At 61.6% G+C, this 55,986-nt stretch carries 52 protein-coding genes, 1 tRNA gene and 1 pseudogene (1 of these 54 only partly in view); 28 read left to right on the forward strand and 26 right to left on the reverse strand.

The window, feature by feature from the left end:
• From ACE3PH_RS06955 to ACE3PH_RS06975, 5 genes are all read right to left on the reverse strand, one after another.
• Positions 1 to 197, reverse strand: a 197-nt coding sequence (locus tag ACE3PH_RS06955; RefSeq protein ID WP_374317284.1) for a hypothetical protein, incomplete at its 3' end; no start/stop codon positions are given.
• 73 nt (positions 198 to 270) lie between these two features.
• Positions 271 to 1,440: a hypothetical protein gene (locus ACE3PH_RS06960; protein ID WP_374317285.1), complete on the reverse strand. Its 1,170-nt coding sequence runs from the start codon at positions 1,438 to 1,440 to the stop codon at positions 271 to 273.
• Between the two features lie 321 nt (positions 1,441 to 1,761).
• Positions 1,762 to 1,838 (reverse strand) — tRNA-Val (locus ACE3PH_RS06965).
• A 38-nt stretch (positions 1,839 to 1,876) separates the two neighbouring features.
• Complete coding sequence (locus ACE3PH_RS06970; protein ID WP_374317286.1) at positions 1,877 to 4,168, reverse strand: bifunctional (p)ppGpp synthetase/guanosine-3',5'-bis(diphosphate) 3'-pyrophosphohydrolase; 2,292 nt, start codon at positions 4,166 to 4,168, stop codon at positions 1,877 to 1,879.
• On the reverse strand, positions 4,165 to 5,103 hold the full coding sequence (locus ACE3PH_RS06975) for an alpha/beta fold hydrolase (RefSeq protein ID WP_374317287.1): 939 nt from the start codon (positions 5,101 to 5,103) through the stop codon (positions 4,165 to 4,167). The genes ACE3PH_RS06970 and ACE3PH_RS06975 overlap by 4 nt, the downstream gene beginning before the upstream one ends.
• Before the next feature lie 65 nt (positions 5,104 to 5,168).
• On the opposite strand from ACE3PH_RS06975, the gene ACE3PH_RS06980 reads away from it, so the two are divergent.
• From ACE3PH_RS06980 to ACE3PH_RS07015, 8 genes and pseudogenes are all read left to right on the forward strand, one after another.
• Entirely contained in the window at positions 5,169 to 5,951 is a 783-nt protein-coding gene (locus ACE3PH_RS06980; RefSeq protein WP_374317288.1) for a 3-hydroxybutyrate dehydrogenase, read from the forward strand.
• Positions 5,952 to 5,991: 40 nt separating this feature from the next.
• A complete protein-coding gene (gene mnmC / locus ACE3PH_RS06985) occupies positions 5,992 to 8,058 on the forward strand; it encodes an FAD-dependent 5-carboxymethylaminomethyl-2-thiouridine(34) oxidoreductase MnmC (RefSeq protein WP_374317289.1) in 2,067 nt (688 codons plus the stop codon).
• A gap of 44 nt (positions 8,059 to 8,102) precedes the next feature.
• Entirely contained in the window at positions 8,103 to 8,504 is a 402-nt protein-coding gene (locus ACE3PH_RS06990) for an RNA-binding S4 domain-containing protein (RefSeq protein WP_374317290.1), read from the forward strand.
• An 81-nt stretch (positions 8,505 to 8,585) separates the two neighbouring features.
• Positions 8,586 to 9,128 carry a nucleotide exchange factor GrpE gene (gene grpE, locus ACE3PH_RS06995; RefSeq protein ID WP_374317291.1) on the forward strand — a complete coding sequence of 181 codons (543 nt, stop codon included), beginning with the start codon at positions 8,586 to 8,588 and terminating at the stop codon, positions 9,126 to 9,128.
• 99 nt (positions 9,129 to 9,227) lie between these two features.
• Positions 9,228 to 11,177 (forward strand): annotated as a pseudogene (gene dnaK / locus ACE3PH_RS07000) (molecular chaperone DnaK); the annotation flags it as partial.
• An 87-nt stretch (positions 11,178 to 11,264) separates the two neighbouring features.
• Positions 11,265 to 12,407, forward strand: coding sequence for a molecular chaperone DnaJ (gene dnaJ / locus ACE3PH_RS07005; RefSeq protein WP_374317292.1), 1,143 nt, complete (start codon positions 11,265 to 11,267; stop codon positions 12,405 to 12,407).
• A gap of 128 nt (positions 12,408 to 12,535) precedes the next feature.
• A complete protein-coding gene (locus ACE3PH_RS07010; protein ID WP_374317293.1) occupies positions 12,536 to 14,194 on the forward strand; it encodes a response regulator in 1,659 nt (552 codons plus the stop codon).
• 73 nt (positions 14,195 to 14,267) lie between these two features.
• Positions 14,268 to 15,176, forward strand: a complete 909-nt coding sequence (locus ACE3PH_RS07015) for a cation diffusion facilitator family transporter (RefSeq protein ID WP_374317294.1) — start codon at positions 14,268 to 14,270, stop codon at positions 15,174 to 15,176.
• Positions 15,177 to 15,255: 79 nt separating this feature from the next.
• Here ACE3PH_RS07015 and ACE3PH_RS07020 read toward each other — a convergent pair whose 3' ends face one another.
• Complete coding sequence (locus ACE3PH_RS07020) at positions 15,256 to 17,523, reverse strand: Orn/Lys/Arg decarboxylase N-terminal domain-containing protein (protein ID WP_374317295.1); 2,268 nt, start codon at positions 17,521 to 17,523, stop codon at positions 15,256 to 15,258.
• A 173-nt stretch (positions 17,524 to 17,696) separates the two neighbouring features.
• Between ACE3PH_RS07020 and ACE3PH_RS07025 the strand changes: the two genes are divergently transcribed.
• The 3 genes from ACE3PH_RS07025 to ACE3PH_RS07035 are packed head-to-tail and all read left to right on the forward strand — an operon-like array spanning position 17,697 to position 19,460.
• Positions 17,697 to 18,122, forward strand: a complete 426-nt coding sequence (locus ACE3PH_RS07025; protein ID WP_374317296.1) for an NfeD family protein — start codon at positions 17,697 to 17,699, stop codon at positions 18,120 to 18,122.
• Between the two features lie 6 nt (positions 18,123 to 18,128).
• Positions 18,129 to 19,043 (forward strand): SPFH domain-containing protein, encoded by a 915-nt coding sequence (locus ACE3PH_RS07030; protein WP_374317297.1) that lies wholly within the window; start codon positions 18,129 to 18,131, stop codon positions 19,041 to 19,043.
• A 21-nt stretch (positions 19,044 to 19,064) separates the two neighbouring features.
• A complete protein-coding gene (locus tag ACE3PH_RS07035) occupies positions 19,065 to 19,460 on the forward strand; it encodes a DUF2237 family protein (RefSeq protein WP_374317298.1) in 396 nt (131 codons plus the stop codon).
• Between the two features lie 18 nt (positions 19,461 to 19,478).
• Here the strand turns inward: ACE3PH_RS07035 and ligA are convergent, their stop codons facing one another.
• From ligA to smc, 3 genes are read right to left on the reverse strand one after another with little or no spacing between them, the layout of a single operon-like run.
• Positions 19,479 to 21,551, reverse strand: coding sequence for an NAD-dependent DNA ligase LigA (gene ligA, locus ACE3PH_RS07040; protein ID WP_374317299.1), 2,073 nt, complete (start codon positions 21,549 to 21,551; stop codon positions 19,479 to 19,481).
• Positions 21,552 to 21,565: 14 nt separating this feature from the next.
• On the reverse strand, positions 21,566 to 22,633 hold the full coding sequence (locus tag ACE3PH_RS07045) for a cell division protein ZipA C-terminal FtsZ-binding domain-containing protein (protein ID WP_374317300.1): 1,068 nt from the start codon (positions 22,631 to 22,633) through the stop codon (positions 21,566 to 21,568).
• A 19-nt stretch (positions 22,634 to 22,652) separates the two neighbouring features.
• Positions 22,653 to 26,174, reverse strand: coding sequence for a chromosome segregation protein SMC (gene smc, locus ACE3PH_RS07050; protein WP_374317301.1), 3,522 nt, complete (start codon positions 26,172 to 26,174; stop codon positions 22,653 to 22,655).
• A gap of 134 nt (positions 26,175 to 26,308) precedes the next feature.
• On the opposite strand from smc, the gene queF reads away from it, so the two are divergent.
• The 8 genes from queF to ACE3PH_RS07090 are packed head-to-tail and all read left to right on the forward strand — an operon-like array spanning position 26,309 to position 34,907.
• Positions 26,309 to 26,815 carry a preQ(1) synthase gene (gene queF / locus ACE3PH_RS07055; RefSeq protein ID WP_374317303.1) on the forward strand — a complete coding sequence of 169 codons (507 nt, stop codon included), beginning with the start codon at positions 26,309 to 26,311 and terminating at the stop codon, positions 26,813 to 26,815.
• Positions 26,816 to 26,846: 31 nt separating this feature from the next.
• Positions 26,847 to 27,578, forward strand: coding sequence for an energy-coupling factor ABC transporter permease (locus ACE3PH_RS07060; protein WP_374317305.1), 732 nt, complete (start codon positions 26,847 to 26,849; stop codon positions 27,576 to 27,578).
• A 10-nt stretch (positions 27,579 to 27,588) separates the two neighbouring features.
• Positions 27,589 to 28,812, forward strand: a complete 1,224-nt coding sequence (dapC, locus tag ACE3PH_RS07065; protein ID WP_374317307.1) for a succinyldiaminopimelate transaminase — start codon at positions 27,589 to 27,591, stop codon at positions 28,810 to 28,812.
• Between the two features lie 26 nt (positions 28,813 to 28,838).
• A complete protein-coding gene (gene dapD, locus ACE3PH_RS07070) occupies positions 28,839 to 29,663 on the forward strand; it encodes a 2,3,4,5-tetrahydropyridine-2,6-dicarboxylate N-succinyltransferase (protein ID WP_374317309.1) in 825 nt (274 codons plus the stop codon).
• A gap of 41 nt (positions 29,664 to 29,704) precedes the next feature.
• A complete protein-coding gene (locus ACE3PH_RS07075; RefSeq protein WP_374317311.1) occupies positions 29,705 to 30,889 on the forward strand; it encodes a PilT/PilU family type 4a pilus ATPase in 1,185 nt (394 codons plus the stop codon).
• Positions 30,890 to 30,895: 6 nt separating this feature from the next.
• A complete protein-coding gene (gene dapE, locus ACE3PH_RS07080) occupies positions 30,896 to 32,050 on the forward strand; it encodes a succinyl-diaminopimelate desuccinylase (RefSeq protein WP_374317313.1) in 1,155 nt (384 codons plus the stop codon).
• Positions 32,047 to 32,928 (forward strand): 50S ribosomal protein L3 N(5)-glutamine methyltransferase, encoded by an 882-nt coding sequence (gene prmB, locus ACE3PH_RS07085; RefSeq protein ID WP_374317315.1) that lies wholly within the window; start codon positions 32,047 to 32,049, stop codon positions 32,926 to 32,928. Before dapE ends, prmB begins: the two co-directional genes overlap by 4 nt.
• Positions 32,925 to 34,907 (forward strand): ABC-F family ATP-binding cassette domain-containing protein, encoded by a 1,983-nt coding sequence (locus tag ACE3PH_RS07090; protein WP_374317317.1) that lies wholly within the window; start codon positions 32,925 to 32,927, stop codon positions 34,905 to 34,907. Before prmB ends, ACE3PH_RS07090 begins: the two co-directional genes overlap by 4 nt.
• A gap of 30 nt (positions 34,908 to 34,937) precedes the next feature.
• Here ACE3PH_RS07090 and ACE3PH_RS07095 read toward each other — a convergent pair whose 3' ends face one another.
• Complete coding sequence (locus ACE3PH_RS07095; RefSeq protein ID WP_374317319.1) at positions 34,938 to 35,327, reverse strand: TraR/DksA family transcriptional regulator; 390 nt, start codon at positions 35,325 to 35,327, stop codon at positions 34,938 to 34,940.
• A 382-nt stretch (positions 35,328 to 35,709) separates the two neighbouring features.
• Between ACE3PH_RS07095 and ACE3PH_RS07100 the strand changes: the two genes are divergently transcribed.
• Genes ACE3PH_RS07100 through ACE3PH_RS07115 form a run of 4 tightly spaced genes read left to right on the forward strand, consistent with a single transcriptional unit; the run spans position 35,710 to position 38,771 of the window.
• On the forward strand, positions 35,710 to 36,438 hold the full coding sequence (locus ACE3PH_RS07100) for a C40 family peptidase (RefSeq protein ID WP_374317322.1): 729 nt from the start codon (positions 35,710 to 35,712) through the stop codon (positions 36,436 to 36,438).
• Positions 36,439 to 36,489: 51 nt separating this feature from the next.
• Positions 36,490 to 37,617: a GTP 3',8-cyclase MoaA gene (moaA, locus tag ACE3PH_RS07105; RefSeq protein WP_374317324.1), complete on the forward strand. Its 1,128-nt coding sequence runs from the start codon at positions 36,490 to 36,492 to the stop codon at positions 37,615 to 37,617.
• 4 nt (positions 37,618 to 37,621) lie between these two features.
• Positions 37,622 to 38,233 carry a molybdenum cofactor guanylyltransferase MobA gene (gene mobA / locus ACE3PH_RS07110; RefSeq protein WP_374317326.1) on the forward strand — a complete coding sequence of 204 codons (612 nt, stop codon included), beginning with the start codon at positions 37,622 to 37,624 and terminating at the stop codon, positions 38,231 to 38,233.
• Entirely contained in the window at positions 38,220 to 38,771 is a 552-nt protein-coding gene (locus ACE3PH_RS07115; protein WP_374317328.1) for a GNAT family N-acetyltransferase, read from the forward strand. The genes mobA and ACE3PH_RS07115 overlap by 14 nt, the downstream gene beginning before the upstream one ends.
• A 17-nt stretch (positions 38,772 to 38,788) precedes the next feature.
• On the opposite strand, the gene rnhA is transcribed toward ACE3PH_RS07115, so the two are convergent.
• Positions 38,789 to 39,241, reverse strand: a complete 453-nt coding sequence (gene rnhA / locus ACE3PH_RS07120; RefSeq protein WP_374317330.1) for a ribonuclease HI — start codon at positions 39,239 to 39,241, stop codon at positions 38,789 to 38,791.
• 12 nt (positions 39,242 to 39,253) lie between these two features.
• Positions 39,254 to 40,069: a class I SAM-dependent methyltransferase gene (locus tag ACE3PH_RS07125; protein WP_374317332.1), complete on the reverse strand. Its 816-nt coding sequence runs from the start codon at positions 40,067 to 40,069 to the stop codon at positions 39,254 to 39,256.
• Between ACE3PH_RS07125 and gloB the strand changes: the two genes are divergently transcribed.
• Both gloB and ACE3PH_RS07135 read left to right on the forward strand, forming a co-directional pair.
• Positions 40,068 to 40,856, forward strand: coding sequence for a hydroxyacylglutathione hydrolase (gene gloB, locus ACE3PH_RS07130; RefSeq protein WP_374317333.1), 789 nt, complete (start codon positions 40,068 to 40,070; stop codon positions 40,854 to 40,856). The genes ACE3PH_RS07125 and gloB overlap by 2 nt on opposite strands.
• Entirely contained in the window at positions 40,853 to 42,691 is a 1,839-nt protein-coding gene (locus ACE3PH_RS07135) for a transglycosylase SLT domain-containing protein (RefSeq protein ID WP_374317335.1), read from the forward strand. Before gloB ends, ACE3PH_RS07135 begins: the two co-directional genes overlap by 4 nt.
• Positions 42,692 to 42,751: 60 nt before the next feature.
• Here ACE3PH_RS07135 and ACE3PH_RS07140 read toward each other — a convergent pair whose 3' ends face one another.
• Genes ACE3PH_RS07140 through dnaX form a run of 4 tightly spaced genes read right to left on the reverse strand, consistent with a single transcriptional unit; the run spans position 42,752 to position 46,065 of the window.
• A complete protein-coding gene (locus ACE3PH_RS07140) occupies positions 42,752 to 43,147 on the reverse strand; it encodes an MAPEG family protein (protein ID WP_374317337.1) in 396 nt (131 codons plus the stop codon).
• 52 nt (positions 43,148 to 43,199) lie between these two features.
• Positions 43,200 to 43,787, reverse strand: coding sequence for a recombination mediator RecR (recR, locus tag ACE3PH_RS07145; protein WP_374317339.1), 588 nt, complete (start codon positions 43,785 to 43,787; stop codon positions 43,200 to 43,202).
• Positions 43,788 to 43,800: 13 nt separating this feature from the next.
• Entirely contained in the window at positions 43,801 to 44,127 is a 327-nt protein-coding gene (locus tag ACE3PH_RS07150; RefSeq protein ID WP_374317341.1) for a YbaB/EbfC family nucleoid-associated protein, read from the reverse strand.
• 57 nt (positions 44,128 to 44,184) lie between these two features.
• Positions 44,185 to 46,065, reverse strand: coding sequence for a DNA polymerase III subunit gamma/tau (gene dnaX, locus ACE3PH_RS07155; protein WP_374317343.1), 1,881 nt, complete (start codon positions 46,063 to 46,065; stop codon positions 44,185 to 44,187).
• Positions 46,066 to 46,336: 271 nt separating this feature from the next.
• On the opposite strand from dnaX, the gene ACE3PH_RS07160 reads away from it, so the two are divergent.
• Positions 46,337 to 47,710, forward strand: a complete 1,374-nt coding sequence (locus tag ACE3PH_RS07160) for a DEAD/DEAH box helicase (RefSeq protein WP_374317345.1) — start codon at positions 46,337 to 46,339, stop codon at positions 47,708 to 47,710.
• 99 nt (positions 47,711 to 47,809) lie between these two features.
• Here ACE3PH_RS07160 and ACE3PH_RS07165 read toward each other — a convergent pair whose 3' ends face one another.
• The 3 genes from ACE3PH_RS07165 to ACE3PH_RS07175 all read right to left on the reverse strand — a co-directional run bounded on the left by ACE3PH_RS07165 (position 47,810) and on the right by ACE3PH_RS07175 (position 49,494).
• Positions 47,810 to 47,995, reverse strand: a complete 186-nt coding sequence (locus ACE3PH_RS07165; RefSeq protein ID WP_374317347.1) for a hypothetical protein — start codon at positions 47,993 to 47,995, stop codon at positions 47,810 to 47,812.
• A 146-nt stretch (positions 47,996 to 48,141) separates the two neighbouring features.
• A complete protein-coding gene (gene yaaA, locus ACE3PH_RS07170; RefSeq protein ID WP_374317349.1) occupies positions 48,142 to 48,915 on the reverse strand; it encodes a peroxide stress protein YaaA in 774 nt (257 codons plus the stop codon).
• A 30-nt stretch (positions 48,916 to 48,945) separates the two neighbouring features.
• Entirely contained in the window at positions 48,946 to 49,494 is a 549-nt protein-coding gene (locus tag ACE3PH_RS07175; RefSeq protein WP_374317351.1) for a peroxiredoxin, read from the reverse strand.
• A gap of 135 nt (positions 49,495 to 49,629) precedes the next feature.
• Between ACE3PH_RS07175 and ACE3PH_RS07180 the strand changes: the two genes are divergently transcribed.
• Both ACE3PH_RS07180 and ACE3PH_RS07185 read left to right on the forward strand, forming a co-directional pair.
• Complete coding sequence (locus tag ACE3PH_RS07180) at positions 49,630 to 50,169, forward strand: gamma carbonic anhydrase family protein (protein ID WP_374317353.1); 540 nt, start codon at positions 49,630 to 49,632, stop codon at positions 50,167 to 50,169.
• A 1-nt stretch (position 50,170) separates the two neighbouring features.
• Entirely contained in the window at positions 50,171 to 51,154 is a 984-nt protein-coding gene (locus ACE3PH_RS07185; RefSeq protein WP_374317355.1) for an Hsp33 family molecular chaperone HslO, read from the forward strand.
• On the opposite strand, the gene ACE3PH_RS07190 is transcribed toward ACE3PH_RS07185, so the two are convergent.
• From ACE3PH_RS07190 to kdsA, 7 genes are all read right to left on the reverse strand, one after another.
• Positions 51,140 to 51,931, reverse strand: a complete 792-nt coding sequence (locus ACE3PH_RS07190) for a pseudouridine synthase (protein WP_374317357.1) — start codon at positions 51,929 to 51,931, stop codon at positions 51,140 to 51,142. The two genes, ACE3PH_RS07185 and ACE3PH_RS07190, sit on opposite strands and share 15 nt — an antisense overlap.
• On the reverse strand, positions 51,928 to 52,281 hold the full coding sequence (locus ACE3PH_RS07195; protein ID WP_374317359.1) for a hypothetical protein: 354 nt from the start codon (positions 52,279 to 52,281) through the stop codon (positions 51,928 to 51,930). The genes ACE3PH_RS07190 and ACE3PH_RS07195 overlap by 4 nt, the downstream gene beginning before the upstream one ends.
• 65 nt (positions 52,282 to 52,346) lie before the next feature.
• Positions 52,347 to 52,667, reverse strand: coding sequence for a cell division protein FtsB (gene ftsB / locus ACE3PH_RS07200; RefSeq protein WP_374317361.1), 321 nt, complete (start codon positions 52,665 to 52,667; stop codon positions 52,347 to 52,349).
• Positions 52,668 to 52,726: 59 nt separating this feature from the next.
• Positions 52,727 to 53,143 carry a hypothetical protein gene (locus ACE3PH_RS07205; RefSeq protein ID WP_374317363.1) on the reverse strand — a complete coding sequence of 139 codons (417 nt, stop codon included), beginning with the start codon at positions 53,141 to 53,143 and terminating at the stop codon, positions 52,727 to 52,729.
• Between the two features lie 9 nt (positions 53,144 to 53,152).
• Entirely contained in the window at positions 53,153 to 54,214 is a 1,062-nt protein-coding gene (locus ACE3PH_RS07210; protein ID WP_374317365.1) for an amidohydrolase, read from the reverse strand.
• Positions 54,215 to 54,337: 123 nt separating this feature from the next.
• Entirely contained in the window at positions 54,338 to 55,621 is a 1,284-nt protein-coding gene (eno, locus tag ACE3PH_RS07215) for a phosphopyruvate hydratase (protein WP_374317367.1), read from the reverse strand.
• A 48-nt stretch (positions 55,622 to 55,669) separates the two neighbouring features.
• Positions 55,670 to 55,986 carry the 3' end of a 3-deoxy-8-phosphooctulonate synthase gene (gene kdsA / locus ACE3PH_RS07220; RefSeq protein WP_374317369.1) on the reverse strand. It continues 538 nt past the right edge of the window, so only the last 317 of its 855 coding nucleotides appear in the window; its start codon lies beyond the right edge, outside the window; the stop codon is at positions 55,670 to 55,672.

The following is a 55,986-nucleotide window of genomic DNA, read 5'->3' on the forward strand; positions in this document are numbered from 1 at the left end:
CCTTGGTTGATATCTGCGCGTCTGATCCCTGTATTGGCTTTTTGTGGTTTTGAATATTCCAGGTGAATCGCCTTCGGCGAATCACCCGGGGATGGTTTTGCTTGACAGATGGGGAAGCCCTTGTAGCCAAAGTTAACCGGCGCCGGAGCGCGAAGCGCGGAGGGTACCGCTACAGGCCATGAAAATGCCGAAGGCATGGCCTGTAGTGGCGTCCGCGTTGAACGTACAGTTAGGCAGCGACATGAAAATGCCTAGTCAACCGCAGATCCATCACCACTGACGCTCCATTGAAAGCAAATAGGAGTACGGACTTTCAAGTCTAGTTCTCCGTCGTTGATTTGCCAGCATCACAGCAGACGCTGTAAGTGAAACGCCTGCGCCTGCGAGCAACGCAACGGAGCTAGGGATGCCTGCAAGGATTGCAGCCGAAGTTGGTGCAGCCGAGAAGAATGACACCTTGAGCAAGCCATTTAGCCCAGCCTCCCAGCCCTGGGCTCTCAATGACTCGCGAAGGCTGCGCATGGCTGGTAAGACACTTGCTTGATACTGATCAGATACGGCTTGCCTCAGTGCCTCCACAGGTACATCTTTGGGTAGGTCTGTTGTAAGGCGTGCAACCTCTTTCCTGAATAGAGACAGTTCTTCTTGGTGATCTCTCTTGAACTTGAGTATTTCCTTTGCGGAGAGATGTTCTGGCAAGGATATGCCTTGAACCATAAGGTCAATAAGTAAGCTGGGTGCGACCTCTGTTGGCAATGACCGCCTTGGGCCAAATGCATCAAAATGACGACCAACGCGCCTGCTATTGGAGGCACCGAGTGGTTTTCCCTTGCCCACGGCAATTGCCAATTGGTCTGCTGCTGATGACTCAGTGACCAGTCCCAAGCCCAACCGCTGTGCAAGCTGGGACGCGAGTAGTGTCATGTAGAAATTTGCGAACCCAGGGGCTACGTGAAACCAGCCATCATCGTGAAGTCCACGTTCCAGTTCTGAGCGGATCATGTATGGCAATTTATCCGGATGTATATGAGCAAACTCTCGCAATTCGTGCGACATTTTCTCCGGATGAATCCGGCGTGTTGGATTCTTATCAGTGTTGAACATGACGCCTACGGAGGCTGGGTCAGTCAGATAGTCGAGAACTCTTTCGGTTAGCTCCTCAACCTCTTCCATGTCCGACGAAACGCGAACGGGCTCAAGCACCCCTTCGTCGCAGAGAATTCGAGCGAAGTCGTTAGAGTAAGGATCCCTGTGGGATACCGGAACAATCGTTCGGATGGAGTCCCAGAACAGTGCTGCGCTTCGCAGCCAGCGTTCGTCTTTTATGTCTATATATGGATAGTAAAGTGCTGACGAAAAAGCTGCGGGCATTGGGTTTTCTCCGATCAGAATTTCATTGCAGAGCGAATAGCTCGGCGGTTGCTTGTTGCTGCCTAACATAATTTAGACGTCAAAACTGACGCATAACAAAGTGGTTTCAGGCGCAAAGTGAGGCCTAACCCATTAACCACGTCAGGGCCTAAGTGCTTGTCGCGCATTGGTTTTTGGCTCTTCAACGGCCATTCCTCCCAGGTTATGCGTCACTTGTTGGTTCAGTAACAAGCTGTTCGAGCAAGATAGTCGGCCGCATCGCCCAAGTCAAGCCGTTCGGGTACGGCAAAAAAATAACCCCGCCTCGCCAGATCTCGGCGGACGGGGTTGGTGCTTGGCACAAAAAGAAAAACCGGTAAGTCGTTTCCGACTTACCGGTTCCCATGCAGTTGGTAGGCGCGAGAGGACTCGAACCTCCGACCCCCACCATGTCAAGGTGGTGCTCTAACCAGCTGAGCTACGCGCCTGCAAGACCAATAATGTAGCACTATTTTTTGGGTTTTGTCTACTTCCTTCGAATTTTTGCAATTCCGTGCACCTGAGCAACACGCGACAGCAACGAGGCCAGTTTGCTGGTGTCAGCGGTCTGCACCGTCAGGGTGATGGTGATCTCGTCGTGGTGGCTCTGGCTGTGCATGGCCTTCACATGGGTCTTGCCCTGCGCAAACACATCACACACGTCACGCAGCAGGCCTGGTCGGTCATGGCCTTCAATCAGCACGTCGACCGCATAGCTGGCGTCATCGCCCATGGCTTGCTTGCCCCATTCCACCGCAATCACGCGCTCGGGGTGCTGGTGGGCCATCTGGCGGAAGTTGCTGCACTCTCGCCTATGCACGGCGACGCCCTTGCCACGGGTGACATAGCCACCAATCGCATCGGGCGGCGCAGGCCGGCAGCAGCGCGCCAGTTGCGTGAGCAGCGAGTCCACCCCCACCACGAGCACGCCGCGCCCTTCCTTGCCTCGGCTGGCAGCCGCCTCTTGCTCTGTGCGAGCCAGGCGTTGGGCAATCAGCTCATCTGCGGTTTGCTCAGGCGCACTCGGGCGCAACACCTGCTCGATGTTGCGCAGCGAAAACTCATCCTTGCCAACCACTTCAAACAAGGCATCGGCATTGCGGAAGCCCAGCATGTCGGCCAGCGACTCCAGCTTGACCGATGTCTTGCCCTCACGCTGCAGCAGGCGCTCGACGGCATCCCGCCCACGCGCAATGGTGGCCTGCTGGGCCAGGGCATTGAACCAGGCCCGAACCTTGGCACGCGCACGGGGGCTGCGCAGATAGCCTTGTTCGGCGTTGAGCCAGTCCAGCGAAGGCCCGCCCTCTTTGGCAGCCACCACTTCAACCGTCTGGCCGCTGAGCAAGGAGGTGTTGAGCGTGACCATGGCGCCATCGACCCGCGCCCCGCGGCAGCGGTGGCCCAGGTCGGTGTGCAAGGCATAGGCGAAATCAATCGGCGTGGCGCCGGCCGGCAAGTCAATGATCTTGCCGTCTGGCGTGAAGACATAGATGCGGTCGTCAAACAGACCATGCCCCGCCCCGCCCTGCCCCTGGTATTGGTCGTCTGCGGCGGCGAGGTCTCGTTCCCAGGCCAGCAGTTGCCTCAACACCGTCTTGCGGGCTTCTGCCACCCGAGACTCGAACTCGCCCGCAGCCTGCACGCCGGCATAGCCCTTGGTTCCAGCTTCCTTGTAGGCCCAATGTGCAGCCACCCCGCTTTCGGCGTGATCGTGCATGGCCTGCGTGCGAATCTGGATCTCGATGGGCCGCCCCTGCTCGTCTTGCACCACAGTGTGCAAGGACTGATAGCCATTGGGCTTGGGGCGCGCAATGTAGTCCGAGAACTCTTCAGGCATCGGCTGCCATAGCTCATGCACCCGGCTCAAGGCTGCATAGCAGGCGGGCACATCGCTCACGATGACGCGCAGCGCCCGCAAATCGAACACCCGCTCGATGGTCAGGCTCTTGCCCTGCATCTTCTTCCAGATGCTGTAGAGGTGCTTGGGGCGCCCCTGAACGGTTGCTTCGATACCAGAGCTGGCCAGCGCCTGAGCCAGGGTTTGCCGCGCATGCTCGACATTGCGCTCGCGTTCGATGCGCTTTTCATCCAGCGAGCGGGCAATCGACCGGTAGGTGTCCGGCATGAGGAAGCGAAAAGAGAGGTCCTCCAGCTCCCACTTGATCTGCCAGATCCCCAGGCGGTTGGCGAGCGGCGCAAACACCTGCATGGCCTCGCGCGCCAGGGCCTTGGGGCACGGCTGCTTGGTTTCTGCAAAGTGGCGCAAGGTCTGCAGCCGCGATGCCAGGCGCAGCAGCACCACACGCAAATCACGCGAGAAAGCCAGCAACATCTTGCGAATGCGTTCGACCTGCTCGGCATTCAAGGGCCCCAGGCCCTCGTCGCCCAGCATGTCTCGGGCATTGCGCTGAATCTGGACCAGCTTGCGGGCATGGGCAGCCAGGTGCGCGGCGTCCGCCCCGAAGGCACGGGCGATCACCTCATCAGGCTGCTTCAGGAAGGCGCTGGCATAGACCAGGTAGGCCACCGCACGCAAGGACGGGGGCGCACCGATGCCGTGCAGGATCAATGACACGCCATCGGCATGGGCCAGAGCAGGCTCACCGGAATCGATGTGCTGGCCGTCCAGCAAGGGCGCTGCGAAATCACGTGCGCGTGCCAACCCTTCCTCTCGGGCTTGCCGAAGGTTGGCGAGGTCACCGGCTTCACCTTCGGGCAGGTCCAGATCGACCAACTCGACAATGGTGGCGTGCGGTGACTCCAGGGCGGAAGTCTTCATGGCAAAAGAAAATCTCGTATCGCCGTGATCTGATCATCGGCGATGAGGGTGGGTGCATGCCCCACCCCATCAAACTCTATCAACCGGGCCTTGGGCCCTCGGGCTGTCATGGCCTGCGCTGTGTCGGCGTCCAGCAGATCAGACTGCTTGCCTCGCAGCAACAGCACCTCACAGGTCAGCGCATCGTATACCTGCCAGAGCGCAGCCTCGCCACCAGCGGCGGCTTCTGCTGTCATGCCTCGGAACGGCGCGGCGATGTCGGGGTCGTAATGCAACACCCACTTTGCCCCGTCGGCAGACCGCCGCAGCAAGGGGCGCGACAGGTTGAGCCATTGTTCGGCGGTGTGGGGGCCAAAGCCGGTCGAGATGCTCCAAAGGTAGTCGGCTGCTTCCTGCTCGGACGAGAAGCTCACCGGCTTGCCGAGGTAGTCACCAATGCGCAGCAAGGCCTCCAGGCGCAAGCGGGGCCCGACATCGTTGAGCACAAACTTGCGCAGGCGGGCACCGGACACCTGGGGTGGCAAGGTGGAAAAGCCCAGGCCGATCAAGCCCCCCATCGACGTGCCGACCCAATCGATTTCAAGGGGGTCATCGCGCTTCAATTCGGCACGCAACTGCTGCACCAGGGCCACCATGTCACCCACGTAGGTGAACACCTGGTAGGCCGCCGGGTCGGCCAGCCAGTCTGAGTGGCCGCGCCCCACCACGTCAGGGCAGACGACTCTATAAGTGTCAGACAGTGACTGGGCCAATGCGTCGAAATCACGCCCTTGTCGGCTGAGGCCATGCACGCACATGAGGATGCGCGGGTTGGCCGGGTCACCCCAAGACCAGTACGCCATCTCGTGCGTGGGCTGCCCGGAACGGCTGGCGCCCTGGCAGGTCACCCTATGCAACGTTGGTGCGATGGATTTGTGCGGTGCAATGCTGCTCATGCGAAACCTCGGCAGATAATGGTCCTCAACGACATTGTGTTTCTTCTTGCGACAGGAGGCCTTGGATGTTGAACGGAAAAACTGCCCTCGTGACGGGATCAACCAGCGGTATCGGTCTGGGCATTGCATGCCAGTTGGCGGCTCAAGGGGCCAACATCATTCTCAATGGCTTTGGTGACGTCGACGCGCCCAAGGCAGAAGTGCTGGCGGCAGCGAAAGCCCATGCCATCAAGGTGGGCTACCACGGCGCCGACATGAGCAAACCCGCCGAGATCGAAGCCATGATGGCATATGCCGCAGCTGACTTCGGTGGTGTGGACATCCTGGTGAACAACGCCGGCATCCAGTTTGTGGCCAACGTGGAAGACTTCCCGCCCGAGAAGTGGGACGCGATCATCGCCATCAACCTGAGCTCGGCCTTTCATACCACCCGCCTGGCCATTCCGTCCATGCGCGCCAAGAACTGGGGCCGGGTGATCAACCTGGCATCGGCCCATGGCCTGGTGGCGTCTGCCGGCAAGTCAGCCTATGTGGCAGCCAAGCACGGTCTGGTGGGCTTTACCAAGTCTGTGGCACTGGAAACGGCCACCACCGGGGTGACGGCCAATGCCATCTGCCCGGGCTGGGTGTTGACCCCCCTGGTGCAAAAGCAGATCGATGCCCGCGCCGAGCGTGAAGGCATCACCGTGGAAGAGGCTCAAAAGGGCTTGTTGGGCGAAAAGCAGCCGTCGCTGCAATTCGTCACGCCGCAGCAACTGGGCGACCTCGCGGTCTTCCTGTGTTCACCGGCCGCAGACAACATCCGCGGCGTGGCCTGGAACGTGGATGGTGGCTGGGTTGCCCAGTAAGCCCTGCCCTGGTTCTTGAGTCGTACCTGATTTCGCAAACATGAGCTTGACACCGGCAAGCCTGGGGGAATGCCCCTCAGGTCAGGCTGGCGGCGTTCCCTATTCGCCGCTTTATGGAGATGTGTACCACCCGACATGGGGTGCATGGAAGCAGGCCCGGTATGTCTTCATGGCTGGCAACGGGTTGCCTGAGCGGTGGGCTCGGCGAGACAGTTTCGTCATACTGGAAACCGGGTTTGGCCTGGGCAACAACTTCATGGCCACATGGGCGAGCTGGCGGGCAGACCCCCAACGCCCGAAGCGGCTGACATTCATCTCGGTCGAAAAACACCCCCTGACCCGGGCTGATCTGGCGCGGGTGCATGGGCTGGATCAGCCGCCCCCTGAAGCCGAAGCCGAGCCAGGGCACCGCCAACTGGCTCAGGCCTTGCACGATGCCTGGCCTGTGCTGACGCCGGGCATGCACACCCTGCACTTAGAACACTCGGCGCTGGGGGATGTGACCTTGCTGTTGGCACTGGGTGACATTGCCGAGGTGCTGCCTCAACTCGTGGTGAAGGCGGATGCTTTCTATCTGGACGGGTTCGCCCCCGCCAAGAACCCCGAGATGTGGGACGAGCACCTGATCAGCCGGCTGGGCCGACTGGCTGCACCCCATGCCACCGCCGCGACGTGGAGCGTGGCGCGAGGCGTGCGTGACGGCCTGAGCAAGGCCGGTTTCGTGGCCGAGAAAGTGGCCGGCATTGGCGGCAAGCGGGACATCACCCGCGCCACATACAGCCCTCGCCACATCGCCCCACCGCCACCCGGCGGCCTGCGTGCCGATGAGGTGCCGCAACCCCAGCGCCACGCCGTCATTCTCGGCGCCGGTCTGGCTGGTTGTGCCGCGGCCTGGTCGCTCACACGACAGGGCTGGCGCTGCACGCTGGTCGAGGCGGAAACGGATGTGGCCCAGGCCGCTTCCGGCAACCCTGGCGGCCTTTTTCATGCCATCTTGCATGGCGAAGATGGCATCCATGCACGGGCCTACCGGGCCGCAGCCTTGCGCACGGCAGCGATAGCGGCACCCTTGGTCAGCCGTGGCGAGTTGACTGGTTTGGTCGAAGGCCTGCTGCGGCTGGACGGCAAGACCTCAGCCGACGATGCGCACGCCTTGCTTGACCGCCTTGGCTTGCCGGCAGACTACGTGCGCTGGCTCAGTGCAGAGGCAGCGCAGTCTGCTACCGGCCTGGCCGTGCCCAGCGGGGGGTGGCTGTTTGCACAAGGTGGCTGGCTGCACCCTGCCGGGCTGGCCAACTGGTTTTTGCGTGAGGCACGAGGGCAAGGTGACGTCACCACGCTGTTCAACACCGAGATCGACGCCCTGAATGCCAACCCGGATCAGCCTGATCTGTGGGATGTGATCGACACCTCGGGGCAGACGGTTGCCGCGGCACCCACGCTGGTCCTGGCCTGCGGAACCCGCACGGCCAGCATGGCTGCCGGCCTGCCGGGTGCAGCCACCTTGCCCATGTCCAGCATCAGAGGGCAGATCACCGCCTTGGACGCCCCCACGCCCCGCCTGCCGATTGCCGGTGCGGGTTATGTGCTGGGCCTGCGCGAAGGCAGGCTGCTGTGTGGTGCGACCACGCAGTCCCACGATGCCGAACCCGCCATCCGCACGGCAGACCACCTGCACAACCTCCGCCAGGCAGAGCGCATCGGCTGCACCGGCTTGCCCGAGCTGCCCGATGCGGCCTCGTCAACCCTGGGTGCAGAGCTGTTTGGACGGGTTGGCTGGCGGGCAGCCACGCCAGACCGCCTGCCCTATGTGGGCGCCCTGCCATTGGCCCCCTGCCCGACCGATGCATCCGGTCGCGCCAAGCGCCTGGACCAGCCTCGGTTCGTGCCACGCCTGACCACCTCCAGCGGCGGCGTGTACCTCATGGGCGGGCTCGGCTCGCGTGGCATCACCTGGGCCGCACTGGCCGCCGAGCTGCTGGCGTCCTGGGTCACGGGCTGCCCGAGCCCGATCGAAGCAGACTTGCGCGAAGCACTTGACCCGGCCCGCATGGTGTCGCGTGCGGTGACGCGCAACCGCCAGGACGCAGCGCAGGCCGAAGGCTGAGTACACTGGCGGACATTCCGGCTTCCGACTTACTCCGCGCCTCGATGAGCGACCGTTTACGACTGGACAAATGGCTTTGGGCTGCCCGCTTTTACAAAACACGCAGCCTCGCAGCCGACGAAATCGACAAAGGCCGTGTCCAGGTCAATGAAACCCCGGCCAAACCTTCTCGCGAACTGAAGGTCGGCGATCGTGTGGACATCCGCCAGGGTGCCCTCACCCGCACGATCATGGTCCGGGCCATCAGCCACATCCGTGGTCCGGCCCCGGTCGCCCAGACTTTGTACGAGGAAACGGCCGACAGCCTGCTGCGCCGGGAACAGCACGCAGAAGCACGTCGCCTGGCGGCCGAACCCGCCTTGGCGATCGAGCAAGGCCGACCAACCAAGCGCGACCGGCGCCAGTTGGCCGACTGGAACCGCTGGAGCGCCGGGCTCGACGAATAATTTTTCGTCCACCCCCTTGAAACCCAGACCTGAGCCCTGATATCTGCAGGGTTTTGATGGACTCTTACCATTTTTCACATCATGAGCGACATGCCCAACAACGCCGAGACCCCCGACACCGCTGCCGCCGCTTCGGCACCGGACACCGCCGCAACCAGCGTTGAACAGCAACTCGCCGAGCTGCAGGCCAAGCACGCCGAGGTGTCTGACGCCTACCTGCGTGCCAAGGCCGAAGCCGAAAACATCCGCCGCCGTGCCGAAGAAGAAATCAGCAAGGCCCGCAAATTCGCGGTCGAATCGTTTGCAGACAGCCTGCTGCCCGTCAAGGACAGCCTGGAAGCGGCACTGGCCAGCCAGCAAGCCAAGCCTGACACCCCGGTCGAGACCGTGCTGGAAGGCGTGCAGGCCACCCTGCGTCAGCTGACGGCCGCCCTGGAGCGCAACAAGGTCATCGTGATTGACCCCGCCGCTGGCGCCAAGTTCGACCCCCACCAGCACCAGGCCATCAGCATGGTTCCGGCCGACCAGGAAGCCAACACCGTGGTGGGCGTGCTGCAAAAGGGCTACCTGATCTCGGACCGCGTGCTGCGTCCGGCGCTGGTCACCGTGGCTGCACCGAAATAAGCCGACATTAAAAAATCGCAGAAATCAGGCCAAAAAGGCCTTGAAACCTGCAAAAAACAACCCAGATAACCAAGCAATCGGTTTCAAGTTTCCAAGGAGCTACACAAAATGGGCAAGATCATCGGTATTGACCTGGGCACCACGAACTCGTGCGTGGCCATCATGGAAGGCAACACCACCAAGGTCATCGAGAACAGCGAAGGCGCTCGTACTACTCCTTCCATCATCGCTTATCAAGAAGACGGCGAGATTCTGGTGGGCGCCTCGGCCAAGCGCCAGGCGGTGACGAACCCCAAGAACACCCTGTACGCGGTGAAGCGCCTGATCGGCCGCAAGTTCACTGAGAAGGAAGTTCAAAAGGACATCGATCTGATGCCCTACACCATCGCAGCGGCCGACAACGGCGATGCCTGGGTGGAAGTGCGTGGCAAGAAACTGGCTCCTCCCCAGGTGTCGGCAGAAGTGCTGCGCAAGATGAAGAAGACCGCTGAAGACTACCTGGGTGAAGAAGTCACCGAGGCCGTCATCACCGTGCCCGCTTACTTCAACGATGCACAACGGCAAGCCACCAAAGATGCGGGTCGTATCGCGGGCCTGGAAGTCAAGCGCATCATCAACGAACCGACTGCCGCTGCGCTGGCTTTCGGGCTGGACAAGGCTGGCAAGGGCGACCGCAAAATCGCGGTGTATGACCTTGGCGGTGGTACGTTCGATATCTCGATCATCGAAATCGCCGATGTGGACGGCGAAAAGCAGTTCGAAGTGCTGTCGACCAACGGCGACACCTTCCTGGGTGGCGAAGACTTTGACCAACGCATCATCGACTTCATCATCACCGAGTTCAAGAAGGAATCCGGTGTCGACCTGACCAAGGACGTGCTGGCACTGCAACGCCTGAAGGAAGCTGCTGAAAAGGCCAAGATCGAGCTGTCGAACTCGTCGCAGACCGACGTCAACCTGCCTTACATCACCGCTGACGCCACTGGTCCGAAGCACCTGAACATCAAGCTGACCCGCGCCAAGCTGGAAAGCCTGGTCGAAGACCTGATCGAGCGCACGATTGCCCCTTGCCGCACCGCCATCAAGGATGCCGGCGTGAGCGTGGGCGACATCGATGACGTGATCCTGGTCGGTGGCATGACCCGCATGCCCAAGGTGCAGGAAAAGGTCAAGGAGTTCTTCGGCAAGGATCCGCGCAAGGACGTGAACCCTGACGAAGCCGTGGCCGTGGGCGCTGCCGTGCAAGGTCAGGTGCTGGCCGGTGACCGTACCGACGTGCTGCTGCTGGACGTGACTCCGCTGTCCCTGGGTATCGAAACCATGGGCGGCGTCATGACCAAGATGATCGGCAAGAACACGACCATCCCGACCAAGCACTCGCAGGTGTTCTCGACCGCTGACGACAGCCAGCCGGCCGTGACCATCAAGGTGTTCCAGGGTGAGCGTGAAATGGCTTCGGGCAACAAGATGCTGGGCGAATTCAACCTGGAAGGCATCCCGCCCGCACCGCGTGGTGTCCCGCAAATTGAAGTGACCTTCGACATCGACGCCAACGGCATCCTGCACGTGAGCGCCAAGGACAAGGGCACCGGCAAGGAAAACAAGATCACCATCAAGGCCAACTCGGGTCTGACCGAGGACGAAATCCAGAAGATGGTGAAGGACGCCGAGCTGAACGCAGCGGAAGACCACAAGAAGGTCGAGCTGGTGCAGGCCAAGAACCAGGGCGATGCCATGGTTCACAGCGTGCGCAAGTCGCTGACCGAATACGGTGACAAGCTGGAAGCCGGCGAGAAGGACAAGATCGAAGCTGCGATCAAGGAAGTGGAAGAAGCCATCAAGGGCGACTCCAAGGACGAGATCGAGGCCAAGACCAATGCCCTGATGACCGCCAGCCAGAAGCTGGGTGAGAAGATGTACGCCGACATGCAAGCCGCTCAGGCTGCTGGCGGTGCCGCTGAAGGCGCTGCGCCGGGCGGTGCATCGGATGCCAAGCCGGCCGACGACAACGTGGTCGACGCCGAGTTCAAGGAAGTCAAGAAGGACTGATCGCGGCCTGCCGCATCACCTCGGGCACAGGTCGTGTGAGAGCTTCTCTCGCACACCTGTGCCTTTGCAGTTCAGCCTGGAAACAACATGGCGAAACGCGATTTTTATGAAGTGCTCGGGGTGGCCAAGACGGCCACCGACGACGAGATCAAGAAGGCCTACCGCAAACTGGCCATGAAGTACCACCCTGACCGCAATCAGGGGGACAAGGCCAAGGAAGCCGAAGAGAAGTTCAAGGAGGTCAAAGAGGCCTACGAGATGCTCTCGGACGCGCAAAAGCGCCAGGCCTACGACCAGTTCGGCCATGCCGGCGTTGACCCCAATATGGGTGCAGGCCGCGGTGGCGCAGAAGGCTTTGGTGGCTTTGCAGACGCCTTTGGCGACATCTTCGGCGACATCTTCGGCGCTGCCGGTGGCGGTGGTCGCCGCGGCGGTGGTCCGCAGGTCTACCGTGGCAGCGACCTGTCGTACGCCATGGAGATCACGCTGGAAGAAGCCGCACATGGCAAGGACACGCAGATCCGCATTCCCTCCTGGGATGAATGCGAGCACTGCCATGGCTCAGGCGCCAAGCCAGGCACCAGCGCCAAGACCTGTACGACCTGTAACGGCTCGGGCACGGTGCACATGCGCCAGGGCTTTTTCAGCGTGCAGCAAACCTGCCCCCACTGTCACGGCACCGGCAAGGTCATCCCGGATCCCTGCACGCACTGCCACGGCCAAGGCCGCGTCAAGAAGCAGAAAACCCTGGAAGTCAAGATCCCGGCCGGTATCAACGAAGGCATGCGCATCCGCTCGGCCGGTAACGGCGAGCCGGGCACCAATGGCGGCCCCGCAGGTGACCTGTACATCGAGATCCGCATCCGTCCGCACGATATCTTCGAGCGCGATGGTGACGACCTGCACTGCACGGTGCCGGTGCCCTTGACCACAGCCGCCCTGGGTGGCTCGGTTGAGGTGCCTACACTGGGTGGCAAGGCGGAGATCGATATCCCCGAAGGCACGCAGCACGGCAAGACCTTCCGTCTGCGCGGCAAGGGCATCAAGGGCATCCGCTCCAGCCACCACGGCGACCTCTACTGCCACATTGCTGTAGAGACCCCCGTGAAGCTGACCGAGCACCAGCGCAAGCTGCTCAAGGAGCTCGATGAGTCCTTCAAGAAAGGGGGGGAGAAACACTCCCCGAACTCAAAGAGCTGGACCGACCGCGTGAAGAACATCTTCAAGTGATGCTTCCGCAATACAAAAAAGCGACCCACCCGGGTCGCTTTTTTCTTGAGTAACACCCCATCAACTGGTGTCTATTCAAGATTGGCTGCCAATCTGCCGACATTCATAAAAAAGGACACCGCTGATCCATGCCCTACTTGTACGAAGGCGTTGAAAACTGCAAGGCTCTGATCGTTGACGACGGCAATGTGTCGCGCAGCATCCTGGCCTCGCAGTTGCGCGACCTGGGTGTGGGCAATGTGGTGCAGGCCAGACGCCCCCAAGATGCCCGCGTGGCACTGGAGCGGCAGACCTACGACTTCGTGCTATGTGAATACCACTTCGAGGACGAGGCCTACAGCGGCCAGGACCTGCTGGATGACCTGCGGCGCGCCAACCTCCTGCCCTACGCCACCACCTTTCTGATGGTGACCAGTGAAGCCAGCTACAACAAGGTGGCAGAAGCCGCCGAAGCGGCGCTGGATGGCTACCTGATCAAACCCTACACGGCCAACTCCCTGGGCGACCGCCTGCTGCACGCCAGGCAACGCAAGATGGCCCTCAAGGACATCTTCTCTGCCATCGAGGCAGGTGACTTTGGCCACGCAGCCAGGCTGTGCGTACAACGCTTCGTGGGCGGGAAAAGCTATGCCCTGTATGCCGCCCGCATAGGGGGCGACCTGCTGGCGCGCCAAGGGCACGTCAAGGAAGCCCAGGCGCTCTACCAGAAGGTGCTGGACCAGCACCCTCGCCTGGCCTGGGCTCAACTGGGCATGGCCCGCACCTATGTCGACAGCCAGCAAACTCCGATGGCGCGCCGCCTGCTGCACAACCTCGTGAAAGAGCACCCCGATTTCGCCGAGGGGCACGACATGCTGGGCAACCTGGAGATCGAACAAGGCGAACTCGCGCAAGCCCGTGATTCGCTCAAGCGCGCCTGGGACATCACCCCGGCATCGATCAGCCGCTGCGTGCGGCATGGTGCGGCATCGTTCTATGCCGGCGACAAGGCAGAAGCCGTGCGCCCACTGGAGCGGGCGGCCACGCTCGGCAACGGCTCGAAGATGTTTGACCAGCAAAGCCTCATGTTGCTGGCCTTCATGCGCATGGATGCCAAAGACACCAAGGGGCTGCGTCGCACATTGAGCGCACTCGATGCCGCTTTGCAGAACCAGCCTGACAGTGCCCGGATTCAACGCATGGTGGAAGTCGGCCGCACGCTGTGCCTGGTGGCCGAGCAAAAATCCGAACTGCTGCCATCGACACTGCAGAAGCTGGCAGAACAACTGGATGCCGATGACCTGGATGTGGAGGCCGCGTGCAACCTGCTGAGCCTGCTGGCGCGCATCAGTCCCGAATTGGCCGCCGCCCCGCCATGCAGCGACTGGGTCGAGAAGCTCAGCTGGCGATTCAGTGGCAACAAGGCCGCGGCCACCTTGATGCTGGCCGCATCAGCCGAGCGCCCGGAGCAACAGGCCCGCATACAGAACATCCTGAGCGAAGCCCAAACGGCCGTTCAGGCCGCACTCTCGCAGGCACTGGCTGGCCAGCACCGCTTTGCCGTGACCGAGCTGATTTCGCTCGCCCAGAAATGGCGCAATGCGAAGTGGGCAGAAATGGCCGGTATCGCGCTGGATCGCCACCGCGAACACATTGCCGATGCCGACCGGCTGGAGCCATTGATCCAGAACCTGCGCAACAGCTTCAAGGGTCAGCCGAACCGGCTTCCTTTGGGGAACGACAGCGGACGTCAAGCCGGCGGGCTCAGTCTACGGGTTAAAGTCGCGCCTGCGCCCAACGCAGCCTGACAGGCTGTCTTCGAGCGTTCACGCCTGCCCGCTACCATGCGGGCACCCTCGTCTGTATCCCCCTGCCATCGCCATGTCTGGTCATTCCAATTCGCTCAAGTCGATCCTGTACGCCCTCGGCGCCAACTTCGCGATCGCCATCTCCAAGACCGCTGGTGCCGCGTTCACGGGGTCCTCGTCCATGATGGCCGAGGCCATCCACTCCTATGCAGACTGTGGCAACCAGGCGCTGTTGTTGTGGGGCATGAAAGAGGCCAAACGACCGGCCAGCCCGGACCACCCGCTCGGCCACGGCAAAGCCAGCTATTTCTGGAGCTTCATCGTGGCCCTGATGCTCTTCAGCATGGGCGGCCTGTTCTCCATCTACGAAGGCGTGCACAAGCTGCACAGCACCGAACCCCTGCAATATGCCTGGGTGGCCGTAGCCATCCTGGCTTTTGGCGTGGTGGCCGAAGGCATGTCGCTGTGGGGAGCTCTGGGCGAAGTCCGCAAGGGGCTCAATGGCGGGTCTTTGTGGCACTGGTTCCGCACCACGCGCCAAAGCGAATTGCTGGTTGTCGTTGGTGAGGACATCGCTGCCTTGGGCGGCTTGGCCATGGCGCTGGGCTTCATCCTGCTGGCCATCGTCACAGGCAACCCCATGTGGGATGCCGTGGGCTCCATTGCCATTGGCAGCCTGTTGGTACTCGTCGCCTTTCTGGTGGGCGCTGAAGTCAAGGCCTTGCTGGTGGGACAAAGTGCGGAGCCCGCCGAACTGGAGCGCATGCGCACCTTCCTGACCTCGCAGCCCGAAGTCGCGCAGCTCTACAACCTGCTGACCCAGCAACTCGGTAACGACATCATGGTGTCGATCAAGGCCCGCATGCACCTGACGGGCAGCGAGGAGGGCCTGATCCACGCTATCAACCGCGTCGAAAAGGGTTTCAGAGAGGCTTTCCCCACTGTGCGCTGGGTGTTCTTCGAGCCAGATCTCGCAGACTGAGCCAGCGTCGCACAATCGTGCGGGCCAACAAAAAGACCGGCTCCAGGCCGGTCTTTTTCATGGGTGAAGCCGTTGCGGCTTATTCTGCCGACTTGGCCACACAGTCCACGTAGTAGCGCTTGCCACCGTTGGGCAACTCTTCGGCCACCAGGCCGTGCACATCGGTAGCGAAGCCGGGGAAGGCTTCGTTGAAGTCACGGTTGAACTTCAGGAAGTCCACGATCTTCTTGTTGAAGCGCTCACCAGGGATCAGCAGCGGGATGCCGGGTGGGTAAGGCGTCAGCAGCGCGGTGGTGATGCGGCCTTCCAGGTCGTCGATGTCCACACGCTCGGTCTGGCGACGGGCGATGCAGGCGTAGGCGTCCGACGGCTTCATGCCAGGCTCCAGGCCAGACAGGTACACATCGGTTGTCAGACGGGCAATGTCACCCTTGGCATAGGCTTCGTGCACGCTCTGGCACAGATCGCGCAGGCCCATGCGCTCGTACTTCGGATTCTTCTTGCAGAAGTCCGGCAGCATGCGCCACAGCGGCGCGTTCTTGTCGTAGTCGTCCTTGAACTGCTGCAGCGCCGTCAGCATGGTGTTCCAGCGGCCCTTGGTGATGCCGATGGTGAACATGATGAAGAAGCTGTACAGGCCGGTCTTCTCGACCACCACGCCGTGCTCGGCCAGGTACTTGGTCACGATGGACGCCGGGATACCCGTCTTGGCAAACTTGCCCGACACGTCCAGGCCCGGGGTGATGATGGTCGACTTGATCGGGTCGAGCATGTTGAAGCCTTCGGCCAGGTTGCCGAAGCCGTGCCACTTTTCGTTGGCCTTCAATACCCAGTCGCTGGGCTTGCCGATGTCTTCGGAGACCAGTTTGTCCGGCCCCCAGACCTTGAACCACCAGTCCTTGCCGTATTCCTTGTCCACCTTGCGCATGGCGCGGCGGAAGTCCAGCGCTTCCTTGATGGACTCCTCCACCAGGGCGGTACCACCTGGGGGCTCCATCATGGCTGCGGCCACGTCGCACGACGCGATGATGGCGTACTGCGGCGAGGTGGAGGTGTGCATCAGGTAAGCCTCGTTGAAGAGGTTACGGTCGAGCGGCACGTTTTGCGAGTCTTGCACCAGCACGTGCGAGGCCTGCGAGATGCCGGCCAGCAGCTTGTGGATGGACTGCGTGGCGTACACCACTGCATCCTTGGGGCGCGCACGGCCCTTGCCCATGGCGTGATACAGGCCATAGAACTTGTGGAAGGCGGCGTGCGGCAACCAGGCTTCATCAAAGTGCAGGTTGTCGATCCAGCCGTCGAGCATGCCCTTGATGGTCTCGGTGTTGTAGAGCACGCCGTCGTAGGTGCTCTGCGTCAGCGTCAGGATGCGGGGCTTGGCCTTCTTGGGATCGACGCCCTTGAGCAGCGGGTTGTTGGCGATCTTCTTGCGAATGGTCGCGGGCTCGAACTCGCTCTTGGGGATGGGGCCGATGATGCCGTAGTGGTTACGCGTGGGCGTCAGGAACACGGGGATGGCCCCGGTCATGATGATGCTGTGCAGGATGGACTTGTGGCAGTTGCGGTCCACCACGACGATGTCGCCGGGGGCCACGGTGTGGTGCCACACCATCTTGTTGGAAGTAGAGGTGCCGTTGGTGACAAAGAAGCAGTGGTCCGCATTGAAGATGCGGGCGGCGTTCTTTTCCGACTCGGCCACGGGGCCGGTATGGTCCAGCAACTGGCCCAGCTCTTCCACGGCGTTGCACACGTCGGCGCGCAGCATGTTCTCGCCATAGAACTGGTGGAACATCTGGCCCACCGGGCTCTTCAGGAAGGCGACGCCGCCCGAGTGACCGGGGCAGTGCCACGAGTAGGAGCCGTCCTGGGCATAGTCCATCAATGCCTTGAAGAACGGAGGCGCCAGGCCGTCCAGATAGCTCTTGGCTTCGCGGATGATGTGACGCGCCACGAATTCGGGGGTGTCCTCGAACATGTGGATGAAGCCATGCAACTCGCGCAGGATGTCGTTAGGGATGTGCTCCGAGGTGCGTGTCTCACCATACAGGTAGATGGGGATGTCGGCGTTCTTGAAGCGGATCTCTTCAATGAACTTGCGCAGGTTCAGCACAGCCGGGTCGAGCTCGGGGCCGGGCGTGAATTCTTCGTCGTCGATCGACAGGATGAAAGCGCTGGCGCGGCTTTGCTGCTGGGCGAACTGGGCCAGGTCGCCGTAGCCGGTCACGCCCAGCACCTCGACGCCCTCCTTGGTGATGGCATCAGCCAGGGCACGGATGCCCAGACCCGAGGTGTTCTCGGAGCGGAAATCCTCGTCGATGATGACGATGGGGAAGTGGAAACGCAGCATGGCGACAGACCCTCAGCAGCAAATGGTCGGAATGTCCAAAGATCGCGAAGTGTAGGGGTACTTGGGGTCAGATTTCTTGACAGCCGCCACAACTTTTTTGGCCTCTGGCACGAATATGGCGACCCGCCCCAATCCGGTCTACACTGCCCCGGCACAAGAAGGGAGTTTGATCCATGAGTCAGTCGTCACTCTGGTGGATTCTGGCTGGTTGTCTGGTAGGGCTGGAGTTGCTGTCTGGCACCTTCTATCTGTTGATGCTGGCACTCGGTGCAGGCGCAGGCGCCCTGCTCGCCCATGCGGGCTTCCCGCTGACGGCACAAATTGTGGCTGCAGCCGTGGTGGGCGGCGGTGCCGTCACCAGTTGGTACCTGCGCATGAGGGGCCGAGGCACAACGGCCACCACCGCCTCAGCCAACCCCGATGCGCTCGATATCGGCCAGACCGTGCATGTCTCGCACTGGAGCGCCGAGCGAACAGCCCACGTGCGCTACCGCGGCACGGAATGGCAGGCCCGCTTTCAAGGCGATGGCCACCCCGAATCCGGCAGCTACCGGATCGCGGCTGTCGACGCCAATCAACTCATTTTGGAAAAAGTCTGAAACACCATGGAAATCGCCATCGTCATCGCGGCCATTGTGGTCATTTTCATCAGCAAGTCGGTCAAGGTTGTTCCCCAGCAGAACGGCTGGGTGGTTGAGCGCCTCGGGAAGTACTTCATCACCCTCGGCCCTGGCCTGCGTTTCCTGATGCCCTTTGTTGACCGCATCGCCTACAAGCATTCACTCAAGGAAATTCCGCTGGACGTGCCCAGCCAGGTCTGTATCACCAAGGACAACACCCAGTTGCAGGTCGACGGCATCCTGTACTTCCAGGTGACCGACCCGATGCGCGCCAGCTATGGCACCTCGAACTACGTGGTAGCCATCACGCAGTTGGCCCAAACCACGCTGCGCAGTGTCATCGGGCGCATGGAGCTGGACCGGACCTTTGAAGAGCGCGATGCGATCAATGCCGCCGTGGTGTCGGCACTCGACGAAGCCGCCCTGAACTGGGGGGTGAAGGTGCTGCGCTACGAGATCAAGGATCTGACCCCGCCGGCAGAAATCCTGCGCTCCATGCAACAACAGATCACAGCCGAGCGGGACAAGCGCGCCCGCATCGCCGAGTCCGAGGGTCGCAAGCTGGAGCAGATCAACCTGGCCACAGGCGAACGCGAGGCATTCATCGCCAAGTCGGAGGGTCTGAAGCAGGCCGAGATCAACAAGGCCGAAGGCCAGGCCGCGGCCATCACCTCCGTGGCAGAAGCCACTGCGGCCGCCATCCGCAAGATTGCCGATGCCATCAACCAGCCGGGTGGGCCTGAAGCGGTCAATCTGAAGGTGGCAGAGAAAGCGGTGGATGCCTACGCCCAGCTCGCCCAGAAGAACAACACCATGATCGTGCCCGGCAACATGAGCGAGGTTTCCGCGCTCATCGGTACCGCGATGACCTTGCTGAAAAAGGCGCCCCCGGCTCCTTGACCTGGCATACGAGAGGCACCCATGGCGATCGAACTGACTTCAGGCAGAAACGTATTGGGCGGCCCCTTGCGGGCCTGCTCCTTTGATCCGCTGACAGGTTTCTTTCGCGATGGCTGCTGTCGCACACGCCAAGACGACCTGGGGCTGCACGTGGTCTGCATCAAGGCCACGGCCGATTTCCTGGCCTACTCGGCCCAGGCTGGCAATGACCTTTCGACCCCGTACCCCGAATACCGCTTCAAGGGGCTTCAACCAGGCGACCGCTGGTGCTTGTGCGCCTCACGCTGGCTGGAAGCCTATGAAGCGGGGTTCGCGCCCCCGGTCGTGCTGGAGTCGACCAACGAGCGGGCGCTCGATGTCATCCCCCTGGAACTGCTGAAACAGCACGCCCTGCCCTCGTCTCGAACAGACGTCTGAACGGTCGGCTCGCCGCACTCAAGGCTGGGAAGCCAGGAGCAGCTTGAGGCCATCCTCATCCAGGATGGTCACCCCCAGTTCTTGCGCCTTGTCGAGCTTGCTGCCCGCTTCGGCACCAGCCACCACATAGCTCGTCTTCTTGGACACCGAGCCGGCCACCTTGCCACCAGCGGCTTCGATCAGGGCCTTGGCCTCCTCCCGCCCCATGGTGGGCAAGGTGCCGGTCAGCACCAGGGTCTTGCCCGCCAGCGGCAGGGCTTGATCGGCCACGCTACTGGGCTCATGTTCGGCCCACTGAAGCCCGACCTGACGCAGATCTTGCACCACCTCGCGGTTATGGGGCTGGGCAAAGAAGGTGTGGATGCTCTGCGCCACCACCGGGCCCACATCATTGACTTGCAGCAGCGCTGCCTCGTCCGCATCCATGATGGCGTCCAGCTTGCCAAAGTGGCGCGCCAGATCCTTGGCGGTGGCCTCGCCAACGTGGCGAATACCCAGTCCGAACAAGAAGCGCGGCAAGGTGGTCTGCTTGCTCTTTTCCAGCGCATGGACGATGTTCAGGGCACTCTTTTCAGCCATGCGATCCAGGCCGGCCAAGGTGGCCACGTCGAGTCGATACAGATCGGGCAGCGTCTTGACCAGCCCTCCTTCGACCAACTGATCAACCAGCTTTTCACCCAGGCCCTCGACCTCGACCGCCCTGCGCTGCGCGAAATGCAAAATAGCCTGCTTGCGTTGCGCGGCGCAGAACAGCCCGCCCGAGCAGCGATGGTTCATCTCACCGGGCTCGCGCACCACCGCGCTGCCACACACCGGGCAGCTGGAAGGCATGCGGAAGTTGGGCACATAGGCAGGCCGGACGCCCGGCACGACGCCGACCACTTCTGGAATCACATCACCAGCACGACGCACGATCACCGTGTCACCGACCCGCACCCCTTTGCGCCGCAACTCGAACAGGTTGTGCAAGGTGGCATTGGTCACGGTGACCCCACCAACGAACACGGGCTTGAGCCGCGCAACAGGCGTGAGCTTGCCCGTGCGGCCGACCTGGATGTCGATCGCCTCAACCTGGGTCAGCTGTTCCTGCGCTGGATATTTGTGTGCGACGGCCCAACGCGGCTCGCGGGTAACGAAGCCCAGTTGTTCTTGCAAGGCGCGCGAGTTGACCTTGTAGACGACGCCATCAATGTCAAAAGGCAGGCTGTCACGGCGCGCACCCACGGCCTGGTGAAAAGCCACCAGCTCTGCTGCGCCCCGCGCTACAGTGCGCTCGGTACAGACTGGCAAGCCCATGGCCGACAGCGCATCCAGCAAACCGCTGTGCGTGGCCGGCACATCCCAGCCCTGTACTTCACCGAGGCCGTAAGCAAAAAAGCTCAGCGGACGCTGCGCAGCAATGGCCGGATCAAGCTGCCGCACGGCACCAGCCGCCGCGTTGCGCGGGTTGACAAAGGTCTTGTCGCCCTTTTCCCGCTGCCGCTCATTGAGGGCATCGAAGTCGTCGCGGCGCATGTAGACCTCACCACGCACCTCCAGCACGGCAGGTTCAGCTCCGTGCAAGCGCAATGGAATCTGCCCGATGGTGCGGATGTTCTGCGTGACGTTCTCACCGACTTCACCATCACCGCGCGTGGCCGCCTGGACCAGCACGCCCTGCTCATAACGCAGGTTGATGGCCAGGCCATCGAACTTCAGCTCGGCTGCATATTCGACCGCTGGAGCGGCGTCACCCAGGTCCAACTCGCGGCGCACCCGTGCGTCGAAGGCCTCGGCACCAGAGGCTTCCGTATCGGTTTCCGTGCGGATGGACAGCATCGGCACCACATGGCGAACCGGCTCGAACCCATTCAGCACCTGACCGAGCACACGCTGTGTCGGCGAATCCGGTGTGCGCAAGGAGGGATGCGCCTCTTCCAGCGCCTGCAGTTCCCGAAACAAGCGGTCATATTCCGCATCGGGAATCTCGGGCGCGTCCAGCGTGTAATACAGATGCGCGTGGTGCTGCAGGGTGCGGCGCAATTCGGCGGCGCGGGCTACATCACCAGCAGGCAGCTCGCCTGCTGCGCCGAACAGGTCGTTCTGCGACATGGTGGAACCTCGACTCAGCTGAACAAGCGACGCGTTGCGGCCGACCCGGCCGCCAGATCACGCGCAGCCAGCGCCTCGTACAAACGCTGCAACTCTGACTCGATGGAAGCGAATGCCGCTGGCGAGAAGGGCTGCCCCTGATCGTCCACCATCACGGCATCCAGGCTCATGGCCAACACCTCGCCGGCAGCACACCAGGCCTTGAAAGGCGCCTGATCGGCAGCAGTCTGGGGCACATCAAATGCGAGGACCAGCTCACGCAAGGTGGCCTGGTCTTCACTTTCGGCAAATGCAGCCTGCGCGTCGTACTGCAGGCTCAACACAGGTGGTGCGCCTTCTTCAGCTGCAGGCAGCACAAAACGACCGGGCAATGCGCCTGGCACGAATCCATGGCGTGCAGCCTGCTGCTGCACATAACCGACCGACCAGGCGCTGCCCTTGCCATACAGGCGCAAGGCCAACTGGGCATCATGGGCACTGGCAAAGCCATCCAGCTCCTTGGCGCGCTGGACCACATCGAGCATGTCGGGGAATTCCACCGCAGCGCCTAGCGCATCGGCAAACGCCTGCACCTTCTGCACGAACTCGGAATATTCGATTTCGTTGAGGCCGCCCGTGCGGTTGGCCAGCAGCACGCCCGCCTGGATTTCCTTGTACATCACGCCAGGCTGAGGGGCTTCCCATTCGCCACAATCAACACGCAGCCCCTCTACCATGAATGGCTTGCTGCCGGCGCGGCGCGTAGGCGGCACATGCGCCAGGATGTGGTCGCCGGTGGTGGGTGACTCGAGTGTGATGGTCGCAATGGCATCAATCAATGCATCCAGCCGAGGCTGGTTGCGCTTGACCGGCGGAGGCGCCTTCAGCGTGGGCGGAGTGAGTCGCTCGCCCATGTTGACCGCATCTTCGTTGGGCACGGTGTCTGCCAAGGCCGAATCAATGCCCCCCGGCACGGGCTCGTGGATGGCACGTTTGGGCTGACGGGCTGCGGTCTTGCGGGCGATCCAGGTGCCGTGTGCAATCACCGCTGCGAGAACGATGCCGCCAAGAATCGCAAGATAAAGGGTCAGGGAATGATTCATTGGATGTTTCCGGTGTCGTTCAGGCTGCCTGCTGGGCCAGCGAGAAAGCCGCCTCCATGTCGACCGCCACGATACGCGAGACGCCCTGCTCCTGCATTGTCACCCCGATCAACTGCTCGGCCATTTCCATGGCGATCTTGTTGTGCGAGATGAACAGGAACTGCGTGCCGGCCGACATGCTCTTGACCAGCTTGGCGTAACGCTCGGTGTTGGCGTCGTCCAGCGGTGCATCGACCTCGTCCAGCAGGCAGAACGGTGCCGGATTGAGCTGGAAGATCGCAAACACCAGGGCGATGGCCGTCAAGGCCTTTTCGCCGCCGGACAGAAGGTGGATGGTGCTGTTTTTCTTGCCCGGGGGATGGGCCATGACCTGCACCCCCGAGTCCAGGATTTCGTCGCCGGTCATGACCAGCTTGGCCGAGCCCCCACCGAACAGGCTGGGGAACATGCGACCAAAGTGTTCGTTGACCGTGTTGAAGGTGCCGCCCAACAGATCGCGGGTTTCCAGATCGATCTTGTGGATCGCATCTTCCAGCGTCTGGATGGCGTCGTTCAGGTCGGCGGACTGCGAGTCGAGGAAGCCCTTGCGCTCGCGTGCAGCAGTCAACTCTTCCAGCGCCGCCAGGTTGACGGCACCCAAAGAGTTGATTTCCCGCTGAATGCGGTCGATCTCGGTCTGCAGGCCATACAGCTTCACCCCGTCCTGCTCAATCTGGGCCGCCAGGGCTTCCAGGTTGACGCCGGCGGCGGTCAGCTGCTCCATGAACTGGGCACCGCCCAAGGCAGCGGCCTGCTCTTCAAGCTGGAGGCGCGTGATCTGATCGCGCAAAGGCTGCAGACTGCGCTCGAACTCCAGACGCTGCTCATCGGCTCGGCGCAATTGGGCGGACAAGTCGTCGTAGCGGCTGCGCGTCTCACCCAGCAGGCGCTCTTTCTCCAGCTTGACCGCCAGGGCCTCGTCCAGCCCCGTGCCCGCTGCGGCCTCCGTGAGGCGGGCCTGCTCTTCCTGCAGGCTGACCACCGTCGCGTCATTGGCCACCAATTGCTGATCGGCCGTTTCAATGCTGCGCTGCAATTCGCCACGTCTGGCAGACATGGTCCGCGCACTGAATTGAGCCTCCTGGGCCTGACGCTCGAGCGCACGTGCCTGCTCACGCGCCTGATTGAGCTTGCGCTCGGCTTCGATGACGGCTTCTTCCAGCTGAGCGTGCTTTTCCTGCGCATCTGCCAGCGCCAGGTCCAGCTCTTCGAAGCGCGCCTCGCCCGTGGCGCGGCGCTCGCTCAACTCTTCAAGCTGCCCATCGATTTCTGCCAACTCACCGGCAATCTGCTCGTGCCGCATCTGGGCCTGCTGCGCCTGCTGCGAGAGGCTCAGCACTTCCACCTGCAGATGATGCTGACGCTGCTGCTGCTCCGACGTGTCACGGCGCACCGTGGCCAGCCGCTGTGCCGCGTCGGCATACGCGGCTTCAGCGCGCACCAGCGAGGCCCGGGCATCGTCGGCCATCATGGCCTGTGCACGCACCTGCTTTTCCAGGTTTTCAATTTCTTGCGCACGCGCCAGCATGCCGGCCTGCTCCGAATCGGGTGCGTAGAAACTGACGGCAAACTGGCTCACCGCATGCCCGGCGCGGGTCATGATGACCTCGCCATGGGTCAGCTTGCTGCGGTTGGCCAGCGCCTCTTCCATCGACGATGCGGTGTAGACCCCTTCCAGCCAGTCTGACAGCAAGGTCTTGAGACCGGCATCGTTCAGCCGCAGCAGGTCAGCCAGACGAGGCAAGGTCTGATGTGAGGTCGAGCCAGGCTGCCCAAACGGCACGGTGAAAAACGCCAGCTTGGCCGGCGGCGCGTCATGTTCGAACGCCCGCACCGTTTCGACACGGCCCACTTCCAACGCAGACAAGCGTTCGCGCAGTGCCGACTCCAGGGCGTTTTCCCAGCCCTGCTCAATGTGGAGCCGCGTCCACAGGCCAGACAGGCTTTCAAGCCCATGCTTGGCCAGCCACGGCTTGAGCTTGCCTTCCGTCTGCACCTTGTCCTGCAAGGCACGCAAGGCTTCCAGGCGCGCAGCCAGTTCGGCGTGGCGCGCTGTCTCCGTATTGGCCTGTGCCTGTTGCAGCTTTCGTCCGTCATCAAGCATCGGCACGGAGTCGGTGAGCTCGCCCAACTGTGCCTCGGCAATGGCCAGCGACTCCTGAGACGCCTCCAGCTGACGCTTGAGATCAGTCAGGCGCATCTCGTCAGGGACAGCCAAGCCCTGTTTCTCGCTGGCCAGACGCTCACGCCGCAGATTCAGCTGACGAGACTGGTCATCGATGTTGCGCGACTCGGCCGCCAGCAACTGGATTTGCTGTTGCACCTGGCTGGCTGCGCCGCGCTGCTCATTGGCCCGCTGGGTCGCCGCGCGCACGGTGTCCTCGTAGGTCGGCAGGTTGGCAGACAGCTCCTCGGCCTGTGCAGCCAGGATTTCAGCCTGCTCTTCGGCGATGGCCATTTTCTCGGCCAGCTGCTCCAGCTCATCCAGGGCAGCTTGCTTGCGCCCTTGCCACTGGTCGTTCTGGGTCCTGATTTCGGCCAGCCGCTGCTCAACCTTCTGGCGGCCCTCGGCCACGTAGCGAATGCGCTCTTCAAGCCGACTCACTTCCAGATTGGCCTCGGCCAGGGCACCTTGCGCGGTGTGCAGCTCGTCGCTGGCCGTGTAGTGGGCCTGCCGCACCTGCTCCAACTGCGCCTCGACGTGGCGCAACTCGGCCAGACGGGCCTCCAGCGCATTCGTGGCTTCCAGCATGGCCTGCTTGATCCGCGACTCTTCGGTCGACGCATCACGGTGCTTCAGGAACCACAGCTGATGCAACTTCAGCGTGCCCTGCTCCTGCAAGCCGTTGTAACGCGTGGCCACTTCGGCTTGGCGCTCCAGCTTTTCCAGATTGGCATTGAGCTCACGCAGGATGTCTTCCACGCGGGTCAGGTTCTCGCGCGTGTCCTTGAGGCGGTTTTCCGTCTCGCGGCGACGTTCCTTGTATTTGGAAACCCCGGCCGCCTCCTCCAGAAACAGGCGCAGCTCTTCCGGCTTCGACTCGATGATGCGGCTGATCGTGCCCTGGCCAATGATGGCGTAAGCCCGCGGGCCCAGCCCGGTGCCCAGGAACACATCCTGCACGTCGCGACGACGCACCGGCTGGTTGTTGATGAAGTAGCTGGACGTGCCATCACGGGTCAGCACCCGCTTGACGGCGATTTCAGTGAACTGGTTCCACTGGCCACCGGCGCGGCCCTCTTCATTGCTGAACACCAGCTCCACGCTGGCACGGCTGGCCGGCTTGCGGTTGCCCGAGCCGTTGAAGATGACGTCCTGCATGGACTCGCCGCGCAGTTCGGATGCCTTGGATTCACCCAGCACCCACCGTACGGCGTCCATGATGTTCGACTTGCCGCAACCATTGGGCCCCACCACCCCGACCAGCTGACCTGGCAGGTGAAAATGGGTCGGTTCGGCGAATGACTTGAAGCCGGACAGCTTGATCGAATTCAGGCGCATGCTTGCGTTGGACGGTCAGAGACGACTAAGTCATTGATTCATATAGCCAAACGCACATCACAGCGCGCCAACTTGAGCCAGGGATGATAGCATCGCGAGTTCTGTAGTTAACTCCATACCTTTGCGCATTCAACATGGCCAAGAAAGCTCCTACCGCCCGCACCACCAAGACGACCGCCGCCCCGAAGCTGGCCGTGGGAGAACGCGCCAAGCCTGCCACACCCCCGTCGGCCCCGTCTCGCACGCTGGACGTGTTCCCCAACCCGGCGCCTCAGCGTGACTATGTGATCCAGTTTCAGGTGCCCGAGTTCACCTGTTTCTGCCCGCTGACCGGCCAGCCTGACTTCGCCCACTTCACCATCGATTGCATTGCCGACAAGCTGTGCGTTGAACTGAAGAGCCTCAAGATGTACATGTGGAGCTACCGCAACGACGGCGCTTTCCACGAGAAGGTCACCAACGACATCCTCGATGACATCGTCAAGGCCATCCAGCCGCGTTACCTGCGCATCACCGCCAAGTGGTACGTGCGTGGTGGCATCTATACCAATGTCGTGGTCGACCACCGCAAGAAGGGCTGGAAACCCCAACCCAAGGTGGACCTGCCGGAGCACAATGCCGAAACCGGCCTGCTGGGCTGATCATTCGGCGCAGCCCAAGGGCTGAACGCACATGGACGCTGTCGACATTCCTGCTGGCCTGACCACCTTCGAGTGGGCTTTCGCTGCCATGACACTGGCGGTGGCACTGGTCTTCAAGCCCTGGCAGGTATGGCAGCGCCGCGAGCTGCAAAACCCCTGGCTGTTTGCCATGGCCGTGCTGCCCTGGAGTTGGTGGACCAAAACCCTGCTGCCGGCCGCCATGCCCATTCATCTGTCTGGCGCCTGTCTGCTGGTGTTGATGTTTGGCTGGCCCATGGCCGTGGTGAGCCTCTGGCCCGTGAGCATCCTGGCCTCGACGGCTGACCTGCTGCTGGCTCGGCATAAAGGCCTCGAACCGCCACACTCCTTCCTGGAGTTGCTCTCCAGCCTGGTAGACCGCGCTGACGCCATCGTCTCCCAGACCATCTGGATGGGCGTGCTGCCGGCCACCATCGCCCTGGGCATTGGTCTGGCTGTGCGCCGCTGGTTGCCCAAGCACCTGTTCGTCTACATCCTGGGGCGCGCCTTCATCGCGACGGTCCTGTCGGTCAGCCTGTCAACCATCCTGGCCCTGCTGCTGGGCTACGTGCCGGCCCACCTGTCTGAAGGCGATTGGTTGCTCAGCCACTGGCTGCTGGGCTGGGGGGAAGGCATTGCCACCGGCATGCTGACCTCGATCTTCGTGGCATTCAAGCCTGAGTGGCTGCTGACCTATACCGACGAACGTTATCTGCCCAAGGGGCCTCGCCCCGGGCAGGGATAATGCACCGCATATGAACCCGTTGTTGACCAAACTTCAGCCCTACCCGTTCGAGCGTCTCAAGGCGCTCACCGCGGGCGTGACGCCCAATCCGGCCTATCGGCCCATCAGCCTGGGCATTGGCGAGCCCAAGCACCCCACCCCGGCGTTCATCAAGCAAGCCTTGACCGACGCCCTCGGCGGCCTGGCCAATTACCCGGCCACGGCTGGTGAACCGGCCTTGCGTGAAGCCTGCGCAAGCTGGGTGGCCCGCCGCTACGGCATCCAGCTCGACCCCGCCACGCAGATCCTGCCGGTCAATGGCTCGCGCGAGGCGCTGTTTGCCCTGGCGCAAACGGTGATCGACCCCACACAGCACCTGGACCAGGGCGGCCCCGTGGTGGTGTGCCCCAACCCTTTCTATCAAATCTACGAAGGGGCAGCCTTGCTGGCCGGCGCCCAGGTGGTTTTCGCCAACTCAGACCCCCGGCGCAATTTTGCGGCCGACTGGAGCAGCATTGGCGACGAAGTCTGGGCCCGCACGCAACTGCTGTATGTCTGTTCGCCGGGTAACCCGACCGGCGCGGTGATGCCGCTGGAAGAATGGGCGCGCCTGTTCGAACTGAGCGACCGCCACGGCTTTGTCATCGCCGCCGACGAGTGCTACTCGGAAATCTATTTCCGTGAAGGCCCGGACGCTGCCCCGCTGGGTGGCCTCGAAGCAGCCCAGAAGCTGGGGCGAACCGATTTCCACAATCTGATTTCGCTCACCAGCTTGTCCAAACGTTCCAACGTGCCTGGCATGCGCTCGGGTTTTGTGGCGGGCGATGCCAAGCTGATGAAGTCCTTCCTGCTCTACCGCACCTACCACGGTAGCGCCATGGGGCCCGCCATCCAGCGAGCCAGCATCGCTGCGTGGAGCGACGAAGCCCACGTGGTGGAAAACCGAGCACAGTATCGACTCAAGTTCGAGCGGGTCACACCCATTCTGGCCTCGGTCATGGATGTGGCCCTGCCTGACGCCGGCTTCTACCTTTGGGCCGGTGTTCCGGACAAATGTGGAAACGGCAGCGACGAGTGGTTCGCCAAGGAGCTGCTCGCTCAATACAATGTGGCCGTTCTGCCAGGCAGTTACCTGGCTCGCCCGGCGCACGGCATCAACCCCGGCGCTGGCCGGGTCCGCATGGCACTGGTGGCGGGCGTCGACGAATGCGTCGAGGCCGCCGAGCGCATCCGCGCCTTCATCCAGTCTTTCTGATTTCTTTTCTGAACATCATTTCAAGCATGAGCAACGCACTCCAAACCGTCATCGACAACGCATGGGAACAACGCACCTCGCTGTCCGCCGCCCAGGCTCCCGCTGAAATCCGTGACGCCGTCAACCACATCATCGACCAGCTCGACACTGGCAAGCTGCGTGTGGCCGAGAAGATCGACGGCAACTGGGTGACGCACCAATGGGTGAAGAAGGCTGTGCTGCTGAGCTTCCGCCTGAACGACAACGTGCCCATGGGTCAAGGCGACCTGCAGTTCTTTGACAAGGTCCCGACCAAGTACGCCAGCATGAGCGCCGAACAACTGGCCGCCACCGGCGTGCGCGTGGTGCCGCCCGCCGTGGCCCGCCGCGGCAGCTTCCAGGCCAAGAACGTCATCCTGATGCCCTCTTACGTGAACATCGGCGCCTACGTCGATGAAGGCACCATGGTCGACACCTGGGCCACCGTGGGGTCGTGCGCCCAGATCGGCAAGAACGTCCACCTGTCGGGTGGCGTGGGCATTGGCGGCGTGCTGGAACCCTTGCAGGCCAACCCCACCATCATCGAAGACAACTGCTTCATCGGCGCGCGCTCGGAAGTGGTCGAAGGTGTCATCGTCGAAGAGAACTCGGTGATCTCGATGGGCGTGTACATCGGCCAGTCGACCAAGATCTATGACCGCACCACAGGTGAAGTCAGCTACGGCCGCATCCCCGCGGGCTCCGTGGTCGTGTCGGGCAACCTGCCTTCCGCTGATGGCAAGTACTCTCTGTACTGCGCCGTCATCGTCAAGCGCGTGGACGCCCAGACCCGCTCCAAGACCAGCATCAACGATCTGCTGCGCGGCGCCTGAGGCGAGCCCAGCCATCCATCATCTGACCAGGGAGACACTTGATGAGCGACGGGAATCTGGAGCGCGTGTTGCGCCTCATGGCCGAAAAGAAGGCCTCGGACGTTTTCCTTTCTGCCAATACGCCCATCCTCATCAAGATCAATGGTCAGATCCTGCAGTTGACCGACCAGCCGCTCAAGCCATCTCAGCCGCGTCAACTGCTGGCAGAAATGCTGACACCGACCCAGTTGGAAGAGCTTGACGACACGGGTGAACTCAACATCGGGATCAACATTCCGGGTGTGGCGGTGTTCCGTCTGAGCGCATTCAAGCAGCGCGGCTCTATCGCGGCGGTGTTCCGCTACATTCCAAGCGACATCCCCAACCTGGATACGCTCAACCTGCCAGAGGTGCTGTCCAATCTCGTGCAGGAAAAGCGCGGCCTGATCATCCTGGCCGGTGCGACCGGCACCGGCAAGAGCACCACGCTGGCGGCCATGCTGGAGCAGCGCAACCAGCGCATGACCGGCCACATCCTGACGATCGAAGACCCCATTGAATTCCTGTTCAGCAACAAGAAGTCGGTGGTCAATCAACGTGAAGTGGGGCGTGACACGGTCTCGCTGCAAGTCGGCCTGCGCAATGCGCTGCGCCAGGCCCCGGACTGCATCCTGATCGGCGAAATCCGCGACCGCGAAACCATGACCATGGCCCTGTCATACGCCCTGTCTGGTCACCTCGTGTTGTCAACCCTGCACGCCAACAACAGCTACCACGCACTCGGCCGTATCCTGTCGTTCTACACACCGGAATCGCGCCCGGCTTTGCTGAGTGACCTCTCATCGGGCCTGAAGGCCATCGTGTCCCAGCGTCTGGTCAAGTCGATCAGCGGCGGACGCGTGCCAGCCGTCGAAGTGCTGCTCAACACCAAGCTCGTGTCCGAGCTGATCGAAAAGGGTGACTTCCCCGCCGTGAAGGAAGCGATGGAAAAGTCCATGACCGAAGGCTCTCAAACCTTCGAGCAGGACCTTGCACGCCTCATTGCCGAAGGCCATATCACCCGCGACGAAGGCCTGGCTTTTGCCGACTCGCCGACCAACCTGATGTGGCGACTGGAAAACGACCTGTACAACACATCGAAGGCGCCCCCGAAAGTCGAAGAAATCGACGAAGGGCCGTCTTTCACCGACATCACGCTCGACGTGAACAACGAGCAAACCGGCGGTTTCTCTTCGACCCGCTTCTGATCCATCATGAGTGCCACCTTGCGCCTGACCGAGGCGCTGATTGCCCGTCCTTCCGTCACACCGGAAGATGGCGGCTGCCAGACCTTGATCGCCGATCGCCTGAAGGCCATCGGCTTTGAATGCCACACCCTCACCTTCGGTCCTGCTGATGCGCCGGTGACCAATCTGTGGGCCATCAAGCGCGGTGCGGGCCATGCCAACGGCACCCCTGTGCTGGTGTTTGCTGGCCATACCGATGTGGTGCCCACCGGCCCGGTCGACCAATGGACCAGCCTGCCCTTTGCCCCGACCTTCCGTGACGGCATGCTGTATGGGCGCGGCGCCGCAGACATGAAGACGTCGCTGGCTGCCATGGTGGTTGCCAGCGAGGAGTTCGTATCCGGACACCCGGGCCACGCCGGCAGCATCGCATTCCTGCTGACCAGCGACGAAGAAGGCCCCTCGGTTGATGGCACCGTGAAGGTATGCGAGTGGCTGCAGTCTCGCGGTGAACGCCTGGATGCCTGCATCGTGGGTGAACCGACCTCGGTCAAGTCCGTCGGCGACATGATCAAGAACGGGCGACGCGGCTCCCTGTCCGGCAAGCTGAGGGTAAAAGGCATTCAAGGCCACATTGCCTACCCGCACCTGGCACGCAACCCCATTCACCAGGCCGCACCGGCTCTGGCCGAGCTCACGGCCATCGTGTGGGACGAAGGCAATGACCACTTCCCCCCAACGAGCTGGCAGATGTCGAACATCCATGCCGGTACCGGCGCCAACAATGTGATCCCTGGCGAACTGGTCATCGACTTCAACTTCCGCTTCTCGACCGAGTCCACCCCGGAAGGGCTGCAAGCCCGGCTGGAAGAGGTGCTGACGCGCCACCAGCTTGAATTCCAGATTGACTGGACACTGGGCGGTCGCCCCTTCCTCACCCGCCGCGGCCCCCTGGTAGACGCCATGGCCGACGCCATCAAGGCCACCACCGGCATCGAGACCGAGCTCTCGACGACGGGCGGCACCTCGGACGGTCGGTTCATCGCACAGATCTGTCCGCAGGTGGTCGAGTTCGGCCCCGTCAATGCGTCCATCCACAAAATTGATGAGCATGTCGCCGTGGCAGACATCGAGCCCCTGAAAGACATCTACCGGGGCACCCTTGAAAGGCTGTTGACGTGACCGTCATTGAACTGATCGAACAAGCCAGCACCCGCCTCACCGAGGCGGGTGTCGCTTTTGGGCACGGCACCACCAATGCGTTCGACGAGGCCGCGTGGCTCGTGCTGTGGAAACTGGGCCTCGCCCTCGATGGCCTGGACCTGCACGCACAAGACACGGTCTCAGATGCCCTGGTACCCGAGGTGCAAGCCCTCATCGAAGAACGCATCCGCACCCGCAAGCCGGCGGCCTACCTCACTCATGAGGCCTGGCTGCAAGGCGTGTCGTTCTATGTGGACGAGCGGGTGATCGTGCCACGCTCCTTCATCGCCGAGGTGCTGGCAGACGGCAGCATCGATGCCTGGTTGAGCGACCAGACTCACAAGGTACTCGACCTTTGCACCGGCAACGGCAGCCTGGCCGTGCTGGCCGCCATGGCCTACCCGGATGTGGCGGTCGATGCGATCGACATCAGCACCGACGCGTTGGAAGTGGCTCGCATCAATGTCGAGCGGCATGCGTTGAGCGAACGCATCACGCTGGTCCACAGCGATGGACTGGCGCAGGCACAAGGCCCGTATGACCTGATCCTGTGCAACCCGCCCTATGTGAATGCTCAGTCCATGCAGGCCTTGCCTGCCGAATACCGCGCAGAGCCTGAACTTGCGCTGGCCTCAGGCGAGGACGGCATGGACTTCACACGCGCCCTGTTTTCAGCCTTGCGCGCCGACCCTGACCGTCACATGGGCCCGGACGCCGTGCTCGTTCTGGAAATTGGCAACGAGCGCGCCCACTTCGAACGCGCCTTCCCCGAATTGGCCGTGACCTGGCTGGACACATCGGCTGGTGCAGACCAGCTGCTGCTGGTCACGCGCGACGCCTTGCTGCTTGCTCCATGATCGTCCTCAAGAATGTTTCCCTGCGACGCGGCGTCAAACCCGTGCTCGACCAGGCCAGCGCCACCCTTCACCCTGGCGAAAAAGTAGGTCTCATTGGCCGCAATGGCGCAGGCAAGTCGTCCCTGTTTGCACTCCTCGCCGGCCGCCTGCACCCGGATGGCGGCGACGTCGAAATCCCACCAAGCTGGCTGCAGCCAGGCGGTCTGGGCGAAGTCTCGCAAAACATGCCGGAGACAGACGACCCCGCGACAGAGTTTGTGCTCCAGGGGGATACCCGCCTGATGCAGGCCCGCTCCCTGCTCGCCGAGGCCGAGCAGGCAGGCGATGGCCACGCCATTGGTGAGGCCCACGCTCGACTGGCTGATGTGGGCCACTTCGACGCCAGTGCCCGAGCCCAATCCTTGTTGCTGGGCCTGGGGTTTCGCAGCGACCAGCTCGACGCCCCCGTCAACAGTTTTTCGGGCGGCTGGCGCATGCGCCTGCAACTGGCGCGCGCGCTGATGTGCCCCTCGCAACTGCTGCTGCTGGACGAACCCACCAACCACTTGGACCTGGATGCACTGGTCTGGCTCGAAGGCTGGCTGCAGCGCTATGAAGGCACCTTGATCATCATCAGCCACGACCGTGAGTTTCTGGATGCCACCACGAAAGTCACGCTCCACCTGGATGAAGGCAAGCTGACCCGCTACACCGGTGGCTACACGGCCTTTGAGGCCCTGCGGGCCGAACGGCTGACGCAGCATCAGGCCGCATACGAGAAACAGCAGGATCGCATTGCCCACCTGCAGCGCTTCATTGACCGCTTCAAGGCGAAGGCCACCAAGGCCCGTCAGGCACAAAGCCGAGTCAAGGCCCTGGAGCGCATGGAAAAGCTCGCCCCCGTGCTCACCGCCAGCGACTTCGAGTTCGAGTTCCCCGAGCCGGCCAGCATGCCCAACCCCATGCTGTCCATCAAGGACCTCAGCTGCGGATACACGCGGGACGGCCAATCGCCGCTGACCATCGTGACGGGCATCAACCGGTCGGTCCTGCCGGGGCAGCGCATCGGCATCCTCGGTGCCAACGGCCAGGGCAAGTCCACCTTTGTCAAAACGCTGGCCCACAGCCTGCCGCTGATCTCCGGCCAGGTCACCGAGGGCAAAGGGCTGAGCATTGGCTACTTTGCCCAGCAGGAACTGGACGTCCTGCGGCCCGACGAAGGCCCGCTGGCCCACATGATCCGGCTGGCCAAGCAGATCAACCCGCAAGCGCGCGAACAGGAACTGCGCGACTTCCTGGGCCGGTTCCGATTCACGGGCGACATGGTCATGCAGCCCGTGGGCCAATTCAGTGGCGGAGAAAAGGCACGGCTGGTGCTCGCACTGGTCGTATGGCAGCGCCCCAACCTGCTGCTGCTGGACGAACCCACCAACCACCTGGATCTCACCACCCGCGAGGCCCTGAGCCTGGCCCTCAACGAATTTGAAGGCACCGTCATGCTGGTCAGTCATGACCGCGCCCTGCTGCGCGAAGTCTGCGACGAGTTCTGGCTGGTGGCCAAAGGCCAGGTCAGCACTTTCGATGGCGACCTGGACGACTACCAGCGATGGCTGCAGGACCAAAACCGCCTGGCAGCGCAAGCACTGAAGCAAGCCAGAGACGATGCCGCTCAGACACGTTCTGACGACACCGACGCCAAACCCAAGGAACCATCTCGCGAAGACCGCAAGGCTTTGCAACAGGCCCGCATTCGACTGCAAGACCAGCTCAAGCCCCACAAAGCCGAACTCAAGCGGGTCGAAACCCGCATGGATACGGCGACAACCGAGCGGGACGAACTGACCGAAGCGCTTGGCAACCCCGTCTTGACTCCAGCAGATCGTGCCGACATGGGCAAGCGCCTGAAAGCCGTCAGCGATGAGGTGGAAGAACTCGAGATGCGTTGGTTGGAAATCAGCGAACAGATCGAGTCACTCACACAGGCAGCCGGCCTCAGCTGAGGCCGCTGCTTCAAGCCTCCCCTTCAAAATTCAGGCAGGCGCGTGCCGCTTCTCGGCGGCAGACTTGCAATCCAGGCACAGCGCTGCCTCTGGCACAGCCTGCAGGCGCTGCGCTGAAATGGCCTCGCCACAAGATGTGCACCAGCCATATTGGCCTGCATCAAAGCGCTGCAAAGCCTGCTTGAGCGCCGCCACTTCCATCTGTTCGTGGTGCATCAGGGCGAGCACCTCCTCGTCAGACTCATCCGACATGGCGCCCTCGCCCCCCGCCACAAAGGTGTTCGACGTGGCGGACTCCTCATCGGCCAGGCGACCGCGCAACTCTGCATCCTTGGCCAACAAATCGTCGAGCCGTGTTTGCAAGGCAGCCTTCAGCACAGACAGCTCGTTCGCGTTCAGATGGGGGTAAGCAGATGTCATTGCGTTATTCATCAATAGGTCATCACAAAACTTGATCGGTGTACGGCACGCCATTCAGATCAAGAACAGAACTCCATTTTCCCGGCGTACATTTTCCATGGCCTGATCAATATCAGGCATCTGCGAAAACAAATGCCAAGCACGATCTCCGCGCTCGCCACCGGCTAGCCGACAATCCGTACGCGGAAACCATGGCTCAAAGCAGCATAGAAATACCCAGCGATGGGGTTATTGAGGCAGGTCAATTCCTGGGGATCAACAAGATACGCCACATATTCCCCGCAATTACCCTGAGCCAAGAGGCCAAATCAGTGTTAACCTTAACATTTGTACGCATCTATTGGGTTGACGGCATGCGCCATCTGACCTACGCTTGCGCCCCATGCTGTTGACTGACCTGACACCAGAACAACGCGCTTCGCGCCTTCACCGCCGATCAAACCAGACCACTGCCCTGGGCAAGGGTGTGGTTGCCTGCGTGATGACCGCCCTGGCTATCGCTCTGATCAGCCCGTCTGCACACGCACAAAACGTCCAGCCTCGACCGGCCGTCAGTGAAAATGCCGACCCCATCAGCCGCTTCCTGCAGGAAAAAGGCCTGATGGACACCAAGCCCGTGGTCGAACTGGCCCAGCAGGTTCGTGACCGCGCCAGTGAAATGGCTTCAGATCTGGTGCTCAGCGCCATGAATTTCCTCGGCGTCCCCTACCGCCGTGGCGGCAATTCGCCGGAGACCGGTTTCGACTGCAGCGGCTTCACCCGTCATGTCTTCGAAAACAGCATTGGTCTGGTGCTGCCGCGCCGCGCAGCCGAACAAGCCAACTCGCCTGACCTCGTGCCTGTCAACAACCAGTCAGAGCTGAAGCCGGGCGATCTGGTGTTCTTCAACACCCTGAAGCACACCTTCTCTCACGTTGGCATCTACATTGGCGGTAACAAGTTCATTCATTCGCCTCGTACGGGCAGCGAAGTCCGCGTGGAAGACATGCGCGACAGCTACTGGCAAAAGCGCTTTGACGGCGCACGCCGCGCCCCGCAGATGGTGAGCGCCATGCTGAGCAACCCGCCCAGCACAGGTCGTACGTCGAACAGCGGCAATTCCACACCCTGATTGCGGTTGCCCGCAGTCTTGCACCAGCCTCAATCAAGCACAATTGAGGATATGAGTGAGCCAATTGTGGTCCCTCTGGCGCAGGTCAAAGACGCGCTGAAGGCACCTCGCCCCCGCACCCTTCCGATTCAAGCCCCTGCTGACGCGCTGCCTGCCAGTGCCCTGCCCACCGACACATTGGGCAGGCCACTTCACGACTTGCGTATCTCGGTCACTGATCGCTGCAATTTCCGCTGCAGTTACTGCATGCCGCGGCATATCTTTGCGTCGGATCACGAATTCCTGCCGCATAGCGAACTGCTGTCCTTTGAAGAGATCACCCGGACTGCCTCGATCTTCATGCAACTGGGGGTGCGCAAACTCCGCTTGACTGGCGGTGAGCCCCTGCTACGCAAGCACCTTGAAATGCTGGTGGCGCAACTCAGCGGCTTGCAGACCATCGATGGCACGACCCCGGAACTGACTCTGACCACCAATGGCTCCGCCCTCGCCAAGAAGGCCCAGGCCTTGAAGGACGCGGGGCTCAAACGCGTCACCGTCAGCCTGGATGCGCTGGACGATGCGGTGTTCAGGCGCATGAACGACGCCGACTTCCCCGTAGCAGATGTCCTGCGCGGCATCGAGGCGGCCCAGGCAGCCGGACTTGGGCCGATCAAGGTCAACATGGTGGTCCAGAAGGGCGTCAACGATCATCAGATCATTCCGATGGCGCGCCACTTCCGCGGCACTGGCATCGAGTTGCGTTTCATCGAGTTCATGGACGTCGGCTCGACCAATGGATGGAACATGGCACAAGTGCTGCCATCCGACGAGATCCGGCAGTTGATTGCCAACCATTGGGCACTCGAGCCCATTGCCCCGCGCCAGATCAGCGACACCGCCCAGCGATGGGCTTACGCAGACGGCCAGGGCTCGATCGGTTTCATCTCCAGTGTCACCAACGCGTTCTGTGGGGCCTGCAATCGCCTGCGCCTGTCAACCGATGGCCGGCTTTACAGCTGCCTGTTTGCCACGCAAGGACATGACTTGCGCGCGCTGTTGCGAGGTGGCGCTGACAACCAGACCATCCAGGCCGGCATCCATCACCTCTGGAGCGCGCGCGCAGACCGATACTCCGAGCTTCGTTCCTCGCACCAAGGCGCCATCGAGCGCATCGAGATGAGCTACATCGGTGGATAAGGCGATGATGCCCTCCGTAGCTGGCTGGCTGCTGTGCGGAGGCGAAGGGCGCCGGATGGGCCATCAGGACAAAGGCCTCATCGCCATGCATGGCGAGCCATTGGCATCACGCCTTCTGGCTCGCCTGGCACCGCAGGTCGACAGCATCACCATCAATGCGAACCGCAACCAGGATCGCTACAAAGACCTGATGCGCCAGCACGGTCTGCCAGCATGCGTCCTGGGCGACGACACCGATCTGGGCAGCTTCCAAGGCCCCCTGGCGGGCTTTGTCACAGCACTGCGCCACACCGACGCAGAGCTGCTCATGTGCGCCTCTTGCGACACGCCCCATTTGCCGACGGACCTCGTTCAGCGCCTCCGGGAGGCACAACAGGCGCAGGACCTCGATGTGGTCGTCCCCGTCACCATCGAACCTGATGGCTCCACCCGTCACCACTGGGTCTGTGTCCTGATTCACCGTCGCTGCCAGGCATCACTTGAGGCAGATGTCCGAAATGGTGAGCGCCGGGTCGGCGTGTGGATTCAAAGGCAGCGCTGGATCGGGGTATCCTTCCCTGACCCTTCCGCGTTTTTGAACGTCAACACACCCGAGGTATTGCATGGACAGGCATGATTCGTCCAGCATCCATATTGGCCGCATGGGGCCTGCCGACCTGAGTGCCTACAAGACACTGCGCGATGAGGGCCTCCGCCTCCACCCGGACGCCTTCGACAACGACTTCGAAAGCGAACACGCCCGCCCGCCAGAGAGCTTCATTGGCCGGCTTGGTCTGAGTGAACCCCTGGGCGGGACATTCATGCTGGGCGCCTGGTCTGGCCGTGAACTGGTAGCCGCCCTGGCACTGGAACGGCAGTCGCTGCAAAAGCTCCGCCACAGTGCCGAGCTCAACGGCATGGTCGTCCGCCCCGATCACCGCGGAAAGGGCTTGGCAGAACTGCTGGTCAAAGCCTGCATTGAGGAATCACGCAAAGCCCTCGGCCTGGAACAGATCACACTGAAGGTGAGCACCTCCAGCACATCAGCCATTCGTGTCTATGAACGCGCGGGCTTCCAGCCTTGCGGCGTCATGCCGCATGCGATCAAGCTGGTTGGGCGCGGCAGCCAGGTCCAATACTTCGACAAGCTGAGCATGGTATTGATCCTGGCCTGAGGCCACTTGATCCAGCTTCAGCGGCCAGCCTCTGCAGCCCCTCTGTTGGCCAGGGCATCGGCTCGCTCATTGCCAGGGTCGCCGGCGTGCCCCTTGACCCAACGCCACTCAACCGAGTGCGCCGCTTCGGCTGCTTCCAGTTTCTGCCACAGGTCTGCGTTCTTGACAGGCTTGTTGTCGGCCGTTTTCCAGCCGCGACGCTTCCAGTTGATGATCCATTCGGTGATGCCCTTGCGCACGTACTCGCTGTCCGTGTAGATCACCACCTTGCAGCGCTTTTTCAGGACAGTCAGGACCTGGATCACGGCCGTCAGCTCCATGCGGTTGTTGGTCGTCGAAGACTCCCCACCCCACATTTCCTTCTCATGGGCCCCACTGACCATCCAGACGCCCCAGCCACCGGGGCCAGGATTGCCTTTGCATGCCCCATCCGTATAGGCAACCACGGAGGGCAACGCTGATTCACTCATGCCATTCAACTTTCATTCAACCTGATCATCGAGTCTCACCCGACGCTGCCTGTTCGTCGCCACTGCCGGAGCCGACGTCGCAGGCACACGCGCTTTGCGAGGCTTGCTCATCAAGCGCATGCCTGGCACACGCTTGACGGCCGTCAGGAAATAGACGGCCCCCAGAACCGGCCACCATCGAGCCCCCAGAGGCTCCAGCCACTGCAGGCGAGACCACCAGGCTTCGCTGTTCAACATCGGCCGGTACACACCGAAGTGTCCGGCCTCTACTTCGAGATCCAGCAGACGCAACCAGTCACGCAAGCGCCAGTAGCCGATGAACTCACCTTGCGGCAACACCATCGCCTGCTTGTTACCCCAACGACCCACCCGTTGCCGCAGCCCCCAGAGGCTGACAGGATTGAATCCGGCAATCACTACTCTGCCCCCTGGCACGAGCACACGCGCCACCTCACGCAAGGTGTGGTGGGGGTCCTGCGCCAATTCAAGGGCATGTGGCAACACCACCAGATCCAGGCTTTGCGAAGGGAACGGCAACGCCTCGAAGTCACAGCGCAAACTCACATCCGCAGGGCCCTCATCACTGCCACCCGCGTTCACGATGGGCGGCACCCAACCCTGATAGGCCGCATCCAGTGCCAGCCAGCGGTGCTGCATGCGGTTGGTACGCAAGGCATCCAGTTCCGGTAGCCCGAGTTGCAGCGCATGGAAGCCAAAGACATCGGCCACCATGCGGTCCATTTCCCCTTGCTCCCATTCAAGCAAAGCTTGTCCTGGCGGCATGGCCAACCATGGATGCAACTCTATAATCGGGGCAACTTTGGACATGAAGCTACGCGCCGTACCCGCCCTCACTGACAACTACATCTGGATGATCGATGATGGCCATCGGGCCCTCGTGATCGATCCGGGAGAAGCGTCGCCAGTTGAAAAGGTATTGCAGCAAGACGGTCTCGAATTGGTCGCCATTCTAGTGACCCATCGGCACGCTGATCACATCGCAGGCATCAAGTCATTGCGATCATTGCTCAACGGCCCCGTTTTCGGCCCGTTGAATGCTCAAGCAGATGGCATCACCCATGGTGTCACCGAAGGTGATGTGGTCGATGCGTGCGGCGTCAAGCTTGACGTATGGCACACACCGGGCCACACTTCAGACCATATCAGTTATGTGCTGCACGACCACAAGTCGATCAGTGCATTTGGTGCTCCGCTGCTCTTCTGCGGTGACACCCTTTTCTCCGCCGGATGCGGCCGCATTTTTGACGGCACGGCTCCGCAACTGTTTCACTCGCTGAGTCGTTTCAGCTCACTGCCGGCCAACACCCTGGTGTGTTGTACGCACGAATACACTTTGTCCAATCTGCGCTTCGCCCGCACTGTCGAACCCTCGAACACGGTCCTGGCCGCGTATGAGCAGCAGTGCCTCCAACGCAGACAGGCAGGGGTGCCTACCCTGCCATCCACCATTCAAACCGAACGCGCCATCAATCCTTTCCTGCGCTGCGATCAAGCGCAGGTGATGGCCAATGCCCGCCAGCACGGCGCCATGGAGAACGACGCATTGTCTGTCTTCACCGCGCTGCGTCAGTGGAAAAACACGTACCAAGCATGAGCATTGACCACCGCGTATCGAAGACCCGTCTCTTCACCCTTGCCCCAGCAGCTGGCGCCATGCGCAGGCTGGGCCTGTGTTCCACCGTGATTGGCTCCCTGGTGATGGCTGGCTGTGCCGCCCCCACCCCGACCAGCAACAGCCTTGTCGCCGGCAGCGGCATGCGCAAGCCTCAGATCACCACCGCCAGCAACAGTGTCATCACCTCCGCTGGTGCACTGAGCACGACCCTGTCGAGCCGCACGCCATCTGGCACGTATCTCAACACGCCCAATGTCTCAGCACCGCTCGACGATGATCAGCGTGATGCAGTCGGACCGATCACCGACCCGCTTGAGCCCGATGACAAGCTGAACCTCAACGATCAGTCCGCACGAGCTGACCTGTGGGGCCGCATGCGAGAAGGCTTCCGAATGGAAGACCTCGACTCGCCGCTGGTGGCTGACCATACCCGCTGGTATGCCGACCGCCCGGACTATGTGTTGCGCATGACCGAGCGCGCCAGCCGCTATCTCTACTACGTGGTTCAGGAAACCGAGAAGCGCCAGATGCCCACCGAACTGGCGCTGTTGCCCTTCGTGGAAAGCGCGTTCAACCCGCACGCCAACTCGATTGCCCGCGCTTCTGGCATCTGGCAGTTCATGCCTGCTACCGGCAAGGACTTCGAGCTGAAACAGAACATGTTCCGCGACGACCGCCGGGACGTCCTGGCATCCACCCGTGCCGCACTGGACTACCTGCAACGCCTGTACCGCCAGTTTGGTGACTGGAGCTTGGCCCTGGCTGCCTACAACTGGGGCGAAGGCAATGTGCAACGCGCCATCAACCGCAACCTGAAGGCTGGCCTGCCGACCGACTACCTCAGCCTCAACATGCCGGCTGAGACGCGCAACTATGTGCCCAAGTTGCACGCCGTACGCAACATCGTGATGGCACCGGACAACTATGGCCTGAAGCTGCCGACCATTGCCAACCACCCTTATTTCGTGAGCGTGCCCATCCAGCGCGACATGGATGTGCCCGTGGCGGCCAAGCTGGCCGGCATCCCGGTAGCCGACTTCAAGGCGCTGAACCCCTCGATGAACAAGCCGGTGATTCTGGCTGCCGGTACGCCACAACTGCTGCTGCCTTACGACAACGCCAGCCTGTTCGTGCAGAACCTGAGCCAGCACAAAGGCCTGCTGGCAACCTGGACAGCCTGGGTTGTGCCACGCACCATGAAGGTGGCTGAGGCTGCCGACAAGGTCGACATGAGCGAAGCCGAGCTTCGCCAGATCAACAACATCCCGCCCAAGATGCTGGTCAAGGCAGGTTCAACGCTGCTGGTGCATCGCAGTGGTGAACTGGCCCGCGACGTGCCTGAAGACGTGGCCGACAACGCCACCATGGCGTTGGCCCCCGATGTGCCGCCCCTGCGCAAGGTGAGTCTGACAGCAGGCAAGCGCGACACGATGGCCTCGATTGCAAAGCGCTACAAAGTGTCGGTTGCTCAATTGGCCCAGTGGAACCATACATCCAGCAGTGCACGGCTTCGCAAGGGTGATGCCGTCGTGGTCTATGTCCCGGCAGGCAAGCGTGTCGAGCCGACCCGCATGGCAGCAGCCGATGACGACAAGAGTAGCAACAAGAGGAGCAGCGGCAAGGCCGCCAAGGCTGATCGCGTCAAGGACAGCAAGGTGGTAGCCAAGGCCGACACCAAGTCGAGCCGCAAAGCGACCACAACCAAGGTGGCTGACCGCTCGAGCGACAAGAAGTCGAGCGCCAAAACCCGCGTGGCCAGCAATGCCAAATCTTCTGGCCGCACCAACCGGGTCAGGGTGGCCAGCGCCCGCTGATGGTAGCTTGACCAGCCAACCTGCTAACGGGGCCTTGCGCCCCGTTTCTTTTTGTGCGGATCAGGCCAGCGACAAAATGCCGATGCACACGGCGAAACCTGCTGCCCAGACCAGGCTACGCAGGGTAGCCAGATCCATCAGGTACATGGCGATGTAAACGAGGCGAATACCGATGAAGGCCATCGCCAGCGTGTCGATGCGCGATTGATCGGCATGAGCCTGTTGAGCCAGCACCACGGCAGCGATGAAGAGAGGCAAAGCCTCAAACCCATTGGACTGCGCGGCGTTGGCTCGTGCCTGCCAGCCCGTGAGGTGGGTCGCCCAAGCCCGAGGGTTGCTGTTGTCGTAACCAGCGGCATTCTTGCGGGACTTCATGCCCACACTGGCCTTGGCCATGCCCATCGTCACAACGGGCAACACACATGCCGCCAGCACACACCAGTTCGCGATCGTCATTGAAATCTCCTCCCCTCCCGGGGCATACCTGTATCGAACACAAGCCCACGGATCAACGTCGATCCATGAACGCGTGTGCGATGGTACCGAGATCCACGTACTCCAACTCGCTGCCTACGGGAACACCCCGAGCCAGACGCGTCACTTTCAAACCACGCTGCTTCAGGGCTTCCCCCAACACATGCGCAGTGGTTTCACCCTCAACATTGAAGTTGGTGGCCAGGATCACTTCCTTCACCACGCCATCGGCGGCCCGCTGCAACAAGGCTGAGATGCCAATGTCGCGCACGCCAATGCCATCCAGGGGGCTCAGGCGCCCCATCAGCACGAAATACAGCCCTTTGTAGCTGCCAGTGCGCTCCAGCGCGGCTTGATCTGCTGGCGTTTCGACCACACACAGCAAGGTCTGATCGCGCGCGGGGTCGCTGCAAAGATCACACACAGCCGCTCGACTGAAGGTATGGCAGCGCTCACAGTGGCCAATGTCAGCCACAGCCCCTTGCAGGGCCAACGCCAGCTTTTCAGCCCCAGGGCGATCATGCTGCAAAAGGTGAAAAGCCATGCGCTGCGCCGACTTCTGCCCGACACCAGGCAGACAGCGCAATGCATCGATCAGCGCTTCGACAGCAGGATCGGCCATGACATCCTGATGATCAGAACGGGAACTTCATGCCAGGAGGCAGCGGCATGCCGGCAGTCAGCTTGCTCATGCGCTCTTGGGATGTGGCCTCGGCACGGCGCACAGCATCATTGAAAGCAGCAGCGACCAGATCTTCCAGCATGTCCTTGTCGTCAGCCAGCAGGCTGGGATCGATCGTGACACGCTTGACGTCGTTCTTGCAGGTCATCAGCACCTTCACCAGGCCAGCGCCGGATTGGCCCTCAACCTCAACCTGCCCCAACTCATCTTGGGCCTTCTTGAGGTTGTCCTGCATCTGCTGAGCCTGCTTCATCAGCCCGGCCAGTTGTCCTTTGAGCATGGGAACTCCTTTGTATTCTCAAACCAAGATTGTCGCCGCTAACACGGCGCTTTGACATCACACAGGCCGGATGGAGCCCGGTACCACTCGTGCCCCCGGGTATTGATTCAACAGCGAAACAACCAGGTCGTCACGCTGAATCAGATCCTCGGCAGCGCGCTGGCGACGCTGGCGGGCCAATTGATCACGGATGGCCGGCGTGTCACGCACCGCCCCAGCCTCCAGGTCAACCCGTGCCGGCTGTCCCAGAAGCTGGCCCAGTGCGGCCGTCAACCTGTCTCGGTGCCCATCCCCGCGCAGGCTGTCACGCTCGACACGCAAACGCCAGGCACTGCCCTCGGGGCCTTCCTTGAAACTCAAGCACTGCGCCTGCATGGCCAACTCACGCACCAAGGCCGTGATCAAACCCTTGTCGCACAAAGCCTGCACCACAGCGGTCCAACGATCCGCCTCGGCATTGGCCGGCAACTCTGGAATGGGTGGGGCCGACTCAGGCGCGTGGGGCATCTCTGCAACACGTGGAGCAGGCTCGGCCAAAACAGGCTCATCCACCACGGGCTCAGGCAAGCCTGCCAACTGAGGAGACTCCTCATCGTAGGCTTCCACTGGCAAATCATCCCAGGGAGGTGGTTCGGCAGAGGGCACAGGGCGTGCAGCAGTGGATCGGTCCTGTTCATGCCGCTGGACCGACGCCGCTGCGGCAACCACTTCGCGCACCGTTTGCCTGGGTGGTGTAGCCACCGGCACAGCCGATGCCACAGTCAATGCTGTTGGCTCGGCAACCGCACGACGCGCTGCCGAGCCCTCAGCTTTTGGGGGTAGATTGCTCCCTGCTCCACTACCGGGCTTGAATGCCAGCAGTCTCAACAACAACATCAGCAAGCCGCTGTACTCGTCCGGCGACAAAGCCAACTCAGCACGCCCCTGCAAGGCCAGGCTGTAAAAGAGCTGTGTCTCGTCCGGCGCCAACAAACCAGCCAGCTCGCTCCACAGGGGGGCATCGGGATCATCGGCACCGAATGCCTGAGGCACAGCCTGAACCACCGCCATGCGCTGCAGTGCCGCAGCCAGTTCCTCGAGCGTGCCTGACGCTGACAGACCCAGTTGACGCAATGTGTCGACTGCGGCGACCAACCCCGCGCCATCGCCTGACGCCACAGCCTCAATGATGCGCTGCACATGCTGGCGGTCAACCGCTCCCAGCATCTGACGCACCGTCTGCTCATGCAACTCACCACCGCCGAACGCGATGGCTTGATCGGTCAAGGACAGCGCATCTCGCATTGACCCACGCGCCGCACGCGCAAGCAAGGCCAAGGCAGGTTGTTCGAATGAGATCTGCTCGGCCGCCAGCACGGTTTGCAGGTGCTCAAGCACGGTCTGCACAGCCATGGGCCGCAAATTGAACTGCAGACAACGCGACAGCACCGTGACCGGCACCTTCTGCGGGTCGGTCGTGGCGAGCACGAACTTCAGGTACTCCGGCGGTTCCTCCAGCGTCTTCAACATCGCGTTGAAGGCGTGATTGGTCAGCATGTGGACTTCATCGATCATGTAGACCTTGAAGCGCCCGACAACCGGCTTGTACACCGCCTGATCCAGCAACTGGGAGATCTCCTCCACGCCCCGGTTCGACGCTGCATCCAGCTCGACGTAATCAACAAACCGCCCCGAGTCGATGTCACGACAGGGCTGGCACTGACCGCATGGATGAGCGGTGATCCCACCTGTCCCTTCAGGACCAACACAATTCAGCGACTTGGCCAGAATCCGCGACACCGTGGTCTTGCCAACACCGCGCGTGCCGGTAAACAGGTAGGCGTGATGCAAACGCTGCTGCGTCAGCGCATTGCTGAGCGCCTGAACCACATGCCCCTGGCCAACCATGGCCTCAAAACTCTGGGGGCGGTATTTACGGGCAAGAACCATCGAAGTCATACGCTGATTCTAGGCGGGCTTGATCGCGGGGCAGGATCGCGCGGGAAATTGTTTGGCGCGCAACCGATACACATTGATACAAAATGAGACCCCCAACCGTGGTGTGTTGCCGACCTTCAGGCAATTCGATCTCTTCTACGCCATACAATTGATTGGATTAGCTCAACCAACGTTTACCATTAATCCGTTGGTTTAGTACTGACCCCGGTTGACTCGCCTCCCGGCCCTGGAAAAGCGAGTGTTGTCGACACACCCTTTTGGGCCCGCAGTCATGTCATTTGAATCATTAGGTCTTGCAGAACCCATTCTCAAGGCCATCGCAGAGGCGGGTTACACCTCGCCCACCCCCATCCAGAAGCAAGCCATCCCGGCCGTGCTGAACGGTGGAGACCTTCTTGCCGGAGCACAAACTGGAACGGGCAAAACAGCCGGTTTCACCTTACCCCTCTTGCACCAGCTGGCGGCTTCAGCCCCTCCTCGTGCACCCAACACGAAGCGCCCGGTGCGCGCACTGATCCTGACCCCGACCAGAGAGCTGGCGGCACAGGTGGAGGAAAGCGTGCGCACCTATGGCAAGTACCTGCCGCTGAAGTCGATGGTGATGTTCGGGGGCGTGGGCATGAACCCTCAAATCGATGCCCTGCGCCGTGGTGTGGACATCCTGGTTGCCACGCCTGGCCGCCTGCTCGACCATCATCAGCAAGGCACGGTTGACCTCAGTCAGATCGAGTACTTTGTGCTGGATGAAGCCGACCGCATGCTCGACATGGGCTTCATCCATGACATCAAGCGGGTGCTGGCCATCGTCCCGGCCAAGAAACAGAGCCTGCTGTTTTCCGCAACTTTCTCAGATGACATCAAGGCGCTGGCCCAGCGTCTGTTGAATCAGCCGAAGGTGATTGAGGTCGCGCGTCGCAACGCGACGGCAGACACCATCGCCCAGAAGATCCATCCGGTTGACCGCGACAAGAAGAAAGAACTGCTGACCCATTTGATCCAGTCTCAGAACTGGCATCAGGTGCTGGTCTTCACCCGCATGAAGCATGGGGCAAACCGCCTGGTCGAGTACCTTGTGAAGCAAGGTGTGACGGCCATGGCCATCCATGGCAACAAGAGCCAGAGTGCCCGCACCCGGGCATTGGCGGACTTCAAGTCCGGTGCACTGCAAGTGCTGGTTGCGACCGACATTGCTGCGCGCGGGATCGACATTGATCAACTGCCGCACGTCGTGAACTTCGAGCTGCCCAACGTGCCGGAAGACTATGTGCACCGCATTGGTCGCACCGGTCGTGCCGGGGCAGAGGGTGAAGCGGTTTCGCTGGTCTGTATCGATGAAGAGGGCTTCCTGGCCGACATCGAGAAACTGATCAAGCGACAGATTCCGCGTGAAGTGGTGGCCGGATTCGAGCCAGACCCCCACGCCAAACCTGAACCGATTCAACTGGGTCGTCGGATGCTGATTGGTGCCCCCGGCGCAGGAAAGGGCAAAGGCCCGACCGGCGGTGGCGGTGCGCCCCGTCACGCGAATCAGGGTCGCCCACGCCAGGGTGGCGGCCATGCCGCACCACGCAAGCCAGGCTCTGGCAACGGTCGCCCTGGTGGCGGAGGCCAAGGACGCCCACCGTCAAACCGCGGCAAAAACTGATTGATCAGTTCGTCTCCAAAACAAAAAACCCGGCCAGGCCGGGTTTTTTGTTGGCGGGCGGCACCGAAGTGCCTACCCGCGATCACCTTGAAGCGTCGATTACTTCGAAGCGGCTTCAGAAGCGGCTGCAGCCTTGGCCTTGGCCTTCTTCACAACCTTCTTCTTGGCAGCCTTGGCCTTCACGGGAGCGGAAGCAGCAGCTTCAGGAGCAGAAGCAGCGGTTTCAGCGGCGAAAGCGCCAATAGCGAACATCGAAGCAATCAGAGCGGCGATCAGTTTTTTCATGGATGACTCCAGAGAAAGGAAGATGGGTTGTCAGACAAGGCTGTTTGCCAAGCCTGTGATGGTTCAACGCGTCCGACTAACCAATGGTTGACAGCGCGATTGCAAAAAATCAAAAAAATTTTCGTTGGGACTGTCGTGCCATCAAATCAGGGTTGTCGCCGACGGAAAACCAGTCGATCGGCCGTTGATGCCTGCTCATCGATCTCATAGCCCTCGGCGTTAAACCCTCGCAGGTCATCCACCTTTTTGGCTTTACGCAGGATCGCATGCCGGGCCATCAAGCCGCGAGCACGCTTGGCATGAAAGCTGATCACCTTCCAGGCTCCGCCCTTCCAGTCTTCAAACACGCACTCGACCACACGCGCCTTCAGCGCCTTGCGATTGACAGACTTGAAATACTCCTGAGACGCCAGGTTGATGATCACGTCATCCCCCTGCTCTGCCAATTCACGATCAAGGTACTCAGCCAAGGTGTCACCCCACCAGGCATACAAATCCTTGCCGCGCGGATTGGGCAGTTTGGTTCCCATCTCCAGTCGATAGGGCTGCATCCAGTCCAGCGGACGCAAGATGCCATACAAACCACTGAGCATGCGGATGTGTCCTTGAGCCCAATCGAGGTCACCCTGCTTGAGTGAGCCTGCATCCAGCCCTTCGTACACATCACCATTGAAGGCCAGGATGGCCTGCTTGCTATTGGCTGACGTGAATTCAGGGCTCCAGGCAGCGTACCGCGCCACATTCAACTGAGACAAGGCATCGCTCAGATCCATCAACGATGCAATCTGTGCTGGCGAATAGGGCCGCAAGACCTCGATCAGGCTGGCTGCCTCTTCGACGAACAGGGGCAAGGTGTGCTTGTCCGTCGTCGGGGCTGACTCGTAATCCAGGCTTTTGGCTGGTGACAGCAGAAACAGCATGGTGCTACCTCACTCCTTCCGGCCAGCCGCTCAAAGCGTATCACCGCCCAGTGGGCGATTACAGGCACACAACTCTTCGGTTTGCAGGGCATCGAGAATGCGCAGGATTTCCTGCGGATTACGGCCCACCTTCAGCGGGTTCACGGACACATGCTGGATGACGTTGGCCGCATCCACGATGAAGGTGGCACGCAACGCCACACCGGCTGCAGCATCGCGGATGCCCAACTGGTCAACCAGGCTGCCCTTCACGTCGGCAAAGCTGTAGTGCCCCAATTTGTTGAGCATGGGCTGATCACGGCGCCACGCCAGCTTGCAGAACTCATTGTCGGTGTTGCCACCCAGCAAGACCGCATCATGGTCAGCGAAGTCCTTCGTCAGACGATCAAATTCCGCGATCTCGGTCGGGCAGACGAATGTGAAATCCTTCGGGTAGAAATAGATCACCTTCCACTTGCCCGGGAAGCTGGCCTCGGTGATGGTCTCGAAAGCCGAATGGCCATGTTCTTCATGCTCATTGAAACCCGGCTTGACGCCCACAACTGTGAAGGCATCGAGCTTGTCACCAATCGTTTTCATGCGTGCTCCTACCCAGGGGTGCGCCCCTGTACAAATGTGTCAATCGGCTCAATCATAGGACCTGTTCCTGCCTGATGCCGCGTGCGCCTCTAGAATCGGGCACCCCTCTGCCGCAAAACCACATCGAGACATCACATGGCCCTCTATCGCATCAAGGACAAAGCTCCCCAGGTTGACGCCAGCGCTTACGTGGCGGATTCAGCCGACTTGATTGGTGAGGTCATCCTGGGTGAAAACGCCAGCGTGTGGTCTCACGTGACGGCCCGCGGTGACAACGAGCCGATTCGCATTGGCGCCCGCTCGAACGTGCAGGAGTCTTCGGTGCTGCATACCGATGTGGGCTTCCCCCTGACCATTGGTGAGGACGTGACCGTGGGGCATCAGGCCATGCTGCATGGCTGCACCATCTGCGACGGTGCTCTGGTTGGCATTCAGGCCGTGGTGCTCAATGGCGCGATCATCGGCAAGAACTGTCTGGTTGGCGCAGGTGCGCTGGTCACCGAAGGCAAGGTCTTTGACACCGAAGGCATGCTGATCCTGGGCAGCCCGGCCAAAGCCGTGCGCCCCTTGACCGAGATGGAGCTGGCCCGCATGCAGATGGGTACAGCCGTATACGTCCAGAAGTCAGGTCAATACAAGACCGACCTGATCCGCGTGGACACCCCGAAAGAATGACATGAGTGAATTGCACAAGTTTCTGTTTGAAGGCTTGCCTGTGCGCGGCATGCTGGTTCGGCTGACGGATGGTTGGCAGGAGGTTCTGCGCCGTCGCGAAGGATCGGATGAGCCATTTGAGGCGCCCGTGCGGGTGCTGTTGGGCGAGATGGCCGCCGCGTCGGTGCTGATGCAGGCCAACATCAAGTTCAATGGGTCTTTGATTCTGCAGGTGTTTGGGGATGGCCCCACCAAGGTGGCCGTGGCCGAGGCGGACCACCGCATGGGTTTTCGCACCACCGCCAAGATCACCGGCGAACTGCCTTCGACCGATTCAGGCCGCCTGCCGCTCGACGAGCTGGTGAATGTGCACGGCCAAGGTCGATGCGCCATCACGCTGGACCCGCAAGACCGCCTGCCGGGACAGCAGCCCTACCAGGGCGTCGTGCCACTCAGCGATGACAACCACCAGCCTTTCAAGGAACTGAGCGCTGCGCTTGAGCACTACATGCTGAAGTCCGAGCAACTGGAAACCCGTCTGATTCTGGCTGCCAACGATGAGGTAGCTGCCGGCTTGCTGATCCAACGCCTGCCGCTCGAAGGTGAAGGCAACCTGGCCGGTCAGGGCGTCGACGATGAGGCCGAGCTCAACGAGTCCTACAACCGCATTGCACACCTGGCAGCCAGCCTGACCCGGGAAGAACTGTTGACGCTGGATGCGGAGACCGTGCTGCACCGTCTCTTCTGGGAAGAGGACATCCTGCGCTTTCCAGTACAAGGTGGCGAGGAAGGGCCTCATTTCGCCTGTTCGTGCTCGCGTGAGCGCGTCAGCAGCATGCTGCAAAGCCTGGGCAGCGAAGAGTTGGAAAGCATCCTGCAAGAACAGCAGAAGATCGAAGTCGGCTGCGACTTCTGCGGTGAGCGCTACACCTTCGACTCGGTCGATGTGGCTGAATTGATGACAGACGACATGGCGCTGCCACCGGGCACCTCACGTCTGCAGTGAAGCTGCTGCAGGGGGCTCATCCCACTGCCATGGCTGGGAGCGCAACAAGGCTGCCCAATCCTGATTGAGCACGGGGCTCGGGTTGTCCGAGACGCCGTTCAGCCCCACCAGTGGGGACGTCAGGCTCAGCATCTGGCCGGACACAGGGTGCGGCAGACTCAATGCCAGCGCATGCAACCACAGGCGCTGAGCACCCAGGTGCTGCGCCCACCAGCGGTTGATCGGCCCTTTGCCATGGGTGGCATCGCCAATGATCGGGTGCGCCACATGTTTGAGGTGCCGCCTGATCTGGTGCCTCCGCCCAGTCTCAGGCCAAGCTTCGACCAGTGACGCCCGGGTTGTCGGGTATCGATCGACCGGGATGGGCAGGGACAGCGTTGCCAGACGTCTGAACGCGGTCAACGCTGGCTGAGCAGGGGCGTCTTCTGGCGCGTCATCGGGTTTGAGCGCATGGTCAACCGACCATTGCCGCGGCGTCCACCCTCGCACCATGGCGATGTAACGCTTGCTGACCTGCCGTGTCTCAAACATGGCGGTCAACGCCCTGGCTGCGATGGGATTCAAGCCCATCACCAGCACGCCAGATGTCCCTTTGTCGAGGCGATGAACCGGAAACACATGCTGACCCAGCTGGTCCCGCAAGGTCTGAACGACAAACCGCGTCTCGTGGGCATCCAAGCCGGTGCGGTGCACCAGCCAACCGGCGGGCTTGTGCACGGCCACGAGGTGTTCGTCACGCCATAGAACCGGCAAGCGCGGCTGCATGGTATCGATCATGGTCGGGGCAACATCCAATGCTGCTCGCAGTCACCGTCATCGCACTTCTCGCACACCCATCGCCATCGGGGGCGCCCGGCCTGCGCGGCACGCCGCTGTTCCAGCGTCACGGCATGGCGGATGGCATCTGCAGCCAGGTTCAAGTCCGCATCCGTCACATCATGGAGAGACATGAATGGGGTTCCCTGCTGAATCAGGGTATGCCGCAGGTCATCAAGGGCATCAGCGCCCTCCCCCAAGCCCGATTCGAGCAACAACACCAGCAACACCTCACTCGGCAATGAAGCTGGCCCGAAGGTATTCACGGGGACCACACTCAAGCTGACCATGTCAGAGGGCAGATTCAGCATCTCGTGCAATCTGGCAAGCCCACATGGTGGCGAGACGTTGCCCGGCGCCACCAGCACAACGTGCTTCACTGCGAAGCAGGCGGGGTCGCGCTGGTGACCGACTGCCCTTGCGGCAGCTGGTTGGTCAATTGCACGTAAATTTCATCGGGCTTGACCATGCCGAGCTCCATGCGGGCCTTTTCTTCGACCATCTCCAGGCCTTCCTGCAGGTCTCGGACCTCGGCAGCGAGTTGCTCGTTGTCAGACTCGGCCTGGGCATTCGCTTTTTGCTGTTGCTCCAGCTTGCCCCGCAAACTCATCACCCGCGGCACACCACCCTTGCCAAACCAGAGTTCGGCATGGACAACGGCCAGCAGAGCCACAAGGACGATGGTGACAAGACGCATGAATCGATTATCAACCGAGAAACACTGGCCGATACCCTGTCAGGCAGCAAATCTTGCGTTCAAGGCGCGCGACCGCTGCGCACCTTCACAGCCAACGCCCTCGCCTCGCGCTCGACCGTATCGAGCCGGATGTCCGCCTGATCCAGGAAACCGGGCTGGAACTGTGATGGGTTGGCCCAATAGCGTGACGTGACATCGCATTTCTTGGCCAGCGCCTGCAAACCAAGCCCTTCCAGCTCGAAGCCCAATTCAGCCCAACTGGCGGCCAGTTCGGCTTCGATGTCCACGTGCCGGTGGCCGTCCGCGAGGCCACGTGCATAGGCCGCCGTCTTGCGCGCCAGAACCACCACCTTGTTCACGGCCTGCAGGCTGGCCTCCTGGCGAGCCACACCCGCTCGGCGCAAATTGACGAGCCAGCGCAGTACATGACTGGCCACATCCTTGAGAGACGGCATCACCAGCGGGGGCACGCTCACGATGGCTCCTCAGGCGAACTCTTCGTTGAACAACAGCCGCCAGGCATTGCGATAAGCGACCTGATGCTGCACATCACCCGGCAGGCAACGCAGGAACAGGCGGTGCTTGGCATCGTATTCGTGGATGCGGTTGAGACGATCGCCACCCAGGTCCAGCGCAGACAGAAAGCGATCCGGATGGGCCACGATCAGATCCAGCCACTCTGGCTTGAGCCCACCGCCATCACCCCAGATGCGCGCATGCAACTGCTGGCTGAGCGGGTAACGCGATGTGGCATCACCGAACGCCGTGTCGAACATGAGATGGGGAAAACGCCGGATCAATGACTCGACATAGGTCGCCGAATAGGAGGCGGCACGCTCGATATAGCGCACCTGGGCGAGGTGACACCAGATCACCCTGGCCCTGGGATATTGGGTCAGCATTTTCTCGATAACCGGCAGCAAGGTGTCTTCCACCTCATAGTGAATCTGGAATGCCATGCCGGTACGTTCGCTCAACGCAAACAGCCAGTGGCCGATCGGGCCGTCCAGCGGCACATTCACATCGCGGTCCAGATCCCCTCGCTTGGCCTGGCGCGGAGACGGGTAATGGCGAAACTCGTATTCACCGAGAAGCAGCACACTCCCATCAGCGATGGCTTTTTCCTCACCGGCCTCGAAGGCTTCCGTGGCCTCCATCAAGGCGGGCCCCTGCCCACCGTTGCCCACCGGTATGAATCGATCCGGATAGTGCTGCAGCAAGCGGGTGTTCAGATCTTCATAACGCACGCCACGCTCAAATGCGCCCTGCCCGATGTCTGCCGACAAGGCCATCAGGCCGATCTGGCAGTCATCCATGGCCTTGGCCAGGTCATCCAGATCGAGCTTGCCCGCATTGCAGGAGCTCTCGATGTCGACATAGGGCATGACGCCGCCCGCCAGGATGCGCTGGATGCGCAGGCGGTAGCCCTCTTTCAGCCTGGCCACATCCAGTGCCCCTGCTGCAGGCTGGGCGGCTGCGAGGGCTAACCCACCCAGGGACATGGGCAGCATGGCTGCAACACTCATCAAGGCGCGTCTTGTCAGCATGACATCCCTGCAATCATTCGAGGTCGACACAGCATACAGGCAAAAAAAAGCCGCCCTGTTGACACCAGGACGGCTTCTCTGCACCAGACACGGGGAGCAGCGTCCCCGCGTAGCTGCGCTGCATCAGCGCAGGTTGTAGAAGGCGCTGCGGCCCGGGTACACGGCCACGCCACCCAGATCTTCTTCGATACGCAGGAGCTGGTTGTACTTGCTCATGCGGTCCGAACGGCTCATCGAGCCGGTCTTGATCTGACCAGCGTTCAGGCCGACGGCGATGTCGGAGATGGTGTTGTCTTCGGTTTCACCCGAGCGGTGCGAGATCACCGCGGTGTAACCGGCGCGCTTGGCCATTTCGATGGCAGCGAATGTTTCGCTCAGGGTGCCGATCTGGTTGATCTTGATGAGGATGGAGTTGGCAATGTTCTTGTCAATGCCTTCCTTCAGGATCTTGGTGTTGGTCACGAACAGGTCGTCACCCACCAGCTGAACCTGCTTGCCCAGACGCTCGGTCAGGTGCGCCCAGCCTTCCCAATCGCCTTCAGCCATGGCGTCTTCGATCGAGATGATGGGGTACTTGTCGCACCAGGTGGCCAGGATGTTGGTCCACTCCTCGGCGGTCAGGGTCAGGCCTTCGCCTTCCAGGTGGTACTTGCCGTCCTTGTAGAACTCGGAGGCAGCGCAGTCCAGGCCCAGGGCGATCTGTTCACCGGCGACATAGCCAGCCTTTTCGATGGCTTCCAGGATCAGCTGGATGGCGGCTTCGTGGCTGGCCACAGAAGGCGCGAAACCGCCTTCGTCGCCCACGGCCGTGGACATGCCCTTGTCATGGATGATCTTCTTCAGCGCGTGGAACACTTCAGCGCCGTAACGCAGCGCTTCGCGGAACGAAGGTGCGCCCACGGGCAGGATCATGAACTCTTGCAGGTCCAGGTTGTTGTTGGCGTGTGCACCGCCGTTGATGACGTTCATCATCGGAACAGGCATCTGCACGGCGCCCATGCCACCGAAGTAACGGTACAGCGGGATGCCAGCTTCTTCAGCAGCAGCACGAGCCACAGCCATGGACACGGCCAGGATGGCGTTGGCACCCAGGCGGCCCTTGTTGTCGGTGCCGTCGAGTTCGATCAAGGTCTTGTCCAGGAAGGCTTGCTCGGAAGCATCCAGGCCCAGCACGGCTTCGGCGATCTCGGTGTTGATGTGCTCAACGGCCTTCAGCACGCCCTTGCCCAGGTAACGGCTCTTGTCGCCATCACGCAGTTCGATCGCTTCACGCGAACCAGTGGAAGCACCAGACGGCACGGCAGCACGGCCCATGACGCCGCTTTCCAGCAGAACGTCGCATTCGACGGTGGGGTTACCGCGGCTGTCAATCACTTCGCGGCCGATGATGTCAACGATGGCGCTCATCAGTTAGTCCTCAAACGGTTTAATGTTGAAAAGAATTCTTCAGGCGATTCAGTTGAAGTTCGACTCGAGGAAGCCGTTCTTCTTGGTGATGCGATCCAGCTCGACCAGCGTGGACAGCAAGGCCTTCATGTGCTTGAGCGGCACGGCGTTGGGGCCGTCCGACAGGGCGCAGGCGGGATCCGGGTGGGTCTCCATGAAGAGACCGGCGACGCCCACGGCCACACCGGCACGTGCCAGCACGGGCACGAACTCGCGCTGACCACCCGAGGAGGTGCCCTGCCCGCCCGGCAATTGCACCGAGTGGGTCACGTCGAACACCACCGGGGCATTGGTTTCCCGCATGATCGCCAGCGAGCGCATGTCGG

It is taken from the genome of Aquabacterium sp. (genome assembly GCF_041909175.1).
GTDB lineage: Bacteria > Pseudomonadota > Gammaproteobacteria > Burkholderiales > Burkholderiaceae_C > Aquabacterium.

What these genes read in the sequence shown, in the direction of transcription:
- ACE3PH_RS07190 (WP_374317357.1), bottom strand. Translation starts at nt 51,931, where the DNA reads ATGATCGATACCATGCAGCCGCGCTTGCCGGTTCTATGGCGTGACGAA.
- ACE3PH_RS07015 (WP_374317294.1), top strand. Translation starts at nt 14,268, where the DNA reads ATGTCTGGTCATTCCAATTCGCTCAAGTCGATCCTGTACGCCCTCGGC.
- dapE (WP_374317313.1), top strand. Translation starts at nt 30,896, where the DNA reads ATGAGTGCCACCTTGCGCCTGACCGAGGCGCTGATTGCCCGTCCTTCC.
- ACE3PH_RS07165 (WP_374317347.1), bottom strand. Translation starts at nt 47,995, where the DNA reads ATGAAAAAACTGATCGCCGCTCTGATTGCTTCGATGTTCGCTATTGGC.
- ACE3PH_RS07150 (WP_374317341.1), bottom strand. Translation starts at nt 44,127, where the DNA reads ATGCTCAAAGGACAACTGGCCGGGCTGATGAAGCAGGCTCAGCAGATG.
- ACE3PH_RS07185 (WP_374317355.1), top strand. Translation starts at nt 50,171, where the DNA reads ATGAGTGAATTGCACAAGTTTCTGTTTGAAGGCTTGCCTGTGCGCGGC.
- smc (WP_374317301.1), bottom strand. Translation starts at nt 26,174, where the DNA reads ATGCGCCTGAATTCGATCAAGCTGTCCGGCTTCAAGTCATTCGCCGAA.
- ACE3PH_RS07020 (WP_374317295.1), bottom strand. Translation starts at nt 17,523, where the DNA reads ATGCTGCGTTTCCACTTCCCCATCGTCATCATCGACGAGGATTTCCGC.
- mnmC (WP_374317289.1), top strand. Translation starts at nt 5,992, where the DNA reads ATGAGCTTGACACCGGCAAGCCTGGGGGAATGCCCCTCAGGTCAGGCT.
- eno (WP_374317367.1), bottom strand. Translation starts at nt 55,621, where the DNA reads ATGAGCGCCATCGTTGACATCATCGGCCGCGAAGTGATTGACAGCCGC.
- rnhA (WP_374317330.1), bottom strand. Translation starts at nt 39,241, where the DNA reads ATGAGTGAATCAGCGTTGCCCTCCGTGGTTGCCTATACGGATGGGGCA.
- recR (WP_374317339.1), bottom strand. Translation starts at nt 43,787, where the DNA reads ATGGCCGATCCTGCTGTCGAAGCGCTGATCGATGCATTGCGCTGTCTG.
- ftsB (WP_374317361.1), bottom strand. Translation starts at nt 52,667, where the DNA reads ATGCGTCTTGTCACCATCGTCCTTGTGGCTCTGCTGGCCGTTGTCCAT.
- ACE3PH_RS06980 (WP_374317288.1), top strand. Translation starts at nt 5,169, where the DNA reads ATGTTGAACGGAAAAACTGCCCTCGTGACGGGATCAACCAGCGGTATC.
- ACE3PH_RS07160 (WP_374317345.1), top strand. Translation starts at nt 46,337, where the DNA reads ATGTCATTTGAATCATTAGGTCTTGCAGAACCCATTCTCAAGGCCATC.
- ACE3PH_RS06970 (WP_374317286.1), bottom strand. Translation starts at nt 4,168, where the DNA reads ATGAAGACTTCCGCCCTGGAGTCACCGCACGCCACCATTGTCGAGTTG.
- ACE3PH_RS07135 (WP_374317335.1), top strand. Translation starts at nt 40,853, where the DNA reads ATGAGCATTGACCACCGCGTATCGAAGACCCGTCTCTTCACCCTTGCC.
- yaaA (WP_374317349.1), bottom strand. Translation starts at nt 48,915, where the DNA reads ATGCTGTTTCTGCTGTCACCAGCCAAAAGCCTGGATTACGAGTCAGCC.
- ACE3PH_RS07100 (WP_374317322.1), top strand. Translation starts at nt 35,710, where the DNA reads ATGCTGTTGACTGACCTGACACCAGAACAACGCGCTTCGCGCCTTCAC.
- ACE3PH_RS06975 (WP_374317287.1), bottom strand. Translation starts at nt 5,103, where the DNA reads ATGAGCAGCATTGCACCGCACAAATCCATCGCACCAACGTTGCATAGG.
- ACE3PH_RS07060 (WP_374317305.1), top strand. Translation starts at nt 26,847, where the DNA reads ATGGACGCTGTCGACATTCCTGCTGGCCTGACCACCTTCGAGTGGGCT.
- ACE3PH_RS07095 (WP_374317319.1), bottom strand. Translation starts at nt 35,327, where the DNA reads ATGACATCTGCTTACCCCCATCTGAACGCGAACGAGCTGTCTGTGCTG.
- gloB (WP_374317333.1), top strand. Translation starts at nt 40,068, where the DNA reads ATGAAGCTACGCGCCGTACCCGCCCTCACTGACAACTACATCTGGATG.
- ACE3PH_RS07075 (WP_374317311.1), top strand. Translation starts at nt 29,705, where the DNA reads ATGAGCGACGGGAATCTGGAGCGCGTGTTGCGCCTCATGGCCGAAAAG.
- ACE3PH_RS07210 (WP_374317365.1), bottom strand. Translation starts at nt 54,214, where the DNA reads ATGCTGACAAGACGCGCCTTGATGAGTGTTGCAGCCATGCTGCCCATG.
- ACE3PH_RS07030 (WP_374317297.1), top strand. Translation starts at nt 18,129, where the DNA reads ATGGAAATCGCCATCGTCATCGCGGCCATTGTGGTCATTTTCATCAGC.
- ACE3PH_RS06990 (WP_374317290.1), top strand. Translation starts at nt 8,103, where the DNA reads ATGAGCGACCGTTTACGACTGGACAAATGGCTTTGGGCTGCCCGCTTT.
- dapC (WP_374317307.1), top strand. Translation starts at nt 27,589, where the DNA reads ATGAACCCGTTGTTGACCAAACTTCAGCCCTACCCGTTCGAGCGTCTC.
- queF (WP_374317303.1), top strand. Translation starts at nt 26,309, where the DNA reads ATGGCCAAGAAAGCTCCTACCGCCCGCACCACCAAGACGACCGCCGCC.
- ACE3PH_RS07180 (WP_374317353.1), top strand. Translation starts at nt 49,630, where the DNA reads ATGGCCCTCTATCGCATCAAGGACAAAGCTCCCCAGGTTGACGCCAGC.
- ACE3PH_RS06960 (WP_374317285.1), bottom strand. Translation starts at nt 1,440, where the DNA reads ATGTTAGGCAGCAACAAGCAACCGCCGAGCTATTCGCTCTGCAATGAA.
- ACE3PH_RS07035 (WP_374317298.1), top strand. Translation starts at nt 19,065, where the DNA reads ATGGCGATCGAACTGACTTCAGGCAGAAACGTATTGGGCGGCCCCTTG.
- ACE3PH_RS07090 (WP_374317317.1), top strand. Translation starts at nt 32,925, where the DNA reads ATGATCGTCCTCAAGAATGTTTCCCTGCGACGCGGCGTCAAACCCGTG.
- ACE3PH_RS07125 (WP_374317332.1), bottom strand. Translation starts at nt 40,069, where the DNA reads ATGTCCAAAGTTGCCCCGATTATAGAGTTGCATCCATGGTTGGCCATG.
- ACE3PH_RS07010 (WP_374317293.1), top strand. Translation starts at nt 12,536, where the DNA reads ATGCCCTACTTGTACGAAGGCGTTGAAAACTGCAAGGCTCTGATCGTT.
- dnaX (WP_374317343.1), bottom strand. Translation starts at nt 46,065, where the DNA reads ATGACTTCGATGGTTCTTGCCCGTAAATACCGCCCCCAGAGTTTTGAG.
- ACE3PH_RS07175 (WP_374317351.1), bottom strand. Translation starts at nt 49,494, where the DNA reads ATGAAAACGATTGGTGACAAGCTCGATGCCTTCACAGTTGTGGGCGTC.
- moaA (WP_374317324.1), top strand. Translation starts at nt 36,490, where the DNA reads ATGAGTGAGCCAATTGTGGTCCCTCTGGCGCAGGTCAAAGACGCGCTG.
- dnaJ (WP_374317292.1), top strand. Translation starts at nt 11,265, where the DNA reads ATGGCGAAACGCGATTTTTATGAAGTGCTCGGGGTGGCCAAGACGGCC.
- ACE3PH_RS07025 (WP_374317296.1), top strand. Translation starts at nt 17,697, where the DNA reads ATGAGTCAGTCGTCACTCTGGTGGATTCTGGCTGGTTGTCTGGTAGGG.
- ACE3PH_RS07140 (WP_374317337.1), bottom strand. Translation starts at nt 43,147, where the DNA reads ATGACGATCGCGAACTGGTGTGTGCTGGCGGCATGTGTGTTGCCCGTT.
- ACE3PH_RS07115 (WP_374317328.1), top strand. Translation starts at nt 38,220, where the DNA reads ATGGACAGGCATGATTCGTCCAGCATCCATATTGGCCGCATGGGGCCT.
- mobA (WP_374317326.1), top strand. Translation starts at nt 37,622, where the DNA reads ATGATGCCCTCCGTAGCTGGCTGGCTGCTGTGCGGAGGCGAAGGGCGC.
- ligA (WP_374317299.1), bottom strand. Translation starts at nt 21,551, where the DNA reads ATGTCGCAGAACGACCTGTTCGGCGCAGCAGGCGAGCTGCCTGCTGGT.
- ACE3PH_RS07045 (WP_374317300.1), bottom strand. Translation starts at nt 22,633, where the DNA reads ATGAATCATTCCCTGACCCTTTATCTTGCGATTCTTGGCGGCATCGTT.
- ACE3PH_RS07195 (WP_374317359.1), bottom strand. Translation starts at nt 52,281, where the DNA reads ATGCTGAATCTGCCCTCTGACATGGTCAGCTTGAGTGTGGTCCCCGTG.
- grpE (WP_374317291.1), top strand. Translation starts at nt 8,586, where the DNA reads ATGAGCGACATGCCCAACAACGCCGAGACCCCCGACACCGCTGCCGCC.
- dapD (WP_374317309.1), top strand. Translation starts at nt 28,839, where the DNA reads ATGAGCAACGCACTCCAAACCGTCATCGACAACGCATGGGAACAACGC.